This is a genomic window from Streptomyces sp. NPDC014676 (assembly GCF_043084105.1).
In the GTDB taxonomy this organism is placed as follows: Bacteria; Actinomycetota; Actinomycetes; order Streptomycetales; family Streptomycetaceae; genus Streptomyces.
This window is the reverse complement of record NZ_JBIBZI010000007.1, coordinates 1-56,645: the sequence shown is the minus strand read 5'-3', so window position 1 is coordinate 56,645 and position 56,645 is coordinate 1. Positions and strand designations below refer to the sequence as shown.

Genomic DNA, 56,645 nt, shown 5'->3' with positions numbered 1-56,645 from the left:
CCACGTACGCGGTGCCCGCGCTGGTCGTGCTGATGTCGTGGCTGGCGCTCGGCGAGGTGCCGGGTCCGCTCACCCTGGTGGGCGGCGCGCTGTGCCTCGCGGGTGTGGCGGTGTCCCGGTCCAGGTCGAGGACGGCGGCGCGGGCGGCCGCGGTCCCGGTCGCCCGGGAGGAGGCCGCCCGCGAGCCGCGCTAGGGGGTGTCTGACAAATGAGCGCGGGAGAAGGAGCGGCGTCCGGTGCGTGCGATCGCAAGGCGCTGGAGCGTCCTCGATGGGGGTCCCCCCGCTCGAGCGAAGCCGGGAGTGGGGGAGGAGCCACGTGGGCGTTCCGGCAACGCGGCTGGGGGTCCCCCCTCCGGGGGAGTGCGTGCCGGACGCCGCGACGCCGCGGGCATGTGTCAGACACCCCCTAGAACACCACCAGCGCCCGTCCGCCCTTGCCGGCCAGCATGGTGTCGAAGGCGGCCGGGATGTCGTCCAGGGCGATGTGTCCGGTGACCAGGGTGCCGAGGTCGAGGCGGCCGGCCCTGATGTGGTCGGCGAGGACCGGGAGGTCGCGGGCCGGGTCGGAGTTGCCGTAGACGCAGCCGGAGAGGGTGCGGCCCCAGTGGAAGATCTCCAGGGCGTTGAAGGTGACCTGCTGGTCCTTGCCGCCGATGCCGACGACGGTGGTGCGTCCGCCGCGCCGGGTGGATTCCCAGGCGGTGCGGATGGTGGTCGCGCGGCCGACGCACTCGACGGCCACGTCCACGCCCTCCTTGCCGGTGAGGGCGCGGATCTGCCGGGGGGTGGTGTCGGAGGCGACGAGGTAGTCGGTGGCGCCCGCGGACCGCGCGAGCTCCTCCTTCTCCGGGGAGACGTCGACCGCGACGATCGTGGACGCGCCCGCGATCCGGGCCGACTGGAGGGCGGCGAGGCCCACTCCCCCGACGCCGAACACCGCGACGGTCTCCCCCGGGCGCACCCGCGCGGAGTGGTGGACGGCGCCGTAGCCGGTGAGCACCGCGCAGCCCAGCAGGGCGGCGTCGGTGAGCGGGACGCCGTCCGGGGCGGGCAGCACGCAGGAGAGGGGCACCACCGTCTCCTCGGCGAACGCGGCCACGTTCAGCCCCGGATACAGGTCGGTGCCGTCGTCGGCGCGGCGGGCGTGCACCTCCGCGGCGCCGGCCAGGGCGCCCGCGCACAGCCAGACCTCGCCGCGCGCGCAGGCGGGGCAGGTACCGCAGGAGGGTGCCCAGTTGAGGACCACGCCGTCACCGGGCGCGACCTGGGTGACGCCCTCGCCGACGGCGACGACCGTGCCGGCGCCCTCGTGGCCGAGGACGGCCGGGACGGGCAGGCGCATGGTGCCGTCGGACAGGGACAGGTCGGAGTGGCAGACCCCGGCGGCGGCGAGCCGGACGCGGACCCGGCCGGGGCCGGGGTCGGGCAGGTCGATCCCGGTGATCTCCAGCGGAGCACCGACGGCGGGCAGAACGGCGGCACGTACGGCCATGGCGGATTCGACTCCCCTAGAACTGGAGGGACTTGGTCTGGAGGTACTCGGTCAGGCCGTGGGCGCCGAGTTCGCGGCCCACACCGGACTGCTTGTAACCGCCGAAGGGGGCCAGCGGGTTGAAGCGGCCTCCGTTGATGTCGACCTGGCCGGTCTCCATGCGGCGGGCGAAGGCCACCGCCTCCGCCTCGTCACCGGCCCAGACCGCGCCGGCCAGGCCGTAGACGGTGCCGTTGGCGATGCGCAGGGCGTCGTCCTCGTCCGTGTAGCGCAGGATCGACAGGACGGGGCCGAAGATCTCCTCCTGGGCGATGGTCATCTCCGTGGTGACGTCGGCGAAGACCGTGGGGCTGACGTGGTAGCCCTTCTCGTGCGGGGAGTCGGGGCCGCCCGCGACCAGCCGGGCGCCCTCGGCGACGCCCTTGGCGATGTACCCGCGTACGCGTTCCTGCTGTTTGGCGTTGACGAGCGGGCCGATGCGGTCGCCGTACTTGGCGGCGGCAGCGGCGGCGAGCTCCACGGCCTCGTCGTACCGGTCGTGGTGGACCAGCATGCGGGTCCAGGCACTGCACGTCTGGCCGGAGTTGGACATGACGTTGGCGACGCCGACGTTGACCGCGCGGGCCAGGTCGGCGCTGGGCAGGATGACGTTGGCGGACTTGCCGCCGAGTTCCAGGGCGACCTTCTTCACCATGCCCGAGGCGATCGCGCCGATGCGGCGGCCTACGGCGGTGGAGCCGGTGAAGGAGACCAGGTCGACGCCCGGGTGTTCGGCGAGGGCCTGCCCGGCCACCGGACCGAGACCGGTGACGAGGTTGAACACACCGGCCGGGATCCCGGCCTCGTGCACGGCCTCGGCGAACAGCCGGGCGACCAGCGGGGTGTCCTCGGCGGGCTTGACCACGATGGTGCAGCCGGCCGCGAGGGCGGGGGCGGTCTTGGCGACGATCTGGTGGAGCGGGTAGTTCCAGGGGGTGATCGCGCCGACCACGCCGACGGGCTCGTGGAGGACCGTCGAGTTGCCCGCCTTCTCCTCGAAGGCGTACGTCGCCGCCAGCTCGGCGTACGAGCCGGCCACGGCGATCGGCACGCCCGCGTGGACCGCCTGCGAGAGCTTGAGGGGCGAGCCGAGTTCGGCGGTCACCGTCCCGGCGATCTCGTCCTGCCGGGCCACGAGCACGTCCCGCAGCGCGGCCAGCCGGGCGGCGCGCTCGGCGGGCGGGGTGGCGGCCCAGGCGGGGAGGGCGGCGCGGGCGGCGCGCACGGCGGCGTCGACGTCCTCCACGGTGCCCGCGGGGACGGTGGCGATCACCTGTTCGTCGGCCGGGTTCACCACCTCGATCACGTCCGGGCCGGCGGCGGGGCGCCAGGCGCCGTCGATGTACATGCCGTCGTATGCCTTCATCGCGCTTCCTCCGGGGCGGGGCGTCGGTGTCCGACCGCTCAGTTCGTGCGAGCTCCTAAACTAGCGATGTTAGTTTTCCCGCGCCAGGGGTCTCCTTACGACCGTGTCACTCCTCCAGGTCGGGCAGCCGTGCCGGGTTCGGGCAGATCCGCTCGCCCTGCTGGTCGAAGACGAAGAGATGGGCGAGGTCGACCAGGAGCGGTACCTGCATGCCGTGCCGGAGGCGGATGTCGGGGGTGGTGCGGACGATGAGGTCGCCGGGGACGCGGGGCTCGGCGGAGGCGGGGACCGGGTCCGGCCGTCCGGAGCGGTCCAGCGTCGCCACGGGGCCGGCGCGCAGCGCCCCGGCCCGTTCCCGCAGCCGGTGCAGGACCGTGCCCTCGCGGCGGCGGCGCCGGGCCGGGCGCTCGGGCCGCGGGTGCGGGGCCTCCAGGTCGGGGACGACGGCGGGGCGGGAGCCGGTGTCGAAGTGCACGAGGACCTCGTGGCCCTGGAACTCCAGGTGCTCCACCAGGCCGGTGAGCGCCACCTCGCCGGTCCGCGCGGCGGACGGCTTGGCGATCCGTACGGCCTCCGAGCGCAGGCCCACGATGACCTCGCGGCCCTGCTGCACCCGCAGCAACTGGTGGTCCAGGGAGAGCGGTTCGGGCAGCCGCAGGAACTGTTTGCCGAGGCTGATGGTCATCGCCCCGTCGAGCGGGGCGCGCACCAGGCCGCGCAGCAGATTGATGCGCGGGGTGCCGATGAACGCGGCGACGAAGACGTTGCTCGGCAGCGCGTACACGGTGCGCGGGGTGCCGACCTGCTGGAGGACGCCGCCGCGCAGTACGGCGACGCGGTCGCCGAGCGACATGGCCTCGGACTGGTCGTGGGTGACGTAGACGGTGGTGACGCCCAGTTCCCGGGTGAGCCGGTGGATCTCGGCGCGCAGCCGGTTGCGGAGCTTGGCGTCGAGGTTGGACAGCGGCTCGTCCATCAGGAAGGCGGAGGGGTGGCGGGCGATGGCCCGGCCCATGGCGACGCGCTGGCGTTCACCGCCGGAGAGCTGGGCGGGGAAGCGGTCGAGGAGGTCCTCGATGCCGAGCATGCGGGCGGTGGCGTCCACGCGCGGGGCCGGGTCGGCGCCGGGGGACTCGATGCGGAGCGGAAAGCCGATGTTGTCGCGGCCGGTCATGCTCGGGTACAGGGCGAAGTTCTGGAACACCATCGCCATGTCCCGGCCGGAGGGCGGCAGTTCGTTGCCGTACTCGCCGTCGAGGAACAGCCGGCCCTCGTCGATGTCCTCCAGTCCTGCGATCATCCGGAGCACGGTGGACTTGCCGCAGCCGGAGGGGCCGAGCAGGACGAGGAACTCACCGGGCGCGATGTCCAGCGACAGCCGGTCCACCACGCGGACGTCTCGCGTGTATGCCTTGCTCACGTCGTGCAGGGAGATGGCGCGTGTCATGAGGGTGCCCCCGGGGGCGGATCTGGGCGCTGGCGCTCCGCGTTCGGAACGCCCCGCACGGGTCGCACGGGGCGTGTGGGTCACGGAAGCTAACGGAAAGTAGCGGCCGGGGGAAGATGCCGAGCGGGATCGGGGCGCTCCGGTCCAGCAGGTGAGAAAGCGGACGTCCGAATTCAGCGGACGTCCTGGTCCTCCGGGGTGACCGGCGTTCCGCGTCAGTCGTCTCCGCCGCTCCCGTCGTCGCCGCTTCCCGAGCGGCCGCTCGAACGGCTCGACCGGAGCAGTTCACCCGCCGCCAGGGTCGCCTTCGCCACTCCGCGGACCCAGCGCGGACCGCCCCGGGCCGCCCGGACGACGCAGACGCATCCTCCGACGACGACAACGAGGACACCGGACAGGACGAGCAGAAACATGTGGTCCCCCCTCTGTGTGCGCGCGGCACATGTGTGCACAAGTCCGCCTCTTGATGGGCGGCATGTGCGATCGCGCCATCCTGCCAGTGCGGACGCGCCCGCCGGGCACCGGCTAGCGAGCCGTACGGCGCCGGGGGCGGGCCCCGGTGTCCTTCCGGGTGGACGCCGGGTCCTCCCCCGGCCGGGCCGGACTGCGCAGGGCGACCCCCGAGGACAGGAACAGCAGCGCGCCCAGCATCACGAACGGCGCCGCCACCCCCGCGACCCCCGCGATCAGTCCCGCCGCCGCGGGCGCGGCGACCTGCCCCAGGCGGTTGCCGGTCAGGCGCAGGGCGAGGGCGGTGGAACGGGCCTCGGCGGGGGCGGCCTGGACGACCGTGGTCATGGACAGCGGCTGCCCGACGCCCAGACAGAAGCCGAGGACGGCCAGGATCATCGCCAGCGTCCAGACCGGTACCGGCAGCGCCACCCCCGCGCACAGCAGCCCCGCCAGCAGACAGGTCACCGTCAGCAGCACCGTGCGGCCGAGCAGGCGCAGCAGCGGGGTGAGGACCAGCCGGCAGGCGATCGTGGCCGCCGCACGGAGGCTGAGCAGCAGGCCGATGACGGCCGGGTCGATGCCCCGGTGCTCGCCGACCACCGGGAGGTAGGCGGTGAGGATGTCGGTCGCGGACAGCACGGCCACGCTGATGAGGATGCCCGCGGGTACGCCACGGGCGCGCAGGATGCCCCGTACCGGCACCCGTGCGCCCTGCCCCGTACGGGATCCCAGGTCTCCGGGGCGCTCTATGCGCCACAGCGAGGTGAGCGCGACGGCGCCGCCCGCTCCCGCCACCAGCAGGGCGAGCGCGCTGGTCCGGGCCATGTCCGCGCCGATCAGCGCGCCCGCCGCGACGGGACCGACCAACTGGCCGAGCGAGGCGCCGATGGTGAAGTGGCCGAAGTTGCGGTCCTGTTCGTGCGGCGCGGACTGGCGGGCGACGAGCGACTGCGCGCCGATGACGAAGCAGAGGTGGCCGAGGCCCATCACCCCGCTCCACAGGGCCATCGTCCCCAGCGATCCGGCGAGGCCGCTCAGCGCGCAGCCGCCGGAGATGAGCACCACGCCGGCCGGGAGCAGGGGCGCGCAGCGGCCGTGGTCGGTGCGCCGGCCGAGCGGTACGGCGGCGAACAGCGGCAGCAGCGCGTACACGCCCGCGATCACACCGACCGCCCGCTCGTCCGCGCCCAGCGCGAGCGCCCGGTAGGAGACGGCGGGCCGGGCCATCGACACCGCCCCCTGCGCGAAGCCGAAGGCGATGACGAGGCGGAGCAGCCAGCCGCGGTTCCCACCGGGCGCCATGATCGGGTCCTTCCTGGCAGTGGTCCGGGTGTCCGGCTCAGATGATGCCGAACAGGATTCCGGCCGCGAGGATCAGCAGGCAGATCAGGGCCGCCCACTTCACCACGAACCGGGTGTGGTCGCCGAACTCGACCCTGGCCATGCCGACCAGGACGTACACCGCGGGGACGAGCGGGCTGGACATGTGCAGCGGCTGGCCGACGAGGGAGGCGCGGGCCATCTCCAGCGGGGAGACGCCGTGCGCGGCACCGGCTTCGGCGAGGACGGGCAGGACACCGAAGTAGAAGCCGTCGTTGGACATGAAGTAGGTGAGCGGAAGGCTCAGCAGGCCGGTGACGAGGGCCATGTGCGGGCCCATGCCCTCGGGGATGACGTCCACCATCCACTCGGCCATGTGGTCGACCATGCCGGTGCCCTGGAGGACGCCGGTGAAGACGGCGGCGGCGAAGACCATGCCGGAGACGTTGAGGACGTTGTCGGCGTGGGCCGCGAGCCGGGCCTTCTGGTCGGGGATGTGCGGGAAGTTGACGGAGAGCGCGAGGGCGGCGCCGAGCAGGAACAGCACCGGGATCGGCAGCAGCTCCATGATCATGGAGGTGAGCAGGGCGACCGTGAGCAGCGCGTTGAACCAGTACAGCCTGGGGCGCAGGGTGGGGCGGTTCGGGTCGAGGCCCTGGAAGTCGTCGTCGTCCTCCGCGTCGGCGTCGGTACCACCGGTCGCGGTGGTGTGCTTCCCCGAAGCGGTACCGGTGCCGCCGCCCGCGCCGACGAGGACCGTCTCCGTCTCCTCGGCCTTCTCCTTCACCAGCGCCTCGTCCAGCGTCAGCACGCCCAGCCGCCTGCGCTCGCGCAGACCGAGCACGTAGGCGAGGACGACGACGCCCAGCAGGCCGACCAGCAGGGCGGGGATCATCGGGACGAAGATGTCGCCGGCGTCGAGCTTGAGCGCGGTCGCCGCGCGGGCCGTGGGGCCGCCCCAGGGGAGGGTGTTCATCACGCCGTTGGCCATGGCGGCGACACCGGTCATCACGACCAGGCTCATCTTCAGGCGCTTGTACAGCGGGTACATCGCCGAGACAGTGATCATGAAGGTGGTGGAGCCGTCGCCGTCCAGGGACACGATCGCGGCGAGCAGCGCGGTGCCGACGACGATCCGCATCGGGTCCGCCCTGCAGAACCGGAGGATGCCGCGGACGATCGGGTCGAAGAGTCCGACGTCGATCATCACGCCGAAGTAGACGATCGCGAACATGAGCATCGCCGCGGTGGGCGCGAGGCTGGACACGCCGTCGATGACGTAGTCACCGAGGTGGGCGCCCTTGCCGACGAACACGCAGAACAGCGCGGGGATCAGCACGAGCGCCGCGATCGGCGACATCTTCTTCAGCATGATCAGGACCAGGAAGGTCGCGATCATGACGAAGCCGAGGATGGTCAGCATGAGTGGACACCTAACGTTCGCCCTTGAACTCCCACCAGGGCCGGCGGTGCGTCGACGTTAGGTTCCGTAAAGCGGCGTTAACAAGATGTTGACCTGCGAGCAATAAGCGCAAAACCCCAGGTCACAGCTTTGCTCAGGTCAGGGCATGGAACGTTTCGGTCACGGCGGCGCCCAGCGGGGCCACCTCGACGGGGACGCCGTTGAGGACGGCGTTGCCCGACAGCGGGTCGAGGAGGCTGCCGTCGAGGAGCTGGTTGACGTTGGCGCCGGGGTCTGCGGCGGCGTGCCGCGTGCGGGTGCCGGGCCGGTCGTGTCCCCAGCCGTGCGGCAGGCTCACCACCCCCGGGCGTACGGCGTCGGTGACCTCGGCGGGTGCGGTCACCTCTCCCCCGGCGCCCTTGATCCGCACCGGCTGTCCGTCCCGTACGCCGAGGCGTGCGGCGTCCTCCGGGTGGAGGTGCAGGGTGCAGCGGTTGGAGCCGCCGGTGAGGGCGGGCACGTTGTGCATCCAGCTGTTGTTGGAGCGCAGGTGGCGGCGGCCGACCAGGACGAGTCCGGCGGGGCGTTCACCGAGGGCGGCGCGCAGCCGGGGGAGGTCGGCGGCGATCGGTTCCGGGAGCAGCTCCACCGTGCCGCTGCGGGTCTTCAGCGGCCGGGGCAGCCGCGGGCGCAGGGGGCCGAGGTCGATGCCGTGCGGGTGGGCGAGGAGTTTCTCCAGGGTGAGCCCGTCGGGGTCGGCGCCGAAGCCGTCGCCGTACGGGCCGAGGCGCAGCATCATGTCGAGGCGCCGTTCGGGGCCGTCCTCGCCGGTGAGCAGGGCGGCGAGCTCCTCCGGGTCGCGGCCGTGGACCGGGGAGTGAGGCTCCCGGACCGCCTTGGCGAGGGTCTGGCCGATCACCATGGCGTCGACGGCGCCGGGGTCGGCGCCGTGCATGCCGGTCGCGGCGAGGATCAGCCGGGCCAGGATCTCGGTCTCGGCCATCCGGCCGGGCTCCAGGGGGACGGCGGGGCGGGTGTAGCGGACCTGGTTGCGCACGGCGAGGGTGTTGAAGGCGAAGTCGTGGTGCGGGCTCTGCGCGGGCGGGGGCGGCGGCAGGACGACGTCGGCATGGCGTGAGGTCTCGTTGAGGTACGGGTCGACGCTGACCATGAAGTCGAGTGAACCGAGCGCCTTGTCGAGCCGGTCGCCGTCCGGGGCGGAGAGGACCGGGTTGGCGGCGACGGCGACGAGGGCGCGGATCGGCTCGCCGTCGTCGGTGGGGGTGTCGATCTCCTCGGCGAGGGCGGAGAGCGGCAGTTCGCCCTTGGCCTCGGGGTGCCGGCTCACCCGGGAGTGCCAGCGCCCGAGGGCGAAGCCGCGGCCGGGTCCCGCGGGGCGCGGGGTCTTGTCGGTGGCGGCCTGCGGGAAGAGGGCGCCACCGGGCCGGTCGAGGTTGCCGGTGAGGATGTTGAGGACGTCGACGAGCCAGCTGGCGAGGGTGCCGTGCGGGACGGTGCAGCTCCCGATGCGGGCGTAGACGGCGGCGGTGGGGGCGGCGGCGAGTTCCCGGGCGAGGGTGCGCAGGGTGGCGGCGTCGACGTCGCAGGCGGGGGCCACGGCTTCGGGGGTGAAGTCGTGCAGCGCCGCGGCGAGGTCGTCAAGCCCCGTCAGGTGTGGCGCCAGTTCCCCCGGGTCGGCCAGGCCCTCGTCGAACAGGGTGTGCGCCAGCGCCGCGAGCAGCAGCGCGTCGGTGCCGGGGCGTACGGCGAGGTGCCGGTCGGCGAGGCGGGCGGTGCGGGTGCGGCGCGGGTCGACGACGGTGAGGGTGCCGCCGCGGGCCTTGAGCGCCTTGAGCCGGCCGGGGAAGTCCGGCGCCGTGCACAGACTGCCGTTGGACTCCAGGGGATTGGCGCCGATGAGCAGCAGGTGGTCGGTGCGGTCGAGGTCGGGTACGGGGATGGCGTTGGCGTCGCCGAAGAGCAGTCCGCTGGAGACGTGCTTGGGCATCTGGTCGACCGTGGAGGCGGTGAACAGGCTGCGGGTGCCGAGCCCGGCGATGAGCACGGGCGGGTAGAGGGCGCCGGCCATGGTGTGGACGTTGGGGTTGCCCAGGACGATGCCGACGGCGTGCGGTCCGTACCGTTCGACGACGGGCCGTATCCCGGCGGCCACGGCGTCGAACGCCTCCGCCCAGGTGGCCTCGCGCAGCTCCCCGTCGACGCGGACGAGCGGGGCGCGCAGCCGGTCGGGGTCGGAGTCGACGGCCCCGAAGGCGGCGCCCTTGGGGCAGATGAAGCCCTTGCTGAACACGTCGTCGCGGTCGCCGCGGGCGCCGGTGACGCGGCCGTCGTCGATGGTGAGCGTCAGGCCGCAGGTGGCCTCGCACAGGGGGCAGATACGAAGGGCGGTGCGGGACACGGGTCCTCCCGGGTGCGGCGGCTGCGGTGGCGCGCGGACGGGCCGAGCATACCGACCGGTAGGCATGGAGGGGAGGGGTCGGTCCGGGGAGGCGCTCGGGGCCGGGTTCAGTCCAGCGTCCGGGCCAGATACGCCCGCAGCATCTCGCGCAGTTCGCCGATGACCTTCTCGTCCCCCTCGGGCGCCATCCGGAACGCCAGGTGGACGAGGGCGTCGGCGGTCTCGACGGCGACGAGGACGGCGCGGCGCAGGTCGTCGTCGACCGCGTGGCCGAGGTGGCCGGAGAGCAGGTCGGCGAGGCGGTCGGCGACGCGGTGGTTGGGTTCGGCGCGGCGCGTGCCGACGGGTATCTGGTTGCCGAAGTCGACCAGGGAGAAGCCGGGAGCGGTGCGCTTCATGTCGAGGTACTCGTCGAGCACGACGTCCATGGCGTGCCGCCAGCCCCGGTCACCGGTGACCCCGATGCGTTCGGTGACCCGTTCCGTGAAGCGCTCCAGGTTGCGCTGGGCCAGCGCGTCGGCCATCTGGCGCTTGTTGCCGAAGAAGCGGTAGACGGAGCCGATGGGCACGCCGGCGCGCTCCGCGACCGCGCGGGTGCTCAGGTCGTCGTAGCCGGCCTCGTCGAGGAGCGCGGCACAGGCGTCGAGGATCCTGGCCAGCCGTTCGGCGCTGCGCCGCTGCACCGGCGCTCGGCGGAGCGATGTCGCGTGGGGCACGGGCCTCATCATGCCCGCTCGTCCCCGCCCGGGGAACCTCGCCCTCCGCCACGGCCCCGCCCGTCCGCTCCGCGCGCCGGCTCCGGGGGTGCCGTTCCTGCCGGCGCGGCGCCCGGTTCCTGGTCCGACACGGTGATGTCGGCCGTGCTCTCCACGGGTTCGCCGTCCACGGCCCACACCGAGCCGTCGTCGGCGTACAGGCGGGCGGTGACGTGGTGCGTGCCGCGCGGGACGGAGTCGCCGGGGAGGTGGTACTCGGGGGTGCGCAGCAGGGCGACGCGGCGGCCGTTCAGTTCCAGGTGCGCCAGTCCGCGGCCGGCGACCGCGCGCCCGCGGGTGCCGGCCGGGGAGAAGCGGAAGTTGCGCACGGTCAGCCGTACGTCCCAGCCGCCGTCGGTGTCGGGGGTGACCTCGACGCCGACGGCGGGCGCGTCCCCCGCGTCCACCTCGCGGTAGGGGCGGCCCTCCCCGTCCCGCTCGTCCAGGAGTTCGCCGGCCGGCGAGGACGGCTTCCCGTCCTCGCCCCGGGCATCACTCGGACCGCAGCCCACGGATCCGGCCAGGAGTGCGACACAGACCGCGAGCGCGGTGATCAGGCTCCGCGTCCACGACATGCCGGGGAGCGTAGAACACGGGTACGACCTCGCGGATCCCCCTGAAGTCGGGTTCCGTGTCCTCCGCCGAGAGGAGGAGGAACGGAGATCGCGTCTTCCCCTTGCGCCGCGGAAATCGCAATCCTACGGTGTTCCATAGGAATTCGACCGCAAGGGAGCACCGGGCATGAGCGATGGGGGTACCACCCGCGCGAGCACGTTCGAGCGCGAGGGAGCGCGCAAGATCGCCGAGGGGCTGGAACACCTCTCCGGTTTCGGCAACGAGCACAGCTCCGAGGCGGTCCCGGGCGCCCTGCCCGAGGGCCGCAACGCGCCGCAGCGCGCACCGCTCGGGCTGTACGCGGAGCAGCTGAGCGGTACGGCGTTCACCGAGCCCCGCGCGGAGAACCGCCGCTCCTGGCTGTACCGGATCCGCCCGTCGGCCGCCCATCCGGCGTTCACCCGCACGGGCAACGGGTCGCTGCGCACCGCGCCCTTCACCCAGACCGTGCCCGACCCCAACCGGCTGCGCTGGAACCCGCTGCCGGAGCCCGCCGAGGGGACGGACTTCCTGGCCGGTCTGTGGACCCTGGGCGGCAACGGGGACGTCACCCAGCGCAGCGGCATGGCCGTGCACCTGTACCACGCCAATGCCTCGATGGACCGGGTCTTCGGCGACGCCGACGGTGAGCTGCTGATCGTCCCCGAGCGCGGCGGGCTGCTGCTGCGCACGGAGTTCGGCCTGCTGCATGTGGAGCCGGGACACATCGCGTTGATTCCTCGTGGGGTGCGGTTCCGTGTGGACCTCCTCGAGGACTCTGCCCGCGGTTATGTGTGCGAGAACTACGGGGCACCGTTCCGGCTCCCCGACCTCGGCCCGATCGGCGCCAACGGGCTGGCCAACGCCCGGGACTTCCGGGCGCCCGTCGCCGCGTACGAGGACGTCGAGGGGCCGGTGGAGGTGGTGAACAAGTTCTGCGGCAACCTGTGGTCGGCCACGTACGACCACTCCCCGCTGGATGTCGTCGCCTGGCACGGCAACCACGTGCCCTACGCCTACGATCTGCGCCGCTTCAATGTGATGGGCACCATCTCGTACGACCACCCGGACCCGTCGATCTTCACGGTGCTGACGTCCCCGAGCGACACCCCGGGGCTGGCCGGGGTGGACTTCGTGGTCTTCGCGCCCCGCTGGCTGGTGGGTGAGGACACCTTCCGGCCGCCGTACTTCCACCGGAACGTGATGAGCGAGTACATGGGTCTGATCGAGGGCGCGTACGACGCGAAGGCGGAGGGCTTCGTGCCGGGCGGGGGCTCGCTGCACAACATGATGTCGGCGCACGGCCCGGACCGGGAGACGTTCGACCGGGCGAGCGCCGCGGAGCTGCGCCCGCAGAAGATCGACGACGGTCTGGCCTTCATGTTCGAGACCCGCTGGCCGGTGTCCCTGACCCCCCAGGCGGCACGGGCGGACCACCTCCAGCAGGGCTACGACGGCGTGTGGCGGGGCCTGGAGCGCCATTTCCCGTCGCGTTGATCCGGTTCCGCCTCCGGGGTGTTCCGGCCGGTGCCGGGAGCCCGGCCGTGCTCGGCCTGCGGGCCCGCGCGTTCGGCCTCCCGGCACCGGAGCACCCCTGCGGCCCCCGTTGCACTGAAAGCTCTTCGACCGGTACGGATAGCCCGTGACCTCCTTCGCTCCGGATTCGATCGTCCTGAACCGCAAGTTGCCGCTCTGGTATCAGGTGTCGCAGTCGCTGCGCGCCTCGATCCTCGGCCGCTCGCCCCAGGACCCGCTGCGTCTGCCCACCGAGGAGCAGCTCGCCGGGCACTACGGGGTGAGCGTGCTCACCATGCGGCAGGCGCTGAAGGAGCTGGAGGACGAGGGGCTGATCACCCGCCACCGCCGGCGCGGCACGTTCATCGAGCCCGGCGCCCGGCGGGGCGCCCCGGTGCGGCTGCTGGGCTCGGTGGACGCGATCGTGGCCCAGCAGTCCGGCATGACGACCGAGCTGCTGGAGCACGGTCCGGCGCCGGTGCCGACGGAGCTCGCCGAGTACTTCCCGGACCTGTCCGAGGCGGCGGCGTACCACCGGCTGCGCGGCGACGAGAAGACGGGCGAGCCGACCAACCACGCCCGCAACTGGGTCCGTCCCGAACTGGCCGCCCGTATCGACCCGGACGACCTGCTGCGGTGGCCGATGACCAAGGTGCTGCGGGACGTCGTCGGCGCGGACATCAGCCGCATCACGGACACGGTGGAGGCACGACTCGCGGACCCGGAGACGGCCCGGCTGCTCCAAGTCCCGCTGCTCAGCCCGATCCTGCACTACACGGGCGTCACCTACGACACCGACGGCCGTCCCCTGGACGTGGCCGTCATCCACTACCGGGGCGACCGCTTCTCCTTCACGGTGACCCTGGACGCCACCTGATCCGCCACCCCCCACAGGCCGTACGATGCCCTGCGTGACGCACGACGACGCTCCGCTGCTGGCGGACCTCATGCCGTGGTCCGTCGCACCGCCGCGGCTCGGCCGGGGGTGGCCGGCGGCCCCCGACGCGGCATCCCTGAAGGCCCGTTGGGACGCCCTGGTGAAGGCCGAGGGGCCGGACCGCGAGGCGTTGTTCGAGCCGACCCGTTCCCGGACGCCGCACACCGCGGTCGGACAGTTGCCGGGGCGAAGCGGCGGCACGGAGAGGCTGGCCCGCGCGTCGGGTCCGTGCCCCGAACCGATACGGGTCCTGTACGCCCCGTTCGACGAGCAGTGGCTGATCCCCGACCAGCGGCTGATCGACGTGGCCCGGCCGGAGTTGTGGCGGGTGGCGGACGAGCGGCAGATCTTCGTCGTGGAGGCGGGCACCGCCCGGGCCCTCACCGGCCCGCCGCTGCTGGCCACGTCCCTGCCGCCGCTGCTGCGCACCGGCCGGGTCCGTCCGCTGTACCGCCGGCCGGGCGCCGCGGAACCGAACCTGGCCCCGGGCCTGACCGGCCACCTCGCCGCCCGGCTGGGCCGGGACACCTCGCCGGTGGACGTCCTCGCCTGGACGATGGCGGCGGCGCGCACCACGCCCGCCGGACTCGCGGTGCCGCTCACCGGGGACGCCGGTGTGTGGGCGCGGGGCGTCGCGGTGGGCCGCCGGATGCTGTGGCTGTCGCGGCGCGACGGGGAACGGCCCAGGCTCCCCGGCGGGCGCCGCCCGTACGTGCGCGCCCCGCTGCCCTCCCGGCCGGTGACCGTGGACTACGACCGGGACGAGGAGACGCTGCTGCTCGACGAGGGCCGCATCTCCCCGGTGCCGCCCGCGGCCTGGGACTTCGAGGCCGGCGGGGTCCGGGTGCTGGAGCAGTGGTTCGCGGCCCGCACGCGGCCGGCCGAGCCGGGCACCCTGGCCGCGATCGGGCCGGCCGGCTGGCCCCGGACCTGGACCTCGGAGCTCCTGGAACTGATCACGGTCCTCGCCCTGCTGGCCGAACTGCGCCCGGAACAGGAGGCGCTGACGGACGCCTCCCTCCCCGACCCGGTCACACCGGCCGAACTGCGCGCGGCGGGCGTGCTCCCGGTGCCGCCCTCCGCACGCCGCCCCGCCTCGGTGCTGGACGCCCACGAGGAGGGGCCGGAGGGCCAGCTCGCGCTGATCTGAGGGTCAGCCGCGGGGCTCGAAGCCGTCCAGCACCCGGCCGAGCGCCCGCTCGAACACCGCCTCCAGGTCGATCGGTCCGGCGTCCTCCGCGAAGGCCGCCACCATCCGCGGGTACTCACCGCTCGCGATACGGCTGCCCAGATAGGCGATCCGGACCGCGTCCTCCTGCTCCTGCGACCAGGGCAGCGAACGGGTCCGCTCGGCGGTGGCCAGCTCGTTGGAGACGTAGGTCTTGACTGCTTCCCTCCCTGAAGGAAGGGAATTCCTGGCTCAGGCCGCCTTCCGGAGCGGCGCTCCGGGAGGTCTTGCGCCCTCGACACCAGCCGGGTCCAGACCTGCCCGGCCAAGCACCACGCGGGCAGAGTTCTTGTCCCTCGAGGAGACAGCTCCGCACGCGGTGCAGGTGTAAATGCGTTCCGACAGCGGCAGGGCGTGCTTGGCTCTCGCTCCGCACCTGGCGCAGTCCATGGTGGTGTGCGCGGGATGCACCAGACGCACATCTCGGCCGTGCTCGCGGCCCATCTCGACCAGGGCCTGCTTGGTGGCGCCGATCGCGGCGTCGGCCGCCTTGCGCGCCATCGACGTTCTGGCGAGGAACTTGGGCCGGAAGTCCTCCACCGCGATCGCGTCATGGTCGCGCACCACGCGCTTGGCCCATGTGCGGGCGGTGTCCTGCCGCTGCCGGGCGATCTTCGCGTATGTTTTCGCCCGCCACCGCTTCGCCTCCCGGTACCCCTTCGACGCGGTCTGCCCCTTCTTCGGTTTGCGGCGGGCCATCATCCGGTCGTGACGGGAAAGCTTCTGTTGAGCCCTGTGTCCGTGTCGGGGGTGGGGCAGGTCGTGGGCGTCCGATGTGGTGGTGGCGGTCTCCCTCACGCCCCAGTCGACACCGATCACCGCACCGGTGGGGGGGAGCGGTTCATACGAGGCGGGGACGACGAACGAGGCGTACCAGTGCCCGACACCGTCGCGGTACACCCGCACGCTCGACGGCTCGGCCGGGAGGGGACGCGACCAGACCACGGTCAGGACAATCCCGCCCGCCAGATGCAGCCGCCCGTCCTTGAGACGAAGCCGCGCCGCGTGTAGTTCAGGCTCGGGTCCGCCCCGCGCTTCTTCTTGTGCCGGGGCATTCCGGCCCGCCGCCCGAGCGGCAGCCGGTTCCTGATGTCCTTGATGGCTTTGGTTCGGGAGGCTGCGAAGTCACGGATGGTCTGCTGCTGCGGCACCGAAGCCCCCTCAGCCAGCCACGGCGTCACCGAGCGGGCCTTGGTCAACATCCCGTCCAGTCGGGCCGGACCGCACGTCTCCCCCTCGGCATGGGCCTTCCGGGAGCGGGCCACGCACTCGTTCCACAGCCACCGGCACCGCCCCCATTCCCCCTCCAACCCCACCCGCGCGGTAGCCGACACCCGCAACCGATACGTATACCGGGCACGCTCCGCCTCCCTCACTACCCGTACCTCCGCCTCTGCCCCAATCAGCCGACTTCCGTTCCACTGACCGTACGCACGAGCCCCGCACACCCTTTCCATCACCACCACCCCGACCGGCGGACAATGGAACATGCGCTCGCATTCGCCCGACTCCGCGGTCGGCTGTCGGAGCACGCCTCGCCCGCCCTGGGTGCAGCGACGCTCCGCGCAACTGATACGGGATGCGTTCCTCCACCGCGTGAACGGCGTATCTCCTCGCATGAGACCAGGTGACATCGTCCTTGGCAGCCATGGCTGGAGGTGCATCAGCGCGCGAGGGTGATGGACCAGCCGGATCATGTCAGGCTCCGGTCACCACCCGGTCCCCGCAGTTCAGATTCCGACGGCGGGGCTGCCGGACGGGCTGCGCACGGTCGCGGAGTGGAACCCGATCAGCGCGGTGGCGACGGCGCTGCGGGACCTGTTCGGCAACGCGCCGGTGCCCGACGGGGCGGCCTGGCCGGTGGCGCATCCCGTGGCGGGGTCACTGGGGTGGTGCGCGGTGCTGCTGGTGGTGTTCGTGCCGCTCGCGGTACGGCAGTACGGGCGCGGGAGGGGGTGAGGTCCCGAGGCGGATGTCAGGTCCCTGCCAGGATGGAGCCGACCGGTGTGCCCCCGGAGCACTGCCGGGTGGGAACGGGGGCGCCGGCAGGGGGAGGTGCCGGTGTCGGGTCGGGCGCCGGAGGGCCGCCGCACGCCGTGGGGATGACGGACGGGGCGGGGGCGCCGCGCCGGGACGGAGGTGGACCGTCCGGGCGCCGGCGCTACCGGCTGCCGAACAGGGAGCGGCGCAGTCGGCGCAGCGGGGCGAAGAGCGAGACGCGGCTCGCCCGGGCCCGCGCGCTCCTGGCGCCGCGGTCGTGCGCGGTGTCGCGCGCGATGAGCTCGCGCATCAGCGACGTCGCCTCGGCCGTCTCCCGCTGCGGGACCGCGGGGCCCCCGAGAACCGAGAGATGGCGGTCGAGGCGCGAACTGGTCGCGCTGCTACCGCACGTGATCGCAGGGACCCTGGCCCTGCTGCGCACCGTTATCTGTTCCATGTCACTCCCCACCCGTACGAGTCCACCCGGCCCGGGCAGGGTAACCCTATCGCCCCGTTCGGGCACTCGTGTATCGAGGTCACAGGATTCACCTTCCCCATAAGGGGGTTGACGAACACGCGTCGATTACTCTCCGAATCCGACCGTTTTCAGGGCGAGTTGGATGACGGGTTGCGAAGTGGGCCGCGGTGACCCGCCATCAGGTTCGACGGTCACGGCGAGTGACGTCGCGGCGGTGTCGAGACCGGAGGCGATCAAGGGCGTGTCGCCCTCGAACAGCCCCAGGGAACGCGGTCGTGCGTCCGGGCCCATGAGCCAGAGCTGGCGCACACGTCCGTTCGGGGGGTCGCCGTATCCGCCGAGGGTGACGACCGCGGTGCGGGTCGATGCGGAGGCGATCACTCCGATCGTGCGGCCCCGCGCGTCCCGGCCGCTGCTCACGCGGGCGTCCGGGGCGGCGAGAACGTGGGCGATCTCACGCGACCGGTCGCGTTCGGCGGTCAGTCGGTCCCGGGTGTCGTTCGCCTGGACCGCGAAGAGCGCGGCGACGACGAGCGCGGCCGCGGCGGTGGCCGTGGCGAACGGCACGAACAGCGGCGCACGGCGCCGCTCGCGGGGGCGCGGAGGGGGCGCGGCGCCCCAGACGTGCGGCGGGAGCCGCGTGTCACGCGCGCGTGCCGGTTCCCGGGGCGCGGCTTCCTGCGGGGTGGTCCGTACGGCGGCCATGACCCGGTCCCGCAGCGCGGCGGGCGCGGGCGCGGCCGTGGACCAGGCGAGGCGGACGGCGTCCTCGGCGAGGGCCCGCACCTCGGCGGTACAGCGGGCGCAGGACTCCAGGTGCCTCTCGAAGCGGACGCGTTCGGCGGGTTCCAGGGCGTCGAGGGCGTAGGGGGCGGCGAGGGAGTGCGGGTCCCCGCGGCGCGGCAGTCGGTCGAACAGGCTCATGCCGCGCCTCCCAGGCAGTCGCGCAGGCGGGTCAGTCCGTCGCGCATACGGGTCTTGACCGTGCCCAGCGGCAGCGACAGCCGCTCCGCCACCTCGCGGTAGGTGTAGCCGTCGTAGTAGGCGAGGGTGACCGACTGTCTCTGGAGTGCGGTGAGACGGTCCAGGCAGCGGCGCACCCACTCGCGTTCGAGTCCGGCCTCGACCTCCTCGGCGACCTGGTCGAAGGCGGGTTCGTGACCGCGCCGGGCCTCGCGCCGCTCGCGTTCGCCGGCCGCGCGGGCGCTGCGCACCCGGTCGACGGCGCGGCGGTGGGCGAGGGTGAGGACCCAGGACAGCGCGCTGCCCCGGCCGGGGTCGAACCGCGCGGCGGAGCGCCAGAGTTCGAGCAGTACCTCCTGGGCCACCTCCTCGGACTGGGCGGGATCGCGCACCACGCGCCGCACCAGCCCGTACACCGGCCCGGAGACCAGTGCGTACAGGTCCTCGAACGCCTTCTGGTCACCTCCGGCCACCAGCGTCAGCAGCTCGTCCGCCTCCAACGCGCATCCCCCTCTCCAGGCCCCTGCGGGCCGCCCGGTCACACGAGGCATGCGCGGCGAGCGAGCCTCCGGACGGTAAGTACGGATCAACGGACCGAAAACGCGGGCCGGCGGCGAGAAATGCTACGGGCGTACGGGTCCGGCGGGAGGGGCCCGGAAGAAATTCCGAACTCCACCAATCCGGCCCGTCGTCCGCTCCGAAACCCAGTGCGTCAAGGCAAGTCGGCACTGAGGACGGACGGCATGACAACTGACTCCAGGACCGGTGCGGGACGCGGGAGTCTCGCGACCCTGATCTGCGGGGCGCTGGCCGCCGGGGGGCTCGCGGCGGCCGGCGCGACCGCGCTGGAACCCGAGGCGGCCTCCGCCTCCAGCCACCGGGAGGCCCCGCTGATCTCGGGCACCCCGCAGTACGACAACACGGACCTGTACGCGTTCGTCAGTCCCGACAAGCCGGACACGACGACGATCATCGCGAACTGGATCCCCTTCGAGGAGCCGGCCGGCGGACCGAACTTCTTCACGTTCGCCGAGGACGCGCAGTACGACATCCACATCGACAACAACGGGGACGCGCAGGGCGAGCTGCTGTTCCGCTACACGTTCAGGACGCACACGAAGAACGACGGGACGTTCCTCTACAACACCGGCCCCGTCACCGGCCTGGACGACCCGGACCTCAACATCACGCAGACCTACGACATCGAGCTGCTGAAGCTGAAGGACCAGCACGCGGTGTCCCGCACGAAGATCGCGGACGACGTGCCGGTCGCGCCGTCGAACGTCGGCAAGGCGTCCATGCCGGACTACAACACCCTGCGCGAGCAGGCGGTGCGCGAACTCGCGGGCGGGACGACGACGTTCGCCGGGCAGGCCGACGACCCGTTCTTCCTGGACCTGCGGGTCTTCGACCTGCTGTACGGCGGGAACCTCTCCGAGGTCGGCAACGACACGCTCAAGGGCTACAACGTCAACTCGCTGGCCCTCCAGATCCCGACCGACCTGATCACCGAGTCCGCGGACCAGCCGGTCGTGGGCATCTGGTCGACGACGCAGCGCAAGAACGCCGAGGGGCACTTCGTGCAGGTGTCGAGGCTGGGCAACCCGCTGGTCAACGAGGTCGTCAACCCGCTGAAGGACAAGGACACGTTCAACGCGTCCGCACCGTGGGACGACGCGCGGTTCCTGAAGAACGTCACCGAACCGGAGCTGCCGAAGCTCATCGAGGCGATCTACAAGATCCCCGCGCCGGACGAGCCGCGCAACGACCTCGTCGACGTGTTCCTGAAGGGCGTCGAGGGGCTCAACCGGCCGCCGCACGTGAGGCCTTCGGAGATGCTGCGGCTGAACACGTCCATCGAACCGGCCGCCGAGCCGAAGCGGCTGGGCGTCCTGGACGGGGACAACGCCGGCTTCCCCAACGGGCGCCGGCTGACGGACGACGTGATCGACGCCTCGCTGCAGGTCGTCGAGGGGGAACTGGTCGGGGCGAAGAACGACCTGGGTGACGCGGTCGACGCCAACGACAAGGAGTTCGGGGCGGCCTTCCCGTATCTGGCGAACCCGACGGAGGGGTCGCGCGGCCCGCTCGCGAAGGGCGTGGACGGCGGCAACGACGTGCGCAACCAGCTCGGTGACGCGCTGCGGCCGGCCGGCGCGGACGGGGCCGACAACACGACCCTGATCGCCGCGTCCGCCGGTGCGGGGGCCGGTGGGCTGCTGCTGATCGGCCTGGCGCTGGCGTGGTGGCGCCGGATGCGCGGCCGGGCGTACTGACCCCGCCCCACCCCGACCGGCGCGGCCCGTCCCCACGGCACGGGCCGCACCGCCGAACACCGAGGAGAGACCATGGCTCCGCGTACGAACGACAGCGCCGGCGACGGCGAACGGGCGACCGCCCCGCCGGTATCCGGCCCCGGCGGAACACCGGACGCCCCACGGCCGCCCACCGGGGGCGGGCCGCCGGCCGGGGCACCGGAAGAAGGGCACGTGGCGAAGCCGCGTCGAGAGCGGCCGGACGCGCGCGGAGCGGCGGCGGAGCACAGGCCGAAGGCCGACCGCCGCGCGGAGGCGGAACACGGACACCGGACCGCCCGCCGCGGGGAAGCACACCACGAGCCCAAGGCCACCCGCGACGCGGAACCCACCGGCCGTGCGCGGACGGAGAACACACCGGGGACCGGTCGCCGCGCGGAGGCGGAACGTGCCCCGGAAGCCGGGCACGGGACGGGAAACGGGCGCGGGGCGGACACCACCGACCGCGTGCCGGCCGAGGACGGGACGGAGGCCGCCCGTCACCCGCGGGCGGAGCACGTGCCGGGTGCCGGCCACCGTCCGGAGGCGGAGCCCGGCCACCGGGTACCGGGTGAGGATCCGGCGGCCTCCGCCGGTGCGGGTCACGCCGGGGCGCGGAGTGCGGCCCTGCGGCGGTTCGCCGCTGCCGCCCGGCGGGGGCGGGGGCCGCATGTCGTCTCGTGTGCCGTCCTGCTGGCCGTCGCGATCACCGCCGGGAGCATCGCGGTGGGAGGCGGGCGGGACGAGGGACGGGCCGGAGCGGCCGGTGCCGCGCCGGCGGCCGTCGCCGGGGTGCTCGGCGGAGGTGATCCCGAGGCCGGGATCCGGTCGTTGCAGGGGCATCTGCGGGCGCAGCCGCGGGACTTCGGTGGCTGGGCCACCCTCGGGACCGCCTATGTCGAGCAGGCGCGGACCCAGGGGGACCCCTCGCGCTATCCGCAGGCCGAGCGGGCGCTCGAGCGTTCCCTCGCACTCGAACCCGGCAACGAGCAGGCCCTCGCCGGGCAGGCCGCCCTCGCCGCCGCGCGGCACGACTTCACCGGCGCCCTGTCCTACGCCGACCGGGCCCTGGAGCAGAACCCCTACAGCGAGCGCGCCCTGTGCTCCCGTATCGACGCGCTGGTCGAGCTCGGCCGGTACGAGGAGGCCGCCGGCGCCGCCGCCACCGCCGACCGCAGGCGGCCGGGGGTACCCGTGTTCACGCGGTACGCGTACGTACGGGAGCTGCGGGGCGACGTGCGCACCGCGCGGGAGGTGCTTCAGCGAGCCCTCGACAGCGCGTCCTCACCCGGCGACGTGGCGTACGTCGCGACCGCGCTGGGACAGCTCGCCTGGAACCAGGGCGAGTACGGGACGGCTCTCACGCACTACGCGCGGGCGCTCGCCGCCGACGACGGCTACCTCCCCGCCCTGGAGGGCCGGGCCCGCGCGCAGGCCGCGAGCGGTGACCGCGCGGGCGCCGTCGGGACACTGGAGCAGGTCGTCGTCCGCTCCCCGCTGCCCGGCCCGCTGGTCGCGCTCGGCGAGCTGTACGAGGACCGGGGCGCCGACGGCGACCGCGCGAGGGCACGCGACCAGTACGCCCTCGTCGACGCCTGGACCGCGCTGGCCCGGGCCGGCGGGGTCGAGGCCGACCTGGACACCGCGCTCGCCACCGCCGATCACGGGGACGCCGGTGAGGCGCTGCGCGCGGCCCGCGCGGAGTGGGACCGGCGGCACAGTGTGCACACCGCGGACGCCCTCGCCTGGGCCCTGCACGTCAACGGGCGTGACGAGGAGGCCCTTCCGTACGCCCGCCGAGCCACGGCCACCGGCTACCGCAGTGCCGCCTTCCTCCACCACCGGGGCATGATCGAGAAGGCCGCCGGGCACGACCGCGCCGCCCGCCGCTCCCTCACCGCCGCGCTGGAGCTGAACCCCGGCTTCTCCCCGCTCGGCGCCCGCGCGGCCCGCGCCGCGCTGAAGGAACTGGAGACGGCACGGTGAACCTCCGCCACCGCGCCGCCGCCGGTGCCGCCGTCCTGACCGCCGCCTGCGCGCTCGCGCTGGTCCCGGCCGGCACGGCGAGCGCGCACCCGCTCGGCAACTTCACCGTCAACCGCTACGACGGACTGGTGGCCGCACCCGGTGAGCTGCGCGTCCACCACGTCGAGGACCTCGCCGAGATCCCGGCCACCCAGGCCGGGCCGGACCTCGAACGGCTGGGCAGGGACGCCTGGGCCCGGCAGCGCTGTGCCACGGCCGCGCGGGACAGCGAGGCGCGCGTCGACGGGCGGGCGGTCCCGCTCACCGTGCGCGCGGCGCACGCGCGCGTGCGGCCCGGTCAGGCAGGGCTCGACACCCTGCGCGTGGAGTGCCGGCTGACCGCGCCCCTCCCCGAGGGCGAAACGGTCGGCCTCCGCTTCCGCGGGGCGGGCGCGTCGTCCGGGCCGGGCTGGCGGGAGATCACCGCGCGGGGCGACCGTACGACCCTCATCACCTCGGACGTACCGGCGGCCTCGCCGTCCGGCGAACTGACCCGGTATCCGGAGAAGCTGCTCTCGTCCCCGGCCGACACCAGGACCGCGGCCCTGCGCGTCCGTCCGGGCGGCCCGGCGCTGACGGAGGCGGAGGCGGAGGCCGATGCTCCCGCCTCCGCCGTGCTCCCGCGCGGGGCCGACCGCTGGACCCGCGCGCTCGACGACCTCGTCGCCCGGCGCGACCTGACCGCGGGTTTCGCCGCGCTCGCACTGCTGATCGCCGTCGGGCTCGGCGCGATGCACGCGCTCGCCCCCGGTCACGGCAAGACGCTCATGGCCGCGACGGCGGCGGCGCGCGGGAGCGGGGCCCGGCTGCGGGACGTCCTGCCCATGGCCGCCTCGGTCACCGTCACCCACACGCTCGGCGTGGTCGCCCTGGGCCTGCTGGTCACGGCCGGTTCGGCCGCCGCGCCCTCGGTGATCGCCTGGCTGGGCATCGCGAGCGGCGCACTCGTCACCCTGGCCGGCGCGAGCCTCGTACGCCGGGCCCTGCGCCACCGGAACCACACCCACCACCACGACCACGGGCACGAGCACCCGCACGGGCACACGCACACCCACACACACGGCGGTCACACCCACACCCATCCCACCGCTCCCACCCTGCGCGGCGCGGTCCTGCTCGGTTTCGCCGGCGGGCTGGTGCCCAGTCCGTCCGCCGTCGTGGTGCTGGTCGGCGCCGCCGCGCTCGGCCAGGCCTGGTTCGGGCTGCTGCTCGTCGTCGCGTACGGCGTCGGACTGGCCCTGACGCTCACCGCGGCCGGGTACGCGGTCGTGAAGGCGGGCAGCGGGATGACCAGGCTGCTGGCCCGGCGCCCTCGCTGGACGGCGGCCCCGTGGGCGACGCTCGTGCGCCGGAGTGCGCCCCTGGGATCGGCGTTCGTCGTCGTGGCCCTGGGTGCCGGATTGGTGTTCAGGGGGGCGGCATCCGCACTCGGCTGAGCTACTTTCATGAGGAAAGGGAGAATTCGCCCGGATGCGAATGGGGGCGCCGTGTCCGAAGAACCGGGCAGTGAGCGGGTGGTCGCGGGCCGGTACCGGCTGCTGTCACCGCTGGGTGAGGGCGGCATGGGCACCGTGTGGCGGGCCCGCGACGAGCTGCTGCACCGCGAGGTCGCCGTCAAGGAGGTGCGCGCCCCGGCCGGACTGCCGGCGTCCGACGTGGAGCGGATGTACGCGCGGCTGGAGCGGGAGGCGTGGGCGGCGGCCCGGATCGCCGACCGCAACGTGGTGACGGTCTACGACGTGGCGATGGAGGACGGCCGTCCGTGGATCGTCATGGAGCTGGTGCGCGGTCTGTCGCTGGCCGAGGTGCTGGACGCGGAGGGACCGCTCTCCCCGCGGCGGGCCGCGCACGTCGGCGCGGAGGTGCTCGCCGCGCTGCGGGCCGCGCACGGGGCGGGGGTGCTGCACCGGGACGTGAAGCCGGCCAACGTGCTGATCGCGAACGACGGGCGGATCGTGCTCACCGACTTCGGGATCGCCATGGTCGAGGGCAGCTCGGCGCTGACCATGACCGGGGAGGTCGTCGGTTCGCCCGAGTTCCTCGCACCGGAGCGGGCGCTGGGGCGCACGCCGGGGCCCGAGTCGGACCTGTGGTCGCTCGGTGTGCTGCTGTACGCGGCGGTCGAGGGCCACTCGCCCTTCCGCCAGGACACCCCGCTCAGCACCCTGCGGGCGATCGTCGACGAGGAGCTGCCGCCGCCGCGCCGGGCGGGCCCGCTCGCCCCGGTCGTCGAGGGGCTGTTGCGGAAGGATCCGGCCGAGCGGCTGCCGGCGGAGCGGGCGCAGCAGGACCTGCGGCTCGTCGGGGCGGGGGGTGATCCCCGCGCGGACACGGCGCGTTCGGTGCCGTACACCCCGACGGTGGCCGCGCTGCCGCAGCCGCAGCCGGGGACGCACCCGTCCGCTCCCCCGCCGCCGGTCGCGGGAGCGCCGGCGGCGACCACCGCGGTCACCCGGCCCGGACGCGACCGGCGTGCCGCGGTCGCCCTGGTGGCGGGTGTGGTGGCCCTGGCCCTGGCGCTGGCCGGGCTGACGTACGCGCTGCTGGACCGCGGGGACGGCGGACCCGACGCCAAGGGCACCGAGGGGCAGGCGAGTTCGCCCGCACACACCGGCGACGACGAGGACGACGGCGGCGGGACGCCGGCGACGGACGGTCCGGCGCCGTCCCCCACCACGAGCGAAGAGGAGGAGAAGGAGAAGTCCACTCCCCCGCCGCAGACGGTGTCGGTGACGGTGACCGGCGCGCACACGGAGTACTCCGGGAGCTGTCCGCCGGCGCACGCGCTGGCGCCCGTGTTCACGGCGACGTTCACGGTGGGGCGGCTGCCGGCCGAGGTCTCCTACCGCTGGGTGGCCGAGGACGGCTCGGTGGACGATCCGGGCTGGCGGAAGCTGTCGTTCCCCGAGGGGGACGGGCGTACGAAGCAGGACACGGTGGTCGTGACGACGTACTCGGAGACCGGGACGTTCGAGAGCGGGATCGGTGTGGAGGTCCGGGAGCCGGTGCGGACGGTCTCCGAGACGGTGCCGTTCTCGGTGACGTGCGAGGCGGAGACCCCGACGGGCGGGGCCTCCGCTTCTCCTTCCGGTTCGGACGACGGGTACTGACGGGCACTGACGCGTGCGGACGGACGCCGGCGGGTCAGGCCGCGGCGTCGAGGACCGGCAGATAGCCGCCGGACTGTCCGGCGGCCGTCGGGTGGTACGAGTTGCCGATGTTGAACCAGTCCACGCTGTGCAGCCAGGAGCTGCCGGAGCAGATCTCGTGGCCGGTGAAGGTGGGGCGTACGTCGCCGAAGGTGAAGCCGTGGGCGCCGGCGCGCCGGGCGATGGCGTTGTCGAGGTGGTCGGCGGCGTCGTTGATCGCCTTCCGCTTGGTCTCGGAGAGACCGACGCAGGAGGTGCCGAGCTTGTAGAACCGGGGGTAACCGAGCACCACGACATGGGCGTTGGGGGCCCGGTCGCGGATCGCCGAGTAGACGCTGTCGAGCTTGCCGGGCAGTGTCGAGTCGACGTACGCCCTCGCGGTGGCGATCCGTGAGAGGCAGGAGCTGTCGGACTGGAGCACACAGGTCGTCATGACGTCGGAGAAACCGGCGTCGTTGCCGCCGACACTGATCGAGACCAAGCCGGTCGAGGTGGAGAGCGGGCCGAGCTGCCCGGAGAGAACATCACCCGTTCGGGCGCCCGAGCAGGCCGTGAAGTGGAAGGACGAGGGTGAGTTGGCCTCCTCCCAGAGGTGGGGGTAAGCCTTCGTGCTGCGCTTGCAGTCGCTGCCGTCGGAGATGTAGCTGCCGGCTCCGACGCCGGAGGCGTAGGAGTCGCCGAGCGCCACATAGCCGCCCGCCGCGGCCTGTGGGGACGCCTGGGCCGTCGTGGCCCCGGTGAGGGCGGTGGTGGCGGCGAGGAGGAGCGAGCCCACGAAGAGGGCAAGTCGGGAACGTCTCATGGAACCTCCCTTTAGCAGGATCTCTGCCGCAACCGTGGTACCAACTACGCGTGTTGACCGGAAGTGTCCATGCCAAGACTGTTACTGTTCGATCCTGGACCAAAACCGGCCGTAAGGACTTTTACGCCCTTGACTGCCCCTACGGGGTGCGCCACATTGAAGCCCGTCATCCGACGCTTCGGGGGGAAAAGTCGGCCATGCGGAAACACACATCACGGCAAGAGACTTACGTAACGGCCAAACCTCCGAAAACGTGATCGGCCGTTTCAGGTCTTGCCATTCGGGTTCAATCGTCAATACCGTCATACATCTCACCCGCATCGGTCCGTCAGTACGCGGCTCCAGGGGAGGGCTCAGGACCGCGACGAACCGGCGCGGGGCGCGGTAGGGGGGTGCCGTGCTCGGTGACCGCATCGGTGACCGGGCCGTGCCGCGCGGTCGGCTGCCGTTGTCGCGGCCGGCCAGTTCTGCCAGCTCACCCGGCGTGCACGTCAGCACCATCGGCGTGCCCGTGGGGGGAGAACCCCCCTTTCGAACCGGACGAACAGCCGGGCCGCCCGAGGGGCGGGCGGTCCACCGGACGAGAGGGACCAGACTCATGAGTTCCGTTCTGCAGCCGGCGACCGAGGATCAGGATCCGCCGACCGCCCGCACCTACCGGCCCGTCTCCTCTCACCTGGCCATCGCGCCGCCGGTGAGCGTGGTGATACCGGCCATGAACGAGGCGGAGAACCTGCCGTACGTCTTCAAGACGCTTCCCGACTGGATCCACGAAGTGGTCCTGGTCGACGGCAACTCCACCGACGGCACCGTCGAGGTGGCCCGCGAACTGTGGCCCGCCGTCAAGGTCGTCGGGCAGCGCGGCAAGGGCAAGGGGGACGCGCTGCGCTCCGGGTTCGAGGCCTGCACCGGCGACATCATCGTGATGGTCGACGCGGACGGCTCGGCCGACGGCAACGAGATCGTCAGCTACGTCTCCGCGCTGGTCTCCGGCGCGGACTTCGCCAAGGGATCCCGCTTCGCCAACGGCGGCGGCACCGACGACATGACGTTCATCCGCATGCTGGGCAACCGGGTGCTGTGCGCCGTCGTCAACCGCAAGTTCGGCGCACGGTACACCGACCTCTGCTACGGCTACAACGCCTTCTGGCGGCACTGCCTGGACAAGATCGACCTCGACTGCACCGGCTTCGAGGTCGAGACCCTGATGAACATCCGGGTCGTCAAGGCCGGCCTCAGGGTGCAGGAGATACCCAGCCACGAGTACCTGCGCATCCACGGCACGAGCAATCTGCGCGCCGTGCGCGACGGGCTGCGCGTGCTGAGAGTGATCCTCGGGGAGCGCTCCAACCGGCGTGCGCTGCGCCGGCGCCCGCGCCCCTCGCCGCTGCTCGACACGGTGCGGGGGAAGGTGTCTTGAGAGATCCCGGCACCCCGGGCGTCTCGGTCGTGATCTGCGCCTACACCGAGGACCGCTGGGAGGACGTCCTCGCGGCGGTCGCCTCGGTACGGGCGCAGTCACGGCCGGCCCTGGAGACCCTGCTGGTCGTCGACCACAACCGGGACCTCCTGGACCGCCTGGGCAAGGAGTACAAGGAGACCGACGACGTGCGGGTGCTCGCCAACGCGGGCCCCCGCGGCCTGTCCGCCGGCCGCAACACCGGGATCGCCGCCTCGCGCGGCGACGTCGTCGCCTTCCTCGACGACGACGCGGTGGCCGAACGCGACTGGCTGAAGCACTTCGCCGAGGCGTACGACGACCCGCGCGTGATGGCGGTCGGCGGGCGCACCGAGCCCGTCTGGGCGTCGGGCCGGCGTCCCGACTGGTTCCCCGAGGAATTCGACTGGGTGGTGGGCTGCACCTACCGGGGCCTGCCGCGCGGGCGGGTACGGGTGCGCAACGTGCTCGGCGGCAACGCCTCCTTCCGGCGCGAGGCCTTCGACGCGGCGGGCGGCTTCGCCACCGGCATCGGACGCGACGGGAACAAGCGCCCGCTGGGCGGCGAGGAGACGGAACTGTGCATCCGCCTCAGCCGCGCCCGCCCCGACGCGGTCCTGCTGATCGACGACCGCGCGGTGATCCACCACCGGGTGCCCGAGGTCCGCGAGTGCTTCCGCTACTTCCGTACGCGCACCTATGCCGAAGGGCTGTCGAAGGCGCTGGTGGCCCGCAGCGTGGGCGCGGAGAAGGGACTGGAGTCCGAACGCCGGTACACCACCCGCGTCCTGCCCGCCGGTGTGGCACGGGGGCTGCGCGACGCCCTGCTGGCCCGTCCGGGCGGCGCGGGGCGCGCGGGGGCGATCGTGGCCGGGGTCCTCGCGGCGGCGGGCGGCTATGCGGTGGGGAGCGTACGGGCCAGGCGGGGCGGGGTCACCTTCTCCGTGGTGGGGACCGGGGAGGGCGGCGGCCGTGACTGACGTACGCGTGCCGATCCTCATGTACCACGCGGTGGCGGCCGATCCCAACGAGGCGACCCGCGCCCTGTCCGTGGCCCCGGAGGCGTTCGCCGAGCAGATGGCGGTGCTCGCGGACCGGGGCCTCACCCCCGTCACCACGGCCGAACTGGCCGCACACTGGCGCTCGGGCCGCCCGCTGCCCGCGCGGCCGGTCCTCGTCACCTTCGACGACGGCTACGAGGGCGTGCACCGGCACGCGCTGCCCGTGCTCGCCGGGCACGGCTTCCCGGCCACCCTGTTCGTCTCCACCGGCTGGCTGAGGGGCCCGTACGACACCGGCGGCGGCCTGGACACCATGCTCGACTGGGACCAGGTGCGCGAACTGGCCGCCGCGGGCGTCGAGATCGGCGGGCACAGCCACAGCCATCCGCAGCTCGACCGGCTCGACGAGGACCGGCTGCGCTCCGAGCTGATCCTGTGCAAGGAGATCGTCTCGGACCAGCTCGGCTCCGTACCCGCCTCGTTCGCGTATCCCTACGGCTACTCCAGCCGCCGGGTGCGCCGGGCGGTGCGGGAGACGGGGTACGCCCAGGCACTCGCCGTCGGCAACGGTCTCGCCCGCCGCGCCCAGGGGCCGTACGCCCTGCGGCGGGTGACGGTGCGCAGGTCCACGTCCGCCGCCGAGTTCGAACGGCTGGTGGAGGGGCGGGCCGTCGCGCGTACCTTCGCCCGGGACCGCGCGCTGACCAAGGGGTACGCGATGGTGCGCCGGGCCCGGCAGGCACGGCGGCTGATCCGCCGGCCGCCGGGTTGAGGCGTGGACGACCGTCCGTGCGCACCCGGGAAACCGGGTGCGCACGGCGCCCGGGTGACCGATCATGGCGGCATGTCCGCGCAACCGCACGACGCACTGCCGATCCGGCTCAACGTCGACGACAGCGACTCCCCGTCCGATGTCGTCGACGCGCTGTTCCTCGGCCGCTTCGCGACGGGCGAGCAGCCGTACTCGCACGCCGTCAACATCGACCGCGTACGCTCCGGCGCGCCCCTGCTGCCCGCGAACGCGCGGGTGCTGCGGACCGCCAGGGACGACGACCGCAGCGCCACCCTGGCCGAGGGTGAGGGCTGGACCCTGCTGGTCTCCCGCTGGAGCCGGGGCGCCGACGTCACGGTCACCGCGACCAGCGCCGAACTCGCCGCGAAGATCCTGGACGAGACCACCGACGGCGCGGCGGACGAACCCGAACCGCAGCCGGAGAACGTCACCATGGGCTTCTGGTACGTCTCCCCGCGCCGCGGCCCGCACCGCACCACCCGGCAGATCTCGGCGGGCACCTGGGAGGAGATCCGGCCCAACTACACGGCGCCGGTGGCGGACGCCATGGACCGTCTGATGAAGACCACCCCCGAGGACATCTCGGGCCGGCTGCTCCTGCTGCACGGCCCGCCGGGCACCGGCAAGACCTCCGCGCTGCGCACACTGGCCCGGTCCTGGCGGGACTGGTGCCAGGTGGACTGCGTGCTGGACCCGGAGCGGCTCTTCTCCGACGTCGGCTATCTGATGGACATCGCGATCGGCGAGGAGGACGCGGCCGGCAAGGGCCGCTGGCGGCTGCTGCTCCTGGAGGACTGCGACGAACTGATCCGGGGCGAGGCCAAGCACACCGCCGGGCAGGCGCTGTCCCGGCTGCTGAACCTGACGGACGGTCTGCTCGGCCAGGGCCGCAACGTCCTGGTGGGCGTCACCACCAACGAGGACCTGGAACGCCTCCACCCGGCCGTGGTCCGCCCCGGCCGCTGCCTGGCCCGCATCGAGGTGGGCCGGCTGACCCGCGCGGAGGCGGTGAACTGGCTGGGCGCCGAGGAGGGCGTCGGCCGCGAGGGCGCGACCCTGGCCGAGCTGTACGCCCTGCGCCGCGGCACCTCCCCGACGTCCCTCCCGGAACCCCGGGGCGACGCGGACGCGGGCCTGTACCTGTAGGTACAAGGACTGGCACGAGGGGAGCGAGCACGGCCAACGCTCACCCACACCCCCTGGGGGTAGGGGCGAGCGACACAACCAACGCTCACCCCTACCCCCAGGGGCGCGGGGCTGTGCCGACTTGCGGCTCCGCCGCGCGGGCGCGACCAGCCACGACGCACCCGCACCCGGCGTCACACACCTGCCGCGACGGCGCTCACGCCCCGTAAGCCGCACGCAGTGCATCCCGCACGGCAGCCAGTGCCTCCTCCTCACCAACCCCCAGCCGCCGCGCCCGCGAGGCGAAATCCTGCGCGGCGGACGCCAACTCCCGCTCCGCCGCCGCCCCCGCGGCAGCGATCCGCGTCCCGTTGCGCCCCCGCGTCTCGATCACCCCGTCCGCCTCCAGCGCCCGGTACGCCTTGGCCACCGTGTTCGCGGCGAGCCCGAGCGTCTCGGCCAGCCCCCGCACCGTCGGCAGCCGGTACCCCACGGGCAGCGCTCCCGACCGTGCCTGCTCGGAGATCTGTGCCCGTACCTGCTCGTACGGGGGCATGCCGTCGTCGATCCGGATCCTCAAGGTCACGGCCCGATTGTCGCGCACCCCGGCGGAAAACAGGAGGCGCCCCGGGCGCGACCCCCGTAGCGTGCGCCTCCATGACAGTGTCCGTCCGTGATCTCCGCCCCGACGCCCGCGCCGACCTGGAGGGCTTCGCCCGCGTCCGGCACGCCGCGTTGCCGTTCGTCCTGGTCACCCCGGAGTCCTTGGCCCACGACCTCACCCGTCTCCACCCCGACGCCCACTACCGCCCGCTCGTCGCCGTGGCCGACGGCGAGGTGATCGGCACGGCGCAGGTGCACCTGGCCCACGAGAGCGCCGAGCCCGGCCAGGGCAGCATCAACGTGTACGTGCACCCCGGGCACACCCGCCGGGGCGCCGGGACGCTGCTGGTGCGCGCCGCCGAGGAGCACCTGGCCGCGCACGGGGCGACCCGGCTGTTCTCCTGGGTGGTGGACGAGCCGGGCAACCGCGCCTTCGCCGAAGCGCACGGCTACCGGGCGAGCCGCTCCGCCCACTTCCTCCGCCTGGACCTGGCGAACGGCGCCCTGCCCCCGCTCCAGGACCCGCCGCCGGGCGTGGAGCTGCGCCCGGGCTCGGACTTCGCCGGTGACCCGCGCCCGCTGTTCGACCTGGACGCGGAGACGACGGCGGACGAGCCCAGTGACGTGGACTACGAGTTCACGGACTACGAGGCCTGGCTGGAGGAGACCTGGCGGCACCCGCTGTTCAGTCCCGGACTGACCACGGTGGCGCTGGTCGACGGCCGTCCCGCCGCTTTCTCCGCGGCCCGCACGGACGGCGGCACCCGGTACGGCACCGTCATGACCGGCACCGCCCGCGCCCACCGGGGCCGGGGCCTGGCCAAGCTCGCCAAGAACGACTCCCTGCATCGCGCCCGCGCGGCCGGGTACACGGAGGCGTTCACGGGCAACGACACCGGGAACGGGCCGATGATCGCGATCAACAAGTGGTTCGGGTACGAGATCTGCGGGACGGAGGTGCGGTATGTCCGCGCGCTTGGCTGACGGGCCGACGCGGGTGGAGGTGGTCCTGGTCAAGGCGGGACGGATGAAGATCCGCTACCCGGCCGAACTGCTCGCCGACGACGGCATCCGCGCCACCGTGCGCGCCCCCTGGGCGGGTGACGGCGTGCGCGACTTCGGCTTCGTCCGCTTCGAGCCCGGTGACGTCTTCACGGAGCACTACTGGCGCGACCGGTGGTACTCGGTGAAGGAGGTCCGCGCCGCCGACGGCACCCTCAAGGGCCACTACTGCGACGTCACCCGGCCGGCCGAGCTCTCCGGCGGCCGGCTGGTCGTCGAGGATCTCGACCTGGACCTGTGGGTCTCCGCGGACGGCACGGACGTACGACGGCTGGACGAGGACGAGTTCGCGGCGAGCGGTCTGCTCACCACGGATCCCGAGGCGGCGGCCGCCGCGGTGGCCGCCCTCGACGAACTGGACGCCCGGGCCCGCGAGGGCGGGTTCGGCGCGCTGCTCGCCTGAGGGTGCCGGGTCAGTCCGGGACCGCGACCACCGCGTACCGCTCGTCGTCCACGTCCCGGCCCCACAGCGCCGTGTCCCCGGACAGCGGCTCCACGTCCACCCGCCCGCCGAGCGGCGCCAGGAGGGCGGTGAGCCGGCCGGCGGGTATGCCGACCGGGCTCACCGTCCCCCACACTCCCTCGACCAGCACCAGCCGTCCTCCTGGGCGCAGCAGGTCCCGCCAGTGCCGCAGCGCCCGGTCCGGTTCGGGCAGCGTCCACAGCACATGCCGGACCAGGACGGCGTCGTAGCGCTCCTCGCCGACCGGTGGTGCCGTCGCGTCGCCGACGAGGAACACGGCGTCACGCCCGGCGAGCTTCCGCCGGGCGAGCGCCACCATCGCCGGGGACCGGTCGACGCCGGTCACCCGGTGTCCCCGCTCGGCCGCGAGGAGGGACAGGCTGCCGGTGCCGCAGCCGAGGTCGAGGACGTCGCCGGGCCGTCCCGGCAGCCAGGCCCCCAGCCGCGCCGCCCAGGCAGCGCGCACCCGGGGGTCGCGCAGCCCGTGGTCCGGCTCCTCGTCGAACGCGGCGGCCTCCGCGTCCCAGTCGACACCGTGCGTACCCGCCCCGTCACCGTCGTGGATCGTCACGGCCCCAGAGTGACACCCCCCACTGACAATCGATTCGTGACAGCGGCCACAGACAGAACGGGACCGATGAGGAACTCTCCCCCGAAAGGTCTGCCTCCGTGAGAACACGGAACCCGGTGGACCCTGAAGGAGGCAGCCATGCGCCGTGTCACCGTGCAGAAGCCCCCGAGGAGGACGGACGCCCGCCGGATCCGTGAGGAGGCCGACGAGCGCCCCGCGGGACGGCCCGAGGTCCGCAAGGACATCGCCCGCACCTGGTGGCCCGACGGCTGACCGCCCGGACACCCGCCCGGTCCGGGCACCTACCTGATCCCAGCCTGAGCACTCCCTTAACGCGGCCATAAGGATCTCTCTCCGCGGCCTTCGACAGGCGATTCCGCCGGTTCGGGGGGCTAGTTTCTGAGCCACCCCCCCCACGGGATTCACCACCCCCCACCCGATCCAGTGATCGCTGTCGAGGAGTTGCTGCCCCATGTCCGCACGCCGCAAGGCCGCTGTCGTCACCGCCGTCGGTCTCGTTCCGCTCGCCCTGACCGGGCTGTCCGCCGCGCCGGCGTCCGCGCACGGCTCGATGGGCGACCCGGTCAGCCGGGTCTCGCAGTGCTACGCCGAGGGCCCGGAGAGCCCGAAGTCGGCGGCGTGCCGGGCGGCGGTCGCGGCCGGCGGCACCCAGGCGCTGTACGACTGGAACGGCATCCGCATCGGCGACGCCGGCGGACGCCACCAGGAGCTCATCCCCGACGGGAAGCTGTGCAGCGCCGGCAACGAGGAGTTCAAGGGGCTCGACCTGGCCCGCGCCGACTGGCCGGCGACGAGCGTGAGCAGCGGTTCCCACACCTTCAAGTACCGCGTGACCGCCCCCCACAAGGGGACCTTCAAGGTGTACATCACCAAGCCCGGCTACGACCCGTCGCAGCCGCTGGCCTGGGACGACCTGGACCTGGCGAACCCGGTGGCGACCTCCACCGACCCGGCCGCCTCGGGCGGCTTCTACACGTTCGCCGGCACCCTCCCCGAGCGCTCCGGCAAGCAGTTGCTGTACGCGGTCTGGCAGCGGTCGGACAGCCCGGAGGCGTTCTACTCCTGCTCGGACGTCACGTTCGGCGGCGGATCCCAGACGGGTGGAGCCGGGGCCGGCGGCGGTGAGGCCACCGAGTCCGACGCGGACGACACGCCCAAGGAAGCCGCCGCCCCGGCGCCGGCCGCCTCCGCCCCGTCCGAGGAGCAGATCGAGGCCGGTGCCGACAAGTCGACCGTCGAGAACCACGGGCACGGCGACGACGACCCCCACACCTCGGCGGAGCCGGCCGCGGTGGACGACGGCACCACCCCGGAGGCCGCCGACGACGGCGCCACCGGCAACCAGCCGAAGGCGGCGGGGGCGTCGCAGAACCTCGCGGAGACCGGCGGCGACGGCAACACCCCGTACCTGATGGTCGGCGGCGCCGCGGCGCTGGCGCTCGGTTCGGCGGCACTGTTCGCCTCCGCGCGGCGGCGCGCGACGACCGGGCGGCACGGCCGCTGAACCCGTCCCGGGGCCCTGTCCGGCGGCTCAGGCCGGACGGGGCCCCGCTGCGCGCACCCGTGTGTACACGTGTCAGTCCAACACGGAGGCGCAGGTCGTGGGCTCGGCGCGGGCCGGGTCGAGAGCGTTGGCCACCTCTTGACATCCTCCCCCTCTTAAAAGAGGGGGATTCCAACCCGGACGGGTTGAGGTTCACGGGCACTCGAACGACCGGTGGCCGCTGTCACCCCTCCGGCACCGGCTGCACGCCGGGGGCGGGGGATCCCGCCCTGTCCTGCCGCGACGTTCACTGCCGCATTCTCATCCGCGTTACAGGTGAACCCGCAGGACACACAGACGAACTCGGCTTGGCTCTTGCGCGAGTCCTTCTCGATCCAGCCGCAGGCACTGCACCGCAACGACGTGTACGGGGCGGGCACGTCCTCCACCCGCCCGGGGGCCTTCTCACCGGTGCGGCGACGGAGCAGGCCCCAGCCCTGGGCCAGCATCGCCCGGTTCAACCCCGCCTTCTGTCGGACGTTCCTGCCCGGCTGCTCGACGGTTCCTTTCACCGAGCGGGTCATGGTGGTGATGGTCAGCTTCTCGAACCGGATCAAGCCGTACGACCTGGCGAGCATGGTGGAAGTCTTCTCGCACCAGTCCTTGCGCCGGTCCGCCTCCCGCGCCCTGATTTTGGCTACCTTCGCGTACCCGGCGGCCTTGGCCTCGCTGTTCTTCGGGGCGCGGGCCGCACGCCGCTGGTGCTTGCGGATCTGAGCACGCTCGCGGGTGGTGAGCTGGGGACAGTTCAGCCTCCGTCCGTCGGACAGAGCAGCGGTGATCTTCACGCCCCGGTCGATACCGACGACCTCACCCGTGCCGGGGGCGTCGATGGGGTCGGGAAAGGTGGCGAAGGCAATGTGCCACTGGCCGTTGCGGAAGGTGACCCGGAACGTCTTCGTCTGCGGCAGCTCGGCGCGGGTGAGGCGGAAGCGGACCCAGCCGCAGCCGGGGACCTTCACCTGAGCCCACCGCCGGTTCAGCCTCCGCACCACCACCGACCGGCCCATCACCTGCCTGCCCTTGGCGTTCAGCTTCGGGGTGCCGTCCGGATGGGACTCCGGGACGCGGTCGGTGCCGATGACACGAAAGCCCTCGTGCACATGCTTCCTGCGCCAGGTCGGCTCACCGAACCCGGAGGTGAACCGGGCGTTCCTGGCCTTGGCGAAATCCTGCAACGCCTGCTGCTGCACATCCGCGTTCCCCGCGGCCAGCCACGCGTTCTCCCGCCGGGCCTCGGTCAGCTGACGGCACTGCTCCGCGAACCCGGGCGCGGACCTGCGCCCCGACCGCCAGGATGCGTGCTGCTCGACGGCCAGATTCCACACATACCGCGCGTGCGCGCAGTGCAACAGCATCCGCTGCTCCTGCGCGGCCGTCGGGTACATCCGGAAACGTGACATGCCGCCAAACGTAATCCCGCCCCTCGCTCTTCTCTTCGCATCCGATCACGCTCACCCGAACGAGTGACTCCCTCCAGCCACCGCTCTCCACCGCGCACCACCCCACCCGACCTGCTCACAGCCGAACTCACCGCCATCCCCTTCCGGAACGCCACATCCTCCTGAAGACGATGCGGCTCCCCCTGCCCCACTCCGCGGGAATAGGCCTTCACCCCGGCTCTGCAGGGACCGGGCACCCTGCCCAGCAAGAGAGGGGGAGAACCCGACCGCAAAGGTCGCCGTCTCCTGGGTCACCACGTCCCACGGCCTGGAGACGGCCCTCGCCGACGGCACGTGCATCGTGCCGCTGTGGGCCGGCTGAGGCCGGCACGGGCACCCACAGACACACGTACGGCCCGCCCCCTCCGCGTGAAGAGGGGGCGGGCCGTCGTCGTACGAGGCGGGTTCAGCCGATCTGGGTGCCGGTCGCCGAGAGGGCCTCCGTCACCGGCTGGAAGAAGGTCGTACCGCCCGAGGTGCAGTCGCCGCTGCCGCCGGAGGTGAGGCCGACCGCGCTGCTGCCCGAGAAGAGCGAGCCGCCGCTGTCGCCGGGCTCGGCGCACACGTCGGTCTGGATGAGACCGTTGACGATGTCGCCGTTGCCGTAGTTCACGGTGGCGTCCAGACCGGTGACCGTGCCGGAGTGCTCCTGGGTCGTGGAGCCGCTGCGGGTGACCCGCATGCCGACGGTGGCCTCGGCGGCGCCGGAGATCGCCTGCGTGGAGCCGTCGTAGAGGTTCACCTCGCTCGGATGGGCGACGTCGGCGGTGTACTTGACCAGGCCGTAGTCGTCGCCCGGGAAGCTGGAGTCCGCGTTCTCGCCGATCACGGTGCCCGAGGAGTCCGACCAGGTGGAGATCCCCTCGGTGCAGTGCCCGGCGGTGAGGAAGTGCGGCTCGCCGCCCTTGGTCACGTTGAAGCCGAGCGAGCAGCGCCCGCCGTTGCCCGTGATGGCGTCGCCGCCGGCCACGAAGGGCTTGTACTCGCCCTTGGTGCGCTGGAGTTCGGCCTTGGAACCCAGCCCGTCGACGACCTCCGTCAGCGTGGCCCACTCGGCCTCGGAGACGGTGCGGTCCGCGGTGACGACGACCTTGTTGGTAATCGGGTCGGTCACCCAGGCGGTGCCCGGGATGGTGGCGTCCTGCTTCAGGGTGGCGCGCGCGCTCTTGAGCTCGGCGAGGGAGTTCGCCACGACTCTCGCCTCGGCGCCGGCCGACTCGACGGTCTCCGCGGCGGCCTCGTCGAGCACGTTCACCACGAGGGCCTTGCTCTTCGCGTCGTAGTACGTTCCCGCCGCGTCGGTGCCCAGGTCCTGGGCGAGCGTCGAGGCGAGCTTTCCGGCCGCTCCGATCGAGAGAGTCCGGGGCGCGGAGTCCGCCGGAACCTCGCTGGCGTTCGCAGTCTGGAAGGTGACCGCGCCGGCGGCCAGTGCGGCGATGCCCGCACCCGCCATGACCGCACGTCGCCCGGGTATGCGTCGGTGCTTCAACTCACGTCCTCCTGTGGGGGGACGGCCCGGGAGGTTGTGGGGACCTCACCGGACCGGAAGGTGTACGGCGACGGGGGCAGAACACAGAAGAAGCCACGCCCGTGCCGGTCGAACGGCGCCTACTCTTCCGAACCCTGCGGGGGGCACACAAGGTCGACTTCAGGACGCGGGTACGGCAACGGCCGCACGCCCCCTATGTCCTGACTGGCCATGGACACGCAGGATGGTTCGCACTGCAAACGCTACGAGGGAGTAACCGGCGGTACGGTAAGCGGGATTCCGCCTTGGCTTGAATTCGACCCTCCGCACTCGCGGCAAGAGCGAGCCCCCGCACGGCGATCGCGTGCGGGGGCTCGTGGTGCTGCCGGCTGCGAGGTGGAACCCGTGGGACCGGTGGTGCCGGCCGGTCCCGGCGGGCCGCTCCTAGTAGACGCTGACGCCGTAGGCGCTCAGGGCCTCCGTCACCGGCTGGAAGAAGGTCGTGCCGCCGGAGGAGCAGTTGCCGCTGCCGCCGGAGGTCAGACCGTACGCGGTGCCGTTGCTGCCGTAGAGCGCGCCACCGGAGTCGCCGGGCTCGGCGCAGACCGTGGTCTGGATGAGACCGGAGACGACGTCGCCGCCGCCGTAGTTGACGGTGGCGTTCAGGGCGGTGACGCGGCCGCTGTGGGTGCCGGTGGTGGAGCCGTCACGGATGACGGTGGTGCCCACGCTCGGAGTGGCCGCGCGGGTGATGTCCACGCCGTTCGCGGTGCCGGGCCGGCTGACGGACCCGGTGTACCGGACGATGCCGTAGTCGTTGCCCGGGAAGCTGGAGCCGGCCGTCGAGCCGATGGCCGTGGTGCGGGCGGAGTTGGAGTACCAGGTGCCCGCGCCGTCGGTGCAGTGACCGGCGGTCAGGAAGTACTGGGTGCCGCTGCTGTCCTGGACGTTGAAGCCGAGGGAGCAGCGCCAGCTGCTCGCGTAGATGGCGTCGCCGCCCTGGATGAGCTTGTTGAACGTACCCGGGGTGCGCTTGACGGTGATCGCCCCGGCGTCGTCCCCGGCCTCCCGCTTGATCTTGTCGATCTCGGCCTGGGAGACGGTGCTGTCGACGGTCAGGAGCACCCGGTTGGTCTTGCTGTCGACGGCCCAGGCGGTGCCCGGGACATCGGCCTCCAGCACCGAGCCGCTCACGCTCTTGAGTTCGGCGGAGCTGAAGGTGGTGGGGGTCTCGGCCGCGTTCGCGCTGGGGACCACGATCGCGGCAGCGGCCACGAAGCCGGTGGCTACGGCGATCAGCCGAGTCCGTCTCGAGATGCCGCTACGGGGGGTGGTGCGCTTGATCCTCACTTCTCGTTCCTCCACAAAGGAAGTAGGGGGCCCTCGTGGGGTTGTGGGCCCGGTGAGGCGCAGTCAGGGAGCCGGATGCCCGGATTCCGAACACGCCGTGCCCCTGACAAGCGCTGTGGGCGAGTATTCGGCCGACCGACCGTTCGGCGCAAGGGTGCCTTTTGGACGTCAACCTTTGAACCGTCTAGGAGATTTGGTCCGGGCGCGGGACCGCGTCACCAGTGGTCACCTCGCTGGCACGACCGGTCGAACAGCCGCGCGATGTCCGGAACTCGCCCCTCCGGATAGCCGGTCCGTCAGCAGTCGCAGCCGCAGTCGCAGCCGTCGCAGCAACCGTCCTCACCGCAGCAGTTGCAGCACTCACAGCAGTTGCAGCAGTCGCCGCACCCGCTGCAGTCGCAGTTGGCGCAGGGCCCCTGCTTCTGCTCCCGGCTCCAGGGGTCCTCATAGGTGCCGCAGCACAACTGGCAGGTGCAGGCGAGCCCCAGCCACACGGCGCAGCCGGCCAGCAGTCCGCGCCGGTCGCGGCGCGGCGGCTCGGGGGGCAACGGGCCACCGGGGGTGCCGGGAGGCGCGTAGGGGCCGGTTCCGTGGGCACAGGAGACCGTACCGAAGGCGCGATGGACGGAGTTGGGCAATTCATGGACGAGCAGCCGGTGCGCGAGACCGCCGTCGGTGAACTCCACTTCACGCAGCGCGAGCCGGATGCCGTGCACCGCGTCGTCGGCGAGCCGGCGGGCCTCCTCCAGCGGGGTCCCGGTGGCGGCGAGCGGGTTCCAGGCGCCCGAGGCCGCGTCGGCCTCCCGGTCCTCCACCGCGTCCAGGAGGTGCGCGAGGCGCCCGAAGAGGCGTCCGGCCTCCGCGAGCGGTACGGCGTTGCCCGGCCGGCCGGCCAGCACCGCGGTGTGCGCGAAGGCCGCGGCCGTCGCGGTCTCGGTCGGCTCGGTGACGGTGAGGACCGGGGTGCCGGGCCCGGCGAGGGTCTCGATGCCGGTCTGCCGGTCCACGGCGTCGACGAGGACGGCGGTGTCGAACCCGATGGCCGCACCGGTCCGCGCCCCCGCCCGGTCCCAGCTCGCCGCCACCCGCCGCGCGGCGAGCGCGACCGGCCTCCGCGCCAGCATCCCGTCGCCGTCGGCGACGTGGTCGCGCACCTTGGCGGAGGCGAGGACGAGGGAGACGGCCGCCGCGAGCCGCGCGCCCTCACCGTGCGCGACGGACGCGGTGCGCATACCGCGCAGCGGGCACGGTCCGGCGGTGCGCCGTCCCACGTCCGGGCGCTCTGCCTGAGCCTCCGTCAGGACGGATATGAGGAGACCGTCATAGTTGGTGACGATCCGCGCGAGCTGCCCGTGATCCCCGCGCAACGCGAGACACAATCCGCACAGATGGGCCGTCCACTGGGCGGTGAGCTTCTCCCCGAGCCGGTGCCGACACGGCCTGACCATTCCGAACACGACGTCCCCCCGTGCAGTTGTACGACGTTCAGCGGCGGCATCGTATCGGCCACGGTGTTCACCCGTACGCACCGTTCCTCACCCGTACGCCGGGAAGAATCATATTTCACTCACAGTCAGCAGCCGTTTACACCAGGACCCTTGGGAAACCCGGACTCTCGACGGATCAGCTGTGCACCAGTACCGTCACAAACCCCCCGCGCGGCGTCTATCCACTTGGCGCGACCTCCGCATCATGGACGACCATAGGGATGCGGAAAGCAGAAAAAGACCGCTGTGAGAGGAGGCGTCCATGGGATCGGTACGCAAGGCGAGTGCCTGGCTCGGCCTCGTCGACGACAACGAAGACGAGCGTTATTACGACGACGACTACTCCGACGGGACCGAGCCCGGCGAGGCCTGGGTCACCGATCCGCGGGTCAAGGTGGCCGCGGACGTCGCCGAGGAGAGGGGGCGCCGGATCGGCACGGTCACCCCGGACAGCTTCCGGGACGCCCGCGCGATCGGTGAGCTGTTCCGCGAGGGCGTTCCCGTCATCATGAACCTCACGGCCATGGACGCCGGTGACGCCAAGCGCGTCGTCGACTTCGCCGCGGGCCTGATCTTCGGTCTGCGCGGTTCCATCGAGCGGGTGTCGAACCGGGTGTTCCTGCTCAGCCCGGCCGACACCGAGGTCGTCAGCGGTGAGCCGGCCGCGCACCGTTCGGACGGCTTCTTCAACCAGAGCTGAGGCAGGGCCGCTCACCGGCCCTGCCTCCCCGGAGACTCACCGGAAGGCGTCGAGCCCGGTGAGCGCCTTGCCCAGCACGAGCTGGTGCATCTCCACGGTGCCCTCGTAGGTGAGCACCGATTCCAGGTTGGTCGCGTGCCGCATCACCGGGTACTCGAGCGAGATCCCGTTGGCACCGAGGATCGTCCGCGCCGTGCGGCAGATGTCGATGGCCTCACGGACGTTGTTGAGCTTGCCGAAGCTGACCTGCTCGGGACGCAGGCGGCCGGCGTCCATGCGCCGCCCCAGATGGTGGGCGAGCAGAATCCCCTTGTGCAGTTCGACCGCCATGTCGGCGAGCTTGGCCTGGGTCAGCTGGAACCCTCCGATGGGCCGCCCGAACTGCTCCCGTGACTTCGCGTAGTCGACCGCCGCCTCGAAGGAGCTCCGCGCGGCGCCCATCGCGCCCCAGACGATCCCGTACCGGGCGTGCGAGAGACAGCTGAGCGGGCCCTTGAGGCCGGTCACCTCGGGCAGCACGGCGTCGGCGGGCAGTCGTACGTCGTCGAGGACCAGCTCGCTGGTGACGGAGGCGCGCAGCGACCACTTGTGCCTGATCTCGGGCGCCGAGAAACCGGGGGCGTCAGTGGGCACGACGAAGCCGCGGATCCCGTCCTCGGTCCCCGCCCACACCACGGCGACCCCGGCCACGGAGCCGTTGGTGATCCACATCTTGCGCCCGTTCAGCACCCAGTCCCCGCCGTCGCGCTCGGCGTGGGTGCGCATCGAGGCGGGGTCGGAGCCGTGGTCGGGTTCGGTGAGCCCGAAACAGCCGATGACCTCGCCGGACGCCATCCGGGGCAGCCATGCCTGCTTCTGCTCCTCGCTGCCGAAGCGGTGGACGGCGTACATGGCGAGCGAGCCCTGCACGGAGACCAGCGAGCGGATCCCGGAGTCGGCCGCCTCCAGCTCCAGACAGGCGAGCCCGTACTGGACGGCGCTCGCGCCCGCGCAGCCGTAGCCGTCGAGGGACATGCCGAGCGCGCCGATCCCGCCGAGTTCCCGGGCCAGCTCCCGGATGCCGGGCAGCTCGCCCTTCTCGTACCAGTCGGCGACGTACGGGAGCACGCGGTCGGCGGCCCAGGCGCGCACGGTGTCCCGGACGGCCAGGTCCTCCGGCTCCAGCAGGTCGTCGAGGCCGAGGGGGTCGGCGGGGTCGAAGGGGGGCAGCTTCGTGGACGCGGACATGGGGGCATCCTCCGGGAACGACAAAACTAGCAGTGCTAGTTACGGCTCTGGGCCGACGTTACGCGGCAGTCTCCCGCACGTCCACCCCGCGCCCCCACCGGCGTCCGCGCCGAGGAGACACCGCCCGCGGACACCGATGGCGCTCGGCCTTCACAGGCCCGACGGCGCTCAGCCTCACGGGCGCCTGTGGCGAGGAGGCACCATCCACAGACACCGATGGCGCCTGTCCGCCACGGGCGACTGCGGCGAGGAGGAGTGCCCCGCGGACGCCGATGGCGCCCAGCCCCACGGGCGACGTTCACCTTCTGGCCGGCGGTGAACGGGTGGTGCGTGAGGGGGAGACCAAGGCGGTCACACCGAGACACGGGACTCCACCGCTTCGCGAGGCGCGGGCACCTCCACGGCCGCCGCCTCGCACTGCATCGCCCGCGGCAACCTCAACGCCATCAACGCCCCGAGCAACAACAACCCCGCGCTGACCAGCAACGTCACATGCAGCCCGTGCACGAACGCGTGCCGCGCCGCATCCCGCAGCGCACTCCCCGCCGGCCCACCGAGCCCGTCGGCCACCTCATAGGCCTCTCCCAGCGAGTGCGACGCCGCCGAGGACGCCGCCCCCGGCACCCCGGGCACCCCGGCGAGGCCGGGCCCATACGCCGCGTTCATCACGCTGCCGAGGAGGGCGATCCCGATGCCGGCGCCGAGCTGGTAGGAGGTCTCGCCGATCGCCGCCGCCCCGCCGGCCCGGTCCGGCGGGGCCTCGCTCAGCATCGACTCGTAGGCCCCGAACAGCGTGGTCTCCAGGCCGAAGCCGAGCAGGACGAACCCGGTCAGCAGCAGCGGCCAGTCGTCCTGTCCGCCCATCGCGGTCAGGACCACCACCGCGGCGGCCGTCAGGCAGAAACCGGAGCAGACCATGCGGCGCGGGCCGAACCGGCGCAGCATCCGCGCGCCCGCCAGGCCCGCCGCCATCGCCGCGATCGTCAGCGGCAGCAGGCGCAGCCCGGTCTCCAGCGGGGAGAGCCCGAGCACGAGCTGGAGGTACTGGGCCGCGATCAGTTCCAGGCCCACCAGGGCGAGCATCGCCAGCACGATGCAGCCCACCGACGTACTGAACGCCGGCCGGGCGAACATCCGCAGGTCGACCAGTGGATGCGTACGGCGCCGCTGCCGGCGCACGAAGGCGGCCAGCAGTCCGGCGCCCACGAGCAGCGGCAGCACGGTCCACACGCCGGCGGCGGAGGCGCCGCCGCCGAGCCGCTTCACTCCGAGGACCACCGCGAACAGTCCGGCGGCGGCCATCAGCGCGCCGGTCACGTCCCAGGGGCCGTCGCCCGCGCCCTTCGACTCGGGCAGCAGGATCCGCCCGACCGGGAGGCTGACCAGCATCAGCGGGATGTTGACCAGGAACACCGAGCCCCACCAGAAGTGCTCCAGCAGGAAGCCGCCGAGCAGGGGGCCGACCGCCGCGCCCACGGCGGCGACCGCGCTCCAGATGCCGATGGCGAAGGCCCGCTCGCGCCGGTCCGGGAAGACCTGGCGCAGGATCGACAGCGTCGCCGGCATGATCATCGCGCCGCCGACGCCGAGCAGCGCCCGCGCCACGATCAGCACCTGCGCGTTGTCCGCGAGGGCCGCCATGCCGGAGGCGACGCCGAACAACGCGTAGCCGAGCAGCAGGACGCGTCTGCGGCCGATCCGGTCGCCGAGGGTGCCGAAGAGGATCAGCAGCGAGGCGCAGACCAAGGGGTAGACGTCGACGATCCAGAGCAGCTCCATCGCGCCGGGCCGCAGGTCCTCGGTGACGGCGGGAACCGCGACGTGCAGCACGGTGGCGTCGACGGCGACCAGCAGCAGGCTGACGCAGAGGACGACGAGTACCACCCAGCGGTTGGCACCGGCCCCGGCCGCCCGACGGCACAGCGCGGCGGCGGCCGTGGTCGTCCCGGACATGTACACGTACCTCCCAGATGTTCCCTCGCGATCGGCGGGCTCACGGGGTCGGGGACTCCCCCGTGACTCGGCCGGAGAGGAGCGGTGGTCTCCGGCCCGCGCAGCGAACGGCGAGTGACACGTCAGAGTACGCGAGTGGGAGCCGGGGTCGAGTGGCGGGCGTCTCACAGCTCCGGCGGATCGGTGTGGCGTACACCACTTCCCCCGTCCGGGGCGCACGCCTTCCCCCGTCCGGGTCACACGTCCCGCCGGGCCGGCCGGTTCCGCTCCGGGTCGATAATCGGGCGCGTGAACGATCTCGACACGCGCGTCGTCCCGGCCCGCTCCGGGGCGCTGCGCCGGGCCGCGCCGGCACTCCTCGGGTACGCCGCCGTGCGTGCCCTGGGCCTGGTCGCGCTGGCCCTGTGGAGCGGGGCGCGCGGCAAGGACGCGTACACCCTGCTGACCGCCCGCTGGGACTCGCTCTGGTACACGAGGGTCGCCGAGCTGGGGTACGGCTACGAGGTGCGGCTGCCCGACGGGGACGTCCACTCCGACCTGGCGTTCTTTCCGCTGCTCCCGTGGCTGGAGCGGCTGGTGGCGGCGGTGTCGCCGCTGTCGTACGCCGACGGGGGCTTCGTGGTGAGCGTGCTCGCCTCGCTCGCGGCGGCCTGGGGGATCTTCGCGGTGGCCGACCATGTGCACGGGCGCCGGGCCGGGGTCTGCGCGGTGCTGCTGTGGGCGGTGCTGCCGGTCGGGGTCGTGCAGTCGATGGCGTACAGCGAGTCCCTGTTCACCGCGCTCGCCGCGTGGTCGCTGTACGCCGTGCTGACGGGGCGCTGGGTGACGGCGGGGGTCCTGGCGGGCTTGGCGGGGCTGACCCGTCCGGTGGGGCTGGCGGTGGTCGCGGCGGTGTGGGCGGCGGGCATCGCCTCGTTCCTGCGGGAACGCGCCTCCGCGCGGGGACACGTCTCTCCGCGGGAAGACGTCTCCGCGGAGGGACACGCTTCGGCACGGGACCGCTCCTCCCCCGCGCGGGAACGGACTTCTTTCGCGCGGGATCGCAGCGCGGTGGCGGAGGACGGCGCGCGGGCCGGGGAACGCGCCGGCGCGCCCGGGATCGCACGGCGCACGCAGGCACCGGAGGGCGCCCCGCGTGCGACAGACACCTCCGATGTGCGCCTGCGCCGGGTGCTCGGCATGCTCCTCGCGCCCCTCGGCGCCGCCGGTTACGTCCTGTGGGTCGGGCACCGGACCGGCGACGGGCCGCTGGGGTATCTCGACGTGCAGGCCGGCTGGCGGAACGGCTTCGACGGGGGGTACGCCTTCGCCCGCTTCGTCGCCGCCATGTTCACGTCGTTCCCGTCCGCCCTGGCGGGCCTCGGACTGGTGGCCGGCGTCGGCCTCGTGGTGTGGCTGTACGCCGTCTGCGTACGGCAGCGCCAGCCCCTCCCCCTGCTGGTGTACGCCGGGGTCGTCACCGCGCTCGCCCTGGGCGCGTCGAGCTACTTCGGCTCGAAACCGCGGCTGCTGCTGCCCGCCTTCCCCCTGCTGCTGCCCCTCGCCCCGGCCCTGGCCCGACTGCGTACGCCCAGGTCCGCGCTGGTCGTGGGGGTCGTCGCGACGGCCTCGGCGGTGTACGGGGCCTTCTGGCTGAACGGCTCCGGTCCGCCCTGACCCGCCCCGAGCGGCCGATGAGCGCCGAGGAAATTCCGCACCAGCCCCCGGTGAACGAATTCAAAAGCGCGATAAAACCCTCCCCCGGAATGATCAAAGGAATTGAAGTCCGCAGCATCCGGGGTTTGCGGATTCGCCGGAGATAAAGGCCCTTCTGAGAGGAATGCCACATCACATCGTCATCACAAAGAGGCTGATTCGACAGGGTTCCGCGCTCACTCGCTGTAACGTCGATTGAGTGCGTACCGAATCGAAGCCCACCCGCCTGGACCGGGTGTTCGCGAGGCTGGATCGTGAGCCGGAACGACCGGCTCACGTCGGCATGCCGCGAATGAGCCGGCACCGGATGGTGCTGTTCGGCGCCGCCCTGGCCTTCTACCTGGCGATCGTGTGGGCCGTACTGATCACCTCCTGGCTGGTCCGGCTGGACTGGCAGGTGATGTTCTTCCGCCCCTATCAGCAGTGGCCCGAGATCCACGCCTTCGTCGACTACTACGTGGTCCTCGGCCAGCGCGGCCCGACGGCGGTGATGGTGGCGGCCTGGCTGGGCTGGCGCTCCTGGCGGCAGCACACCCTGCGTCCGCTGCTCGCCCTCGGGGTCTCCCTGCTGCTGCTCAACGTCACCGTCGGTGCCGCGAAGTACGGCATGGGGCGCCTCGGACCGCACTACGCGACCGAGATCGGCTCGAACGAGATGTGGCTCGGCGGCGACATATTTCCCAGCGGCCACACCGCCAACGCCGTGGTGACCTGGGGAATCCTGGCCTATCTGGCCTCCACCCCGAGAGCGCGCCGCTGGCTGTCCGCGCTGTCGGCCGTGACCTCGCTCGGCGTGGGGCTTTCCACCGTCTACATCGGGACCCACTGGCTGAGCGATGTGGTCCTGGGCTGGGTCGCGGGCCTGCTGATCCTGCTGGCACTGCCCTGGTTCGAGCCGGTGATCGCCCGCGCGGAGACACGGATCCTCGCCCTGCGCGCCCGCTGGCGGGCGCCCTGGGGCGACACGGCGGAGGCCGGCGCTCCCGGGCGGCCCGTCGTGCTCAGGCCGCTTCCCGGCCGCGCGGACACGGCCCCCGAGCCGGTTCCCACGGGCCGCCCGGCCTCCCGGTCGCCCGCCTATCTGGCGCCCGGGCCGCACACGACCCGCGCGGAGCGCTCCCCGGTCACCCCGGCGGGCAGTCGCCGCCCGCAGCACGCGGAACGCCATCCGCGCGGTACGACGTCGGCCGGCCGCCCCTGACGGGCGCGCACGCCACGGCCCCGGTTCCGGTGAGGGAACCGGGGCCGTCGCCGTGTGTCAGCCCTTCCAGGCGCGCGCCACCACGCCGTCCTCCACCTCGAAGTTCAGCCGGCCCGCGCGGTACTCCATGGTGATGATCGTCCCCGGGGCCAGCGCCCGCACGGTCGACCAGCCGCGCTCCCGCGCTAGGTGCTCTGCCCGGTCCGCCGCGAGGCCGACATAGGCGTCCGGACTGTCGTGGGGTTCCGCGGAGGGTGTCGGAATGGGTGCCATGCGGCCACGCTATGCCCTGACCCGGAAGCGGGGAAGCCGGAGGCGGGAACACCCGGACGGATCCCCCGGCGGTCACACTTCTGTCACAGGATCACGACAGGCGTTCGTGACGGTGGCCGTCACCCGGACGGGCGGTTCGGTACGCCTTCCGCAGGCATTCGAACGTAATTCCCGCGTGTCACACCACGGGCGCGATTAACTCCGGCGGAAAGTGCCGGGGGAAGTACTCCCGGGCCCCATTCCTTTTCCGCCGCCGCACACGATCACGCAAGCCGGTGCGCACAGAAAACGCGCGTTTCCGTCACACGATCCGCCACGTCCTCTGTCGGTGACCGGCAGGGGCGAGCATCATGGCGTGGGCCCGGGGTACATGTGGCGCGGGCTCCCGGCGGGGCCCGGCGCGCGAGAAGCGAAGGGGCGAGCGATGGGGACGCAGACCGTCCAGGCGGCGGCGCGACCGGCGCGCCGGCAGCGGCGCGGGCGGCTGGTGATCGACTGGCTGACCACCACCGACCACAAGAAGATCGGCCACCTCTACCTGATCACGTCGTTCGTGTTCTTCCTGATCGCCGGCGTGATGGCGCTGCTGATGCGCGCCGAACTGGCCCGGCCGGGCCTGCAGCTCGTCGACAACCAGCAGTTCAACCAGATGTTCACCCTGCACGGCACGATCATGCTGCTGCTGTTCGCCACGCCCAGCTTCGCCGGCTTCGCCAACGAGCTGATGCCGCTGCAGATCGGGGCGCCCGACGTGGCCTTCCCGCGGCTGAACATGTTCTCGTACTGGCTGTTCCTCTTCGGCGGGCTGATCGTGCTCGCCTCGCTGGTGGTCACCGGAGGCCCGGCCGCCTACGGCTGGTTCGCCTACGCGCCGCTGAACAGCATGGAGTACTCCCCCGGCCTCGGCCCGGACCTGTGGATCATGGGCCTCGCGCTGTCCGGCTTCGGCACCATCCTCGGCGCGGTCAACTTCATCACCACCATCGTCGGGATGCGTGCGCCGGGGATGACGATGTTCCGGATGCCGCTGTTCACCTGGAACACGCTGTTCACGTCGATCCTGATCCTGCTGGCGTTCCCGGTGCTCGCGGCGGCGCTGCTGGTGCTGGAGGCGGACCGGCGGTTCGGCTCGCAGGTCTTCGAGGCCGCGGGCGGCGGGGCGCTGCTGTGGCAGCACCTGTTCTGGTTCTTCGGCCATCCCGAGGTCTACATCATCGCGCTGCCGTTCTTCGGGATCGTCACGGAGATCATCCCGGTCTTCAGCCGCAAGCCGCTGTTCGGCTATCTGACGCTGGTGGGCGCCACCATGGCCATCACGGGCCTGTCGGTGGTGGTGTGGGCGCACCACATGTTCGCGACCGGCGCGGTGCTGCTGCCGTTCTTCTCCTTCATGAGCTTCCTGATCGCGGTGCCGACGGGCGTGAAGTTCTTCAACTGGACCGGCACCATGATCAAGGGGTCGCTGTCCTTCGAGACGCCCATGCTGTGGGCGACCGGGTTCCTGGTGTCGTTCCTCTTCGGCGGGCTGACCGGGGTGCTGCTGGCGTCGCCGCCGCTGGACTTCCATGTGACGGACTCGTACTTCGTCGTCGCGCACTTCCACTACGTGGTCTTCGGCACCGTCGTCTTCGCGACCTTCGCCGGGTTCTACTTCTGGTGGCCCAAGTTCACCGGGAAGATGCTCGACGAACGGCTCGGCAAGATCCAGTTCTGGACGCTGTTCGTCGGCTTCCACACCACGTTCCTGGTGCAGCACTGGCTGGGCGCGGAGGGCATGCCGCGCCGTTACGCCGACTACCTCGCGGCGGACGGCTTCACCGCGCTGAACACCGTCTCCAGCATCGGCGCCTTCCTGCTCGGCATGTCCACGCTGCCGTTCCTCTACAACGTCTGGAAGACCGCCAGGTACGGCGAGAAGGTCGAGGTCGACGATCCGTGGGGGTTCGGCCGCTCCCTGGAGTGGGCGACCTCGTGTCCGCCGCCCCGGCACAACTTCACGACGCTGCCCCGGATCCGTTCGGAGTCGCCCGCGTTCGACATGAACCATCCGGAGTACGCGGCGGTGACGTCGCAGCCCGAGCCGAAGAGCGAGCAAGCCGGCACCGAGCCGCTCTGACCGCGCCGAGCGGCCCGTCCTTCCAGCGCCTCGGACGCGAAGCGCGGGCGCGGCGGTGTCTCCGGTCCGCGGGCGAGTCCGCCGGCCGCCGCGGACAGCCGCTGTCCTGAGTCAGGGCTCGTAGGCCAGCTGCGGCACCTCGAAGCAGGTGCGGTTCATGTCGCCCTGCGACACCCAGCCCTCGCCGTCCCGCCAGCGGGCCACGGACAGACAGGTCCGGCTCGTGGCCGGCGGCTCGGGCGAGCGTTCGAACGAGACGGGCAGCAGCAGTCCGCCCGCGGTGTAGTCCCGGGCGCGGTTCACATAGGCGTCGACGCACGCGCGCGTGATGCCCGTACGGGCACACGACCGCGCCGCGTCGGTGAACCAGCGGGCGGCGGCCCAGCCCTCCAACTGCCACTGGGAGTGCGTCCCGAGGTCCTCGGTGGCGTCCCGGAACGCGCGTACGGCCGGGTGGCCGGTGTCCTCGAAGTTGCGGCTGGAGCCGGTCGCCCACAGGGCGTTGCGGCAGTGCGGTGCCTCCTTGTAGTCCTCGGCGACGGTGGACGTCCAGTTCTGCACGTTGGTGACCTTGGCGGTGACCCGGGCGCCGACGTCGTCCATGGCCCGGCACAGGCGGGCGTTGCCGTGGCCGTCGATGGCGTCGAAGACCAGGTCGGCGCCCTGCTCCTTCAGGTCGGCGGCCACCGCGCGGAAGTTGGGCAGCGCGAAGTCGACCTGCTCGGTGACCACCTTGTAGCCCTCGGCCCTCAGGCCGCGTTCGACGAGGCGGGCGTAGGCGGCGGACGCGGACTGGTTGTAGGAGACGACGGCGGCCGTGCGGGCGCCGTGCTCGCGCTTGAAGTAGCGGTACACCTCGGTGCCGCCGTACAGCCTGCCGTCCCAGCCGGGGGTGCCGTTCCTGGGCGCGTCGCTGCCGTAGACGCCGTAGAGGTGCGGGTAGGTGTCGTAGGCGGCGCCGATGGGCTGGCCGCCGATGTCGGGGACGCCCGCGCGGGAGACGCGGGGGGCGCCCGCGTAGTCCAGGGCGGTGGTGGCGACCAGGGCGACGACCTTCTCCTCGTCGATCAGCCGGTGCACGCACTCGTTGTTGCCGACGCCGCTGCCGCCGTCGTCGCACTGCCGCACCTCGACGCGCCGGCCGTCGATGCCGCCGCGCGCGTTGAGCCGGTCGAACCACGCCGTCGCGCCGTCGCGCGGGCCGGTGAAGGCGCCGCCGCCGACCGGGCTGGTGGCGCTGGTGACGATGCCGACGCGGATCGGCTCGCCGGCGTCCCGGGCGGTCGCGGACGGGCGGTCGTCGTGCTCGAAGTCGCTTTCCGGCAGGCGGCTGCCGCAGGCCGCGGTCAAGGCGAGGAGCGCCGCCGCGGCGAGGGCCTCAGCAGCCCGGGATGTCCGGGGGTGTCTCATCGCCGCTCAGCCGCACGAGCGCGCACAGGGACTTGACGGAGACCTTCCAGGTGCCGTCGTCGTCGACGGCGACGCCGGAGGCGTCCGGGAGGGCGGTGGCTCCCCTGAGGGTCAGGGTGAACGTCACGTCCGCCTCGGTCGGTGAGGTGAACGCGATCTCGGTGACCTTCGCCTTCACCTGTCCGACGCGGTTGTCGCCGCTGAACGCCTCGAGCACCGGGCCCAGCAGCTCACCGTTCTGCAGGAGTTTCTTCTTCTCGTCCACCGGGGTCTCGGGGTCGAAGAACTTCTCCCAGTTCCGCCGGATCTCCTGTTCGGCCTCCGCCTGGTTCGCGGGCGCGCTGCCCGGTGCGTTCGTCGTCCGGTCCGCCGACGGCGTGGAGGTCCCGCCGCCGCCACCGCTGTCGTCGCTGCACGCCGCGAGGCCCGGCGCCAGGACCAGGGCCAGGGCGGCGGCCAGCGCCGTGCCCCGTCCCGCGGTCCGCGGTCCGCGCCTTCCCGCCCTCGTGCTCCCCCGCCCGATGCCATTGCCGAGAACCATCTGGCTCACCAATCGGGTGTCGGTCCGGGGCGTGTGCGCCCGGTGCTTTCAGGGTCGGGTCCCAGGGGGCATAGTGCAAGCCATGCGGACTGCCCGACTCCGGATCGCGCACCCCGTCCTCCGGGCGGGCTGGGCCGCGCTCGCCGCCGGCGCGGTGCTGTGCGTCATCGGCTGGTACGGCGTCTCGGGTGAGCGTCACACCGCACGGCAGCTGCCCTACCTGGCCTCCTGCAGCATCCCCGGAGCCGCGCTGATCGTCGCCGGGGCGGTGCTGCTCGCCCGCGGCCGGGACGCGCTCGCCGCCACGCGCGTGGAGGAGCCGTACGGCCCGCAGGCCGCCGCCGGGCCGGCCGGCACCGACGATCCGGGACGGCCGGCCGGCGGGCCGGTGGCCGTCAGCGCCGAGACGCTGATGGTGCCGGGCGGGACGCTGTGGCACCGCGCGGACTGCCCGCTGGTCGCGGGGAAGGCGGAGGCGGTCCCGGTGGACGGGAAGCTGATCGCGGGCGGCGAGCTGGGGCCCTGCCCGGTCTGCGAACCCGCCGACGGGTCCGGCTGAGGCCTCTCCGATGTCCTCGCTGACGTACGACCTCACGCTGGCCGGCCTGTCGGTGGGCGCCGTGGCGGCGCTCACCGGGATCGGTCTGATCGTGACGTACCGGGCGACCGGGGTGCTGAACTTCGCGCACGGCGCGATCGCGATGGTGTGCGCCTATGTGCTGCGCGGCCTGGTGGTCGACCGGGGCTGGCCGCTGTGGCCGGCCGCCGCGCTGACGCTGCTGGTGGTGGCGCCGGGGACCGGGGTGGTGCTGGAGCGTTTCGTGTTCCGGCCGCTGTCCGTGCGGGGCAGCGATCCGGCACGGGCGCTGGTGGCGTCCCTCGGGGTGTTCGTCCTGCTGGTGGGCGGGGCGGCGCTGCTGTGGGGGCAGGGGGCGCGGGACGACGCGCCGGTGCTGGTGGCGGCGGAGCCGTGGGGACAGCTGGCGGTGGTGGCCGTGCTGGCCGCGGGGGTCGGGACGGTGATCCGCCGGACGCGGTTCGGGCGGGAGCTGCGGGCCGTCGTAGACGACCGGCGACTGGCCGTGCTCACCGGTGTGGACGCGGACCGGGTGGCGGCGGCGGGCTGGGCGTTCGGCTCGTTCACGGCCGGTCTTACCGGCGTGCTGCTGGCGCCGTACGTGCGGCTCGACCCGTACGGGCTGCCGCTGCTCGTGATGGAGGTGGTGGCGGTCGCGGTCGCCGCGCGGATGCGCGGCCTGACCGTGGCGGTGGTCGTCGCGCTCGGCGTCGGAGTGGCGCAGAGTCAGCTCACGCGGCTGCACCCGTCCGGATGGGGCGAGCCGTTGCTGCAGGCGGTGGGCGCCAACCTGTTCGTGGTGGCGCTGCTGGTCGCCGCCCTGGCGCTGCCCGGAGTCGGCACGCGCGACGCGCTCCCGCACCCCGCCGCCGCCGCGCGGGTGCCCGCTCACCCGGGCGCCTGGATCGTGGCCGGGGTGCTGTTCCTGCTGCCGCTGGGCCTCGCCGGGCGTGATCTGCACACGGCGGTGCAGGTGCCGGCGCTGGGTGTGGTGCTGCTGTCGCTGGTGGTGGTCACCGGCCGGGGCGGGCAGATCTCGCTCGGGCAGGCGGCGTACGCGGGTCTGGGCGCCCTCTTCACGGCGCTGCTGGCGGCCGGCCGCTTCCCCGGCCTGCCCCGGCTGCCGGAGCTGGCCGCGCTCGCGGTGGCGGTCGTCCTGGTGGCTCCGCTGGGCGTGCTGACCGGCTGGCCGGCGATCGGCCGCCGGGGGCTCGCGTTGGCGCTGGCGACGTTCGCGGTGGGCGTCGGGGTGAGCCGTTTCGTCTTCGACCAGCCGTACGCCACGTCCGGACTGTCGCTGGGCCGCCCGGCGGGCTTCGACGGCGACCGCGCGTACTACGTCCTGGAGCTGGTCCTCCTGGCGTGCGCGCTGCTCGCCGCCTGGGCACTGCGCCGGGGCCGTACGGGCCGCGCCCTGGCGGCGATGCGGGACCACGAGTCCGGGGCGCGGGCGGCGGGCGTGCGCGTCCCGTCGCTGAAACTCCTCGCCTTCGTGTCCGGGGCGGCGCTGGCCGCGCTCGGCGGCGGCATGCTCGGCATGGGGCTGCGCGCCTTCGACCCGGCCGCGTACGACCCCGTGCGGGGCCTGCTGTGGTTCGCCGCGGTGGTGGTCCTGGGCGCCGACAGCACCCTGGGCGCCCTTCTCGCGGCGGCCCTCCTGGTCGGCCTGGACGCGGGCACGCGCGGGGGCGTGGCGGCGGCGGTGATCGGCGTCCTCGCGGTCCTGTCCGGCCGCTTCCCGGACGGCCCCCGCGAAGCCCTGCGCGACGCGGCGAACCGGTTCCGCGTCCGGCCCCGCCCGGCACCGGCCCCCTCGGCCGCACGTCTCCGCACCCGCCCGGGCCCTCCGCGACCGCCACCAGGGCCGCCCCGGGTCCCGGCGGGCGCGACGGCGACGGGCACCGGGCCGGGACCGGACGCCCGGGCCGGCGCCCACGGCACCGGATCCCGGACCGGGCTGCCGGAACGGACCGCCACCCGGACCGGCGAGCCGGGCGTGGAGCCCCTCGGCCGCCCCGAAGCCACCGGCGGACCACGAACGTCGGCGGGCCGGCCCGCCTACGGCCCGGCACGACGGCAGGGCGACACGGAAGCCGCCGGGGACGAACACCCCGCCGGACAGCCGCCGGAGCACCCGCGCGAAGAACAACCGGCCATCGAAGAGCCACCGGGCCACGAGCCCACACGACGGCGGAACGGCACGGGCCGGGAAACCACCGAGGACGGACGCCCCACCGGACAGGCTCGGGAGTCGCCCGCTCCGGCGCGCCGCTCCGCGGAGCCGCACGCGTCTCACCGGCCCTCGGCCGCGGGTACCCCCGCGCCGGTGCGTGAGGGCGGGGGTGAGATCCCGGTGGGGCGTCGGCACTCGGGGCCCTCCGCACCGGCCCCCGGCCCTCCGGTGCTCGCCGCCCGCGGTCTGCGGGTCCGGTACGGCGGGTTCACCGCGTTGGACGGGGTGGACCTGGACGTCCCCGCCGGGCGGGTGACCGCCGTCGTCGGGCCCAACGGGGCCGGGAAGAGCACGCTGTTCCACTGTCTGGCGGGGACCCTGCGCCCCGCGCGGGGGTCGGTCTCGCTCGGCGGGCGGGACATCACGCGGCTGCCCGCGCACGCCCGCGCCCGGCTCGGGATCGCGCGGACGTTCCAGCAACTGGCGGTCTTCCCGACGCTGACCGTCGCCGACAACGTGCGCGTCGGCGCCGAGCGGGGCCGGCCGCGCGATCCCGGCGCGGTGGAGCGGACGCTGCGGCTCTTCGGGCTCGACGGGCCGATGAGGGCGCGGCCCGCCGCCGGACTCCCCACCGGGACACTGCGCCGGGTGGAGGTCGCGCGGGCCCTCGCCGCCGCCCCGCGCGTGCTGCTGCTCGACGAACCCGCCGCCGGTCTCGACACCGCCGAGGTCACCGCGCTGGCCCGGATCCTGCGGGCGCTGGCCGCCGACGGCACGGCCCTCCTGGTCGTCGAGCACGATCTCGACCTGGTCGCCGGCCTCGCCGACGTCGTGCACGTGATGGCGGCGGGCCGGATCGTCGCCTCCGGACCGCCCGGGAGCGTCCTGGGCGCCCTCGGGGAGACGGCCGGCCCATGACCGTGATCTCCCTGCGCCGCGCGCGTGTGCGGTACGGCCCCCTGGAGGCCCTGCACGGCGTCACCCTCGCCGCTCCCGGCCCCGGCGTCACCGTGCTGCTGGGCCGCAACGGCTCCGGCCGTACGACCGCCCTGCGCGCGCTGGCCGGTGACGTGCCGCTGTCCGGCGGGGCCGTGGTGTGGGACGGGCGGGACGTGACCGGCGTGCCGGCGTACGAGCGGGCCCGGCGCGGGCTGTGCCTGGTGCCGGAGCGGCGGGCGGTGTTCGGTTCCCTCACCGTGCGGGAGAACCTCGCCCTCACCGCCCCCGACCCCGCCCGCGCCCTCGACGCCTACCCGTCGCTGCGGCCGCTGCTGGAGCGCCGGGCCGGCACGCTCTCCGGGGGCGAGCAGCGGATGCTGGCCCTGTGCCGGGTGTTGTCGCCGCGCGTGCGTGTGGTGCTCGTCGACGAGCCCGCCCAGGGCATGTCGCCGGCGGTCGCGGCCCGCACGTACGCGCTGCTGGCCGCGCTCGACGCGTGCGTGGTCGTCGCCGAGCAGCGGCTGCCGCCCGCCCTGCACGGCCGCCCCGCCTTCGTGTACGTACTGCGCCGGGGCGCGGTGGTGTTCGCCGGGGAGACCGGCGAACTCGGCCGGTCCGGCGCCGCCCGGCAGCCGTAGGACCCCGTCCGGCCGGACGGATGCCGTCGGCGCATCCGTCCGGCGTCCGCCGGTACCCGCCGCGCGGACGACGAGGGGAGCGGGGGGGCCGGGGGCGGCCCCCCCCATGGCCCCCCCGCGGAACCCCCCCCCCCCCGGACCGGGGCGCGGGTAGGGCGCGGCCGGCGCAGGGCGA

Annotated in this window: 47 protein-coding genes and 3 pseudogenes (1 of these 50 running past the window's edge); 24 read left to right on the top strand and 26 right to left on the bottom strand. The window is 73.2% G+C overall.

Going from position 1 to position 56,645, the window contains the following annotated elements:
• Nucleotides 1-194: the end of a DMT family transporter gene (locus ACF1DX_RS20800; protein WP_391792635.1), read on the top strand. It extends 754 nt beyond the left edge of the window; 194 of the gene's 948 nt are visible here — the last part of the coding sequence; its start codon lies beyond the left edge, outside the window; its stop codon occupies nt 192-194.
• Between the two features lie 214 nt (nt 195-408).
• On the opposite strand, the gene ACF1DX_RS20795 is transcribed toward ACF1DX_RS20800, so the two are convergent.
• From ACF1DX_RS20795 to ACF1DX_RS20755, 9 genes are all read right to left on the bottom strand, one after another.
• Nucleotides 409-1,494 (bottom strand): Zn-dependent alcohol dehydrogenase, encoded by a 1,086-nt coding sequence (locus ACF1DX_RS20795; RefSeq protein WP_391792634.1) that lies wholly within the window; start codon nt 1,492-1,494, stop codon nt 409-411.
• Between the two features lie 16 nt (nt 1,495-1,510).
• Nucleotides 1,511-2,899: an aldehyde dehydrogenase family protein gene (locus ACF1DX_RS20790; protein ID WP_391792633.1), complete on the bottom strand. Its 1,389-nt coding sequence runs from the start codon at nt 2,897-2,899 to the stop codon at nt 1,511-1,513.
• Between the two features lie 106 nt (nt 2,900-3,005).
• Complete coding sequence (locus ACF1DX_RS20785; protein ID WP_391792632.1) at nt 3,006-4,346, bottom strand: ABC transporter ATP-binding protein; 1,341 nt, start codon at nt 4,344-4,346, stop codon at nt 3,006-3,008.
• A 215-nt stretch (nt 4,347-4,561) separates the two neighbouring features.
• Nucleotides 4,562-4,759, bottom strand: coding sequence for a hypothetical protein (locus ACF1DX_RS20780; protein ID WP_391792631.1), 198 nt, complete (start codon nt 4,757-4,759; stop codon nt 4,562-4,564).
• A gap of 112 nt (nt 4,760-4,871) precedes the next feature.
• Nucleotides 4,872-6,101, bottom strand: coding sequence for an MFS transporter (locus ACF1DX_RS20775; RefSeq protein WP_391792630.1), 1,230 nt, complete (start codon nt 6,099-6,101; stop codon nt 4,872-4,874).
• Nucleotides 6,102-6,138: 37 nt separating this feature from the next.
• On the bottom strand, nt 6,139-7,542 hold the full coding sequence (locus ACF1DX_RS20770; protein ID WP_391792629.1) for a CitMHS family transporter: 1,404 nt from the start codon (nt 7,540-7,542) through the stop codon (nt 6,139-6,141).
• 133 nt (nt 7,543-7,675) lie between these two features.
• Nucleotides 7,676-9,940, bottom strand: a complete 2,265-nt coding sequence (locus tag ACF1DX_RS20765) for a molybdopterin oxidoreductase family protein (protein WP_391792628.1) — start codon at nt 9,938-9,940, stop codon at nt 7,676-7,678.
• A 107-nt stretch (nt 9,941-10,047) separates the two neighbouring features.
• Nucleotides 10,048-10,665 (bottom strand): TetR family transcriptional regulator, encoded by a 618-nt coding sequence (locus ACF1DX_RS20760; protein ID WP_391792903.1) that lies wholly within the window; start codon nt 10,663-10,665, stop codon nt 10,048-10,050.
• Complete coding sequence (locus tag ACF1DX_RS20755; RefSeq protein ID WP_391792627.1) at nt 10,665-11,270, bottom strand: hypothetical protein; 606 nt, start codon at nt 11,268-11,270, stop codon at nt 10,665-10,667. The genes ACF1DX_RS20760 and ACF1DX_RS20755 overlap by 1 nt, the downstream gene beginning before the upstream one ends.
• Nucleotides 11,271-11,436: 166 nt before the next feature.
• Here ACF1DX_RS20755 and hmgA point away from each other — a divergent pair, with 166 nt between their 5' ends.
• The 3 genes from hmgA (at nt 11,437) to ACF1DX_RS20740 (ending at nt 14,891) form a co-directional block, all read left to right on the top strand.
• Nucleotides 11,437-12,786 carry a homogentisate 1,2-dioxygenase gene (gene hmgA / locus ACF1DX_RS20750; RefSeq protein WP_391792626.1) on the top strand — a complete coding sequence of 450 codons (1,350 nt, stop codon included), beginning with the start codon at nt 11,437-11,439 and terminating at the stop codon, nt 12,784-12,786.
• A gap of 145 nt (nt 12,787-12,931) precedes the next feature.
• On the top strand, nt 12,932-13,681 hold the full coding sequence (locus tag ACF1DX_RS20745) for a GntR family transcriptional regulator (protein WP_391792625.1): 750 nt from the start codon (nt 12,932-12,934) through the stop codon (nt 13,679-13,681).
• 25 nt (nt 13,682-13,706) lie between these two features.
• Nucleotides 13,707-14,891 carry a type ISP restriction/modification enzyme gene (locus tag ACF1DX_RS20740; RefSeq protein ID WP_391792624.1) on the top strand — a complete coding sequence of 395 codons (1,185 nt, stop codon included), beginning with the start codon at nt 13,707-13,709 and terminating at the stop codon, nt 14,889-14,891.
• A 3-nt stretch (nt 14,892-14,894) separates the two neighbouring features.
• Here ACF1DX_RS20740 and ACF1DX_RS20735 read toward each other — a convergent pair.
• Nucleotides 14,895-15,128 (bottom strand): annotated as a pseudogene (locus tag ACF1DX_RS20735) (TetR/AcrR family transcriptional regulator); the annotation flags it as partial.
• Between the two features lie 33 nt (nt 15,129-15,161).
• Nucleotides 15,162-16,171: pseudogene (locus tag ACF1DX_RS20730) on the bottom strand (RNA-guided endonuclease InsQ/TnpB family protein).
• 532 nt (nt 16,172-16,703) lie between these two features.
• Here ACF1DX_RS20730 and ACF1DX_RS20725 point away from each other — a divergent pair.
• Nucleotides 16,704-16,928: pseudogene (locus ACF1DX_RS20725) on the top strand (ABC transporter permease); the annotation flags it as partial.
• A gap of 202 nt (nt 16,929-17,130) precedes the next feature.
• Here ACF1DX_RS20725 and ACF1DX_RS20720 read toward each other — a convergent pair.
• From ACF1DX_RS20720 to ACF1DX_RS20710, 3 genes are all read right to left on the bottom strand, one after another.
• A complete protein-coding gene (locus ACF1DX_RS20720) occupies nt 17,131-17,406 on the bottom strand; it encodes a hypothetical protein (protein WP_344561509.1) in 276 nt (91 codons plus the stop codon).
• 126 nt (nt 17,407-17,532) lie between these two features.
• A complete protein-coding gene (locus ACF1DX_RS20715; RefSeq protein ID WP_391792623.1) occupies nt 17,533-18,351 on the bottom strand; it encodes an anti-sigma factor domain-containing protein in 819 nt (272 codons plus the stop codon).
• Nucleotides 18,348-18,890, bottom strand: a complete 543-nt coding sequence (locus tag ACF1DX_RS20710) for a sigma-70 family RNA polymerase sigma factor (protein ID WP_391792622.1) — start codon at nt 18,888-18,890, stop codon at nt 18,348-18,350. Before ACF1DX_RS20710 ends, ACF1DX_RS20715 begins: the two co-directional genes overlap by 4 nt.
• A gap of 243 nt (nt 18,891-19,133) precedes the next feature.
• On the opposite strand from ACF1DX_RS20710, the gene ACF1DX_RS20705 reads away from it, so the two are divergent.
• The 4 genes from ACF1DX_RS20705 (at nt 19,134) to ACF1DX_RS20690 (ending at nt 25,819) form a co-directional block, all read left to right on the top strand.
• Nucleotides 19,134-20,666: a DUF4331 domain-containing protein gene (locus ACF1DX_RS20705; RefSeq protein ID WP_391792621.1), complete on the top strand. Its 1,533-nt coding sequence runs from the start codon at nt 19,134-19,136 to the stop codon at nt 20,664-20,666.
• A gap of 213 nt (nt 20,667-20,879) precedes the next feature.
• Nucleotides 20,880-22,670 carry a tetratricopeptide repeat protein gene (locus ACF1DX_RS20700; protein ID WP_391792620.1) on the top strand — a complete coding sequence of 597 codons (1,791 nt, stop codon included), beginning with the start codon at nt 20,880-20,882 and terminating at the stop codon, nt 22,668-22,670.
• A complete protein-coding gene (locus ACF1DX_RS20695; RefSeq protein ID WP_391792619.1) occupies nt 22,667-24,145 on the top strand; it encodes a sulfite exporter TauE/SafE family protein in 1,479 nt (492 codons plus the stop codon). Before ACF1DX_RS20700 ends, ACF1DX_RS20695 begins: the two co-directional genes overlap by 4 nt.
• Before the next feature lie 78 nt (nt 24,146-24,223).
• Entirely contained in the window at nt 24,224-25,819 is a 1,596-nt protein-coding gene (locus tag ACF1DX_RS20690; RefSeq protein WP_391792902.1) for a serine/threonine-protein kinase, read from the top strand.
• A 34-nt stretch (nt 25,820-25,853) separates the two neighbouring features.
• Here ACF1DX_RS20690 and ACF1DX_RS20685 read toward each other — a convergent pair whose 3' ends face one another.
• Nucleotides 25,854-26,660 (bottom strand): SGNH/GDSL hydrolase family protein, encoded by an 807-nt coding sequence (locus tag ACF1DX_RS20685; RefSeq protein ID WP_391792618.1) that lies wholly within the window; start codon nt 26,658-26,660, stop codon nt 25,854-25,856.
• A gap of 598 nt (nt 26,661-27,258) precedes the next feature.
• Between ACF1DX_RS20685 and ACF1DX_RS20680 the strand changes: the two genes are divergently transcribed.
• The 4 genes from ACF1DX_RS20680 to ACF1DX_RS20665 all read left to right on the top strand — a co-directional run bounded on the left by ACF1DX_RS20680 (nt 27,259) and on the right by ACF1DX_RS20665 (nt 31,038).
• Nucleotides 27,259-28,080: a glycosyltransferase family 2 protein gene (locus tag ACF1DX_RS20680; protein WP_030867058.1), complete on the top strand. Its 822-nt coding sequence runs from the start codon at nt 27,259-27,261 to the stop codon at nt 28,078-28,080.
• The gene (locus tag ACF1DX_RS20675) at nt 28,077-29,078 is read left to right on the top strand and encodes a glycosyltransferase family 2 protein (RefSeq protein ID WP_391792617.1); all 1,002 of its coding nucleotides are present in this window, start codon (nt 28,077-28,079) and stop codon (nt 29,076-29,078) included. The genes ACF1DX_RS20680 and ACF1DX_RS20675 overlap by 4 nt, the downstream gene beginning before the upstream one ends.
• Nucleotides 29,071-29,871, top strand: coding sequence for a polysaccharide deacetylase family protein (locus tag ACF1DX_RS20670; RefSeq protein WP_391792616.1), 801 nt, complete (start codon nt 29,071-29,073; stop codon nt 29,869-29,871). Before ACF1DX_RS20675 ends, ACF1DX_RS20670 begins: the two co-directional genes overlap by 8 nt.
• A 72-nt stretch (nt 29,872-29,943) precedes the next feature.
• On the top strand, nt 29,944-31,038 hold the full coding sequence (locus ACF1DX_RS20665) for a DUF5925 domain-containing protein (RefSeq protein ID WP_391792615.1): 1,095 nt from the start codon (nt 29,944-29,946) through the stop codon (nt 31,036-31,038).
• A 196-nt stretch (nt 31,039-31,234) separates the two neighbouring features.
• On the opposite strand, the gene ACF1DX_RS20660 is transcribed toward ACF1DX_RS20665, so the two are convergent.
• Entirely contained in the window at nt 31,235-31,603 is a 369-nt protein-coding gene (locus tag ACF1DX_RS20660; RefSeq protein WP_391792614.1) for a GntR family transcriptional regulator, read from the bottom strand.
• Between the two features lie 71 nt (nt 31,604-31,674).
• Here ACF1DX_RS20660 and ACF1DX_RS20655 point away from each other — a divergent pair, with 71 nt between their 5' ends.
• Together ACF1DX_RS20655 and ACF1DX_RS20650 are read left to right on the top strand one after the other, a co-directional pair.
• Nucleotides 31,675-32,604, top strand: coding sequence for a GNAT family N-acetyltransferase (locus ACF1DX_RS20655; RefSeq protein WP_391792613.1), 930 nt, complete (start codon nt 31,675-31,677; stop codon nt 32,602-32,604).
• Nucleotides 32,585-33,085, top strand: a complete 501-nt coding sequence (locus ACF1DX_RS20650; protein ID WP_391792612.1) for a DUF402 domain-containing protein — start codon at nt 32,585-32,587, stop codon at nt 33,083-33,085. The genes ACF1DX_RS20655 and ACF1DX_RS20650 overlap by 20 nt, the downstream gene beginning before the upstream one ends.
• A gap of 10 nt (nt 33,086-33,095) precedes the next feature.
• Here the strand turns inward: ACF1DX_RS20650 and ACF1DX_RS20645 are convergent, their stop codons facing one another.
• The gene (locus ACF1DX_RS20645) at nt 33,096-33,716 is read right to left on the bottom strand and encodes a class I SAM-dependent methyltransferase (RefSeq protein ID WP_391792611.1); all 621 of its coding nucleotides are present in this window, start codon (nt 33,714-33,716) and stop codon (nt 33,096-33,098) included.
• 138 nt (nt 33,717-33,854) lie between these two features.
• Here ACF1DX_RS20645 and ACF1DX_RS20640 point away from each other — a divergent pair, with 138 nt between their 5' ends.
• Complete coding sequence (locus ACF1DX_RS20640; RefSeq protein WP_391792610.1) at nt 33,855-33,989, top strand: hypothetical protein; 135 nt, start codon at nt 33,855-33,857, stop codon at nt 33,987-33,989.
• A 199-nt stretch (nt 33,990-34,188) separates the two neighbouring features.
• Nucleotides 34,189-35,241: a lytic polysaccharide monooxygenase gene (locus ACF1DX_RS20635; RefSeq protein ID WP_391792609.1), complete on the top strand. Its 1,053-nt coding sequence runs from the start codon at nt 34,189-34,191 to the stop codon at nt 35,239-35,241.
• Nucleotides 35,242-35,396: 155 nt separating this feature from the next.
• Here the strand turns inward: ACF1DX_RS20635 and ACF1DX_RS20630 are convergent, their stop codons facing one another.
• The 4 genes from ACF1DX_RS20630 to ACF1DX_RS20615 all read right to left on the bottom strand — a co-directional run bounded on the left by ACF1DX_RS20630 (nt 35,397) and on the right by ACF1DX_RS20615 (nt 40,988).
• Nucleotides 35,397-36,683 (bottom strand): RNA-guided endonuclease InsQ/TnpB family protein, encoded by a 1,287-nt coding sequence (locus ACF1DX_RS20630; protein WP_391792608.1) that lies wholly within the window; start codon nt 36,681-36,683, stop codon nt 35,397-35,399.
• Between the two features lie 445 nt (nt 36,684-37,128).
• On the bottom strand, nt 37,129-38,175 hold the full coding sequence (locus ACF1DX_RS20625; RefSeq protein WP_391792901.1) for a S1 family peptidase: 1,047 nt from the start codon (nt 38,173-38,175) through the stop codon (nt 37,129-37,131).
• A gap of 459 nt (nt 38,176-38,634) precedes the next feature.
• Nucleotides 38,635-39,540, bottom strand: coding sequence for a S1 family peptidase (locus ACF1DX_RS20620; RefSeq protein WP_391792607.1), 906 nt, complete (start codon nt 39,538-39,540; stop codon nt 38,635-38,637).
• 296 nt (nt 39,541-39,836) lie between these two features.
• On the bottom strand, nt 39,837-40,988 hold the full coding sequence (locus ACF1DX_RS20615; RefSeq protein ID WP_391792606.1) for a DUF5685 family protein: 1,152 nt from the start codon (nt 40,986-40,988) through the stop codon (nt 39,837-39,839).
• Nucleotides 40,989-41,289: 301 nt separating this feature from the next.
• Here ACF1DX_RS20615 and ACF1DX_RS20610 point away from each other — a divergent pair, with 301 nt between their 5' ends.
• Complete coding sequence (locus ACF1DX_RS20610) at nt 41,290-41,727, top strand: cell division protein SepF (protein ID WP_004933240.1); 438 nt, start codon at nt 41,290-41,292, stop codon at nt 41,725-41,727.
• A 36-nt stretch (nt 41,728-41,763) separates the two neighbouring features.
• Here the strand turns inward: ACF1DX_RS20610 and ACF1DX_RS20605 are convergent, their stop codons facing one another.
• Nucleotides 41,764-42,954, bottom strand: a complete 1,191-nt coding sequence (locus ACF1DX_RS20605) for an acyl-CoA dehydrogenase family protein (protein ID WP_391792605.1) — start codon at nt 42,952-42,954, stop codon at nt 41,764-41,766.
• Nucleotides 42,955-43,305: 351 nt separating this feature from the next.
• A complete protein-coding gene (locus ACF1DX_RS20600) occupies nt 43,306-44,907 on the bottom strand; it encodes an MFS transporter (RefSeq protein ID WP_391792604.1) in 1,602 nt (533 codons plus the stop codon).
• A 288-nt stretch (nt 44,908-45,195) separates the two neighbouring features.
• Here ACF1DX_RS20600 and ACF1DX_RS20595 point away from each other — a divergent pair, with 288 nt between their 5' ends.
• A complete protein-coding gene (locus ACF1DX_RS20595; protein WP_391792603.1) occupies nt 45,196-46,563 on the top strand; it encodes a glycosyltransferase family 39 protein in 1,368 nt (455 codons plus the stop codon).
• A 238-nt stretch (nt 46,564-46,801) separates the two neighbouring features.
• Nucleotides 46,802-47,803 carry a phosphatase PAP2 family protein gene (locus ACF1DX_RS20590; RefSeq protein ID WP_391792602.1) on the top strand — a complete coding sequence of 334 codons (1,002 nt, stop codon included), beginning with the start codon at nt 46,802-46,804 and terminating at the stop codon, nt 47,801-47,803.
• A gap of 57 nt (nt 47,804-47,860) precedes the next feature.
• On the opposite strand, the gene ACF1DX_RS20585 is transcribed toward ACF1DX_RS20590, so the two are convergent.
• Nucleotides 47,861-48,076 carry an I78 family peptidase inhibitor gene (locus ACF1DX_RS20585; protein ID WP_391792601.1) on the bottom strand — a complete coding sequence of 72 codons (216 nt, stop codon included), beginning with the start codon at nt 48,074-48,076 and terminating at the stop codon, nt 47,861-47,863.
• 424 nt (nt 48,077-48,500) lie between these two features.
• Between ACF1DX_RS20585 and ctaD the strand changes: the two genes are divergently transcribed.
• Entirely contained in the window at nt 48,501-50,192 is a 1,692-nt protein-coding gene (gene ctaD / locus ACF1DX_RS20580) for a cytochrome c oxidase subunit I (RefSeq protein ID WP_391792600.1), read from the top strand.
• Nucleotides 50,193-50,303: 111 nt separating this feature from the next.
• On the opposite strand, the gene ACF1DX_RS20575 is transcribed toward ctaD, so the two are convergent.
• Nucleotides 50,304-51,602 carry an ABC transporter substrate-binding protein gene (locus ACF1DX_RS20575; protein ID WP_391792599.1) on the bottom strand — a complete coding sequence of 433 codons (1,299 nt, stop codon included), beginning with the start codon at nt 51,600-51,602 and terminating at the stop codon, nt 50,304-50,306.
• Nucleotides 51,571-52,143 carry a hypothetical protein gene (locus tag ACF1DX_RS20570; protein WP_391792900.1) on the bottom strand — a complete coding sequence of 191 codons (573 nt, stop codon included), beginning with the start codon at nt 52,141-52,143 and terminating at the stop codon, nt 51,571-51,573. Before ACF1DX_RS20570 ends, ACF1DX_RS20575 begins: the two co-directional genes overlap by 32 nt.
• An 82-nt stretch (nt 52,144-52,225) precedes the next feature.
• Here ACF1DX_RS20570 and ACF1DX_RS20565 point away from each other — a divergent pair, with 82 nt between their 5' ends.
• Genes ACF1DX_RS20565 through ACF1DX_RS20555 form a run of 3 tightly spaced genes read left to right on the top strand, consistent with a single transcriptional unit; the run spans nt 52,226 to nt 56,470 of the window.
• On the top strand, nt 52,226-52,702 hold the full coding sequence (locus tag ACF1DX_RS20565) for a hypothetical protein (protein WP_391792598.1): 477 nt from the start codon (nt 52,226-52,228) through the stop codon (nt 52,700-52,702).
• 10 nt (nt 52,703-52,712) lie between these two features.
• Nucleotides 52,713-55,811 carry an ATP-binding cassette domain-containing protein gene (locus ACF1DX_RS20560; RefSeq protein ID WP_391792597.1) on the top strand — a complete coding sequence of 1,033 codons (3,099 nt, stop codon included), beginning with the start codon at nt 52,713-52,715 and terminating at the stop codon, nt 55,809-55,811.
• Complete coding sequence (locus ACF1DX_RS20555) at nt 55,808-56,470, top strand: ABC transporter ATP-binding protein (RefSeq protein WP_391792596.1); 663 nt, start codon at nt 55,808-55,810, stop codon at nt 56,468-56,470. Before ACF1DX_RS20560 ends, ACF1DX_RS20555 begins: the two co-directional genes overlap by 4 nt.
• Nucleotides 56,471-56,645: the final 175 nt, after the last annotated feature.

Bases quoted from the DNA above. Each gene is read 5' to 3' on its own strand.
- ACF1DX_RS20795 (WP_391792634.1), bottom strand. From the start codon at position 1,494: ATGGCCGTACGTGCCGCCGTTCTGCCCGCCGTCGGTGCTCCGCTGGAG.
- ACF1DX_RS20790 (WP_391792633.1), bottom strand. From the start codon at position 2,899: ATGAAGGCATACGACGGCATGTACATCGACGGCGCCTGGCGCCCCGCC.
- ACF1DX_RS20785 (WP_391792632.1), bottom strand. From the start codon at position 4,346: ATGACACGCGCCATCTCCCTGCACGACGTGAGCAAGGCATACACGCGA.
- ACF1DX_RS20780 (WP_391792631.1), bottom strand. From the start codon at position 4,759: ATGTTTCTGCTCGTCCTGTCCGGTGTCCTCGTTGTCGTCGTCGGAGGA.
- ACF1DX_RS20775 (WP_391792630.1), bottom strand. From the start codon at position 6,101: ATGGCGCCCGGTGGGAACCGCGGCTGGCTGCTCCGCCTCGTCATCGCC.
- ACF1DX_RS20770 (WP_391792629.1), bottom strand. From the start codon at position 7,542: ATGCTGACCATCCTCGGCTTCGTCATGATCGCGACCTTCCTGGTCCTG.
- ACF1DX_RS20760 (WP_391792903.1), bottom strand. From the start codon at position 10,665: ATGAGGCCCGTGCCCCACGCGACATCGCTCCGCCGAGCGCCGGTGCAG.
- ACF1DX_RS20755 (WP_391792627.1), bottom strand. From the start codon at position 11,270: ATGTCGTGGACGCGGAGCCTGATCACCGCGCTCGCGGTCTGTGTCGCA.
- hmgA (WP_391792626.1), top strand. From the start codon at position 11,437: ATGAGCGATGGGGGTACCACCCGCGCGAGCACGTTCGAGCGCGAGGGA.
- ACF1DX_RS20740 (WP_391792624.1), top strand. From the start codon at position 13,707: ATGCCCTGCGTGACGCACGACGACGCTCCGCTGCTGGCGGACCTCATG.
- ACF1DX_RS20720 (WP_344561509.1), bottom strand. From the start codon at position 17,406: ATGGAACAGATAACGGTGCGCAGCAGGGCCAGGGTCCCTGCGATCACG.
- ACF1DX_RS20715 (WP_391792623.1), bottom strand. From the start codon at position 18,351: ATGAGCCTGTTCGACCGACTGCCGCGCCGCGGGGACCCGCACTCCCTC.
- ACF1DX_RS20705 (WP_391792621.1), top strand. From the start codon at position 19,134: ATGACAACTGACTCCAGGACCGGTGCGGGACGCGGGAGTCTCGCGACC.
- ACF1DX_RS20685 (WP_391792618.1), bottom strand. From the start codon at position 26,660: ATGAGACGTTCCCGACTTGCCCTCTTCGTGGGCTCGCTCCTCCTCGCC.
- ACF1DX_RS20680 (WP_030867058.1), top strand. From the start codon at position 27,259: ATGAGTTCCGTTCTGCAGCCGGCGACCGAGGATCAGGATCCGCCGACC.
- ACF1DX_RS20665 (WP_391792615.1), top strand. From the start codon at position 29,944: ATGTCCGCGCAACCGCACGACGCACTGCCGATCCGGCTCAACGTCGAC.
- ACF1DX_RS20655 (WP_391792613.1), top strand. From the start codon at position 31,675: ATGACAGTGTCCGTCCGTGATCTCCGCCCCGACGCCCGCGCCGACCTG.
- ACF1DX_RS20650 (WP_391792612.1), top strand. From the start codon at position 32,585: ATGTCCGCGCGCTTGGCTGACGGGCCGACGCGGGTGGAGGTGGTCCTG.
- ACF1DX_RS20640 (WP_391792610.1), top strand. From the start codon at position 33,855: ATGCGCCGTGTCACCGTGCAGAAGCCCCCGAGGAGGACGGACGCCCGC.
- ACF1DX_RS20635 (WP_391792609.1), top strand. From the start codon at position 34,189: ATGTCCGCACGCCGCAAGGCCGCTGTCGTCACCGCCGTCGGTCTCGTT.
- ACF1DX_RS20630 (WP_391792608.1), bottom strand. From the start codon at position 36,683: ATGTCACGTTTCCGGATGTACCCGACGGCCGCGCAGGAGCAGCGGATG.
- ACF1DX_RS20625 (WP_391792901.1), bottom strand. From the start codon at position 38,175: ATGGCGGGTGCGGGCATCGCCGCACTGGCCGCCGGCGCGGTCACCTTC.
- ACF1DX_RS20615 (WP_391792606.1), bottom strand. From the start codon at position 40,988: ATGGTCAGGCCGTGTCGGCACCGGCTCGGGGAGAAGCTCACCGCCCAG.
- ACF1DX_RS20610 (WP_004933240.1), top strand. From the start codon at position 41,290: ATGGGATCGGTACGCAAGGCGAGTGCCTGGCTCGGCCTCGTCGACGAC.
- ACF1DX_RS20605 (WP_391792605.1), bottom strand. From the start codon at position 42,954: ATGTCCGCGTCCACGAAGCTGCCCCCCTTCGACCCCGCCGACCCCCTC.
- ACF1DX_RS20600 (WP_391792604.1), bottom strand. From the start codon at position 44,907: ATGTCCGGGACGACCACGGCCGCCGCCGCGCTGTGCCGTCGGGCGGCC.
- ACF1DX_RS20585 (WP_391792601.1), bottom strand. From the start codon at position 48,076: ATGGCACCCATTCCGACACCCTCCGCGGAACCCCACGACAGTCCGGAC.
- ctaD (WP_391792600.1), top strand. From the start codon at position 48,501: ATGGGGACGCAGACCGTCCAGGCGGCGGCGCGACCGGCGCGCCGGCAG.
- ACF1DX_RS20575 (WP_391792599.1), bottom strand. From the start codon at position 51,602: ATGAGACACCCCCGGACATCCCGGGCTGCTGAGGCCCTCGCCGCGGCG.
- ACF1DX_RS20570 (WP_391792900.1), bottom strand. From the start codon at position 52,143: ATGGTTCTCGGCAATGGCATCGGGCGGGGGAGCACGAGGGCGGGAAGG.
- ACF1DX_RS20565 (WP_391792598.1), top strand. From the start codon at position 52,226: ATGCGGACTGCCCGACTCCGGATCGCGCACCCCGTCCTCCGGGCGGGC.
- ACF1DX_RS20560 (WP_391792597.1), top strand. From the start codon at position 52,713: ATGTCCTCGCTGACGTACGACCTCACGCTGGCCGGCCTGTCGGTGGGC.
- ACF1DX_RS20555 (WP_391792596.1), top strand. From the start codon at position 55,808: ATGACCGTGATCTCCCTGCGCCGCGCGCGTGTGCGGTACGGCCCCCTG.